The organism is Vibrio sp. 10N.222.54.E6, from assembly GCF_041473955.1.
GTDB classification, from domain to species: Bacteria; Pseudomonadota; Gammaproteobacteria; order Enterobacterales; family Vibrionaceae; genus Vibrio; species Vibrio tasmaniensis_A.
This window is the reverse complement of the sequence record NZ_JBFRTD010000038.1, coordinates 1-56,275: the sequence shown is the minus strand read 5'-3', so window position 1 is coordinate 56,275 and position 56,275 is coordinate 1. Positions and strand designations below refer to the sequence as shown.

63 protein-coding genes and 2 pseudogenes (1 of these 65 cut by a window edge) are annotated in these 56,275 nt (G+C 43.4%); 53 read left to right on the top strand and 12 right to left on the bottom strand.

Annotated elements, in window-relative coordinates; translation table 11 throughout:
• A protein-coding gene (locus AB4513_RS21165; protein WP_009845539.1) for a TonB-dependent siderophore receptor crosses the window boundary here: on the bottom strand, positions 1-1,984 show its 5' portion. The gene continues 146 nt to the left of window position 1, outside the view; the window shows 1,984 of its 2,130 coding nt (coding positions 1-1,984); its start codon is at positions 1,982-1,984; its stop codon lies off the left edge, out of view.
• Between the two features lie 261 nt (positions 1,985-2,245).
• The gene (locus AB4513_RS21160) at positions 2,246-3,154 is read right to left on the bottom strand and encodes an AraC family transcriptional regulator (RefSeq protein ID WP_009845540.1); all 909 of its coding nucleotides are present in this window, start codon (positions 3,152-3,154) and stop codon (positions 2,246-2,248) included.
• 219 nt (positions 3,155-3,373) lie between these two features.
• Here AB4513_RS21160 and AB4513_RS21155 point away from each other — a divergent pair, with 219 nt between their 5' ends.
• Positions 3,374-4,132, top strand: a complete 759-nt coding sequence (locus AB4513_RS21155) for a siderophore ferric iron reductase (RefSeq protein WP_009845541.1) — start codon at positions 3,374-3,376, stop codon at positions 4,130-4,132.
• Positions 4,133-4,208: 76 nt separating this feature from the next.
• Positions 4,209-4,994, top strand: a complete 786-nt coding sequence (locus AB4513_RS21150; RefSeq protein ID WP_009845542.1) for an ABC transporter ATP-binding protein — start codon at positions 4,209-4,211, stop codon at positions 4,992-4,994.
• A gap of 141 nt (positions 4,995-5,135) precedes the next feature.
• On the opposite strand, the gene AB4513_RS21145 is transcribed toward AB4513_RS21150, so the two are convergent.
• Positions 5,136-6,329, bottom strand: coding sequence for a multidrug effflux MFS transporter (locus AB4513_RS21145; RefSeq protein WP_009845543.1), 1,194 nt, complete (start codon positions 6,327-6,329; stop codon positions 5,136-5,138).
• 297 nt (positions 6,330-6,626) lie between these two features.
• On the opposite strand from AB4513_RS21145, the gene AB4513_RS21140 reads away from it, so the two are divergent.
• The 4 genes and pseudogenes from AB4513_RS21140 to AB4513_RS21125 all read left to right on the top strand — a co-directional run bounded on the left by AB4513_RS21140 (position 6,627) and on the right by AB4513_RS21125 (position 9,739).
• Positions 6,627-7,712 carry a PQQ-dependent sugar dehydrogenase gene (locus AB4513_RS21140; RefSeq protein ID WP_009845544.1) on the top strand — a complete coding sequence of 362 codons (1,086 nt, stop codon included), beginning with the start codon at positions 6,627-6,629 and terminating at the stop codon, positions 7,710-7,712.
• A 448-nt stretch (positions 7,713-8,160) separates the two neighbouring features.
• Positions 8,161-8,370, top strand: a complete 210-nt coding sequence (locus tag AB4513_RS21135) for a cold-shock protein (protein ID WP_004731543.1) — start codon at positions 8,161-8,163, stop codon at positions 8,368-8,370.
• Between the two features lie 72 nt (positions 8,371-8,442).
• Positions 8,443-8,976, top strand: a pseudogene (locus tag AB4513_RS21130) (site-specific integrase); the annotation flags it as partial.
• Between the two features lie 247 nt (positions 8,977-9,223).
• Positions 9,224-9,739: a hypothetical protein gene (locus AB4513_RS21125; RefSeq protein WP_102258130.1), complete on the top strand. Its 516-nt coding sequence runs from the start codon at positions 9,224-9,226 to the stop codon at positions 9,737-9,739.
• A gap of 49 nt (positions 9,740-9,788) precedes the next feature.
• Here AB4513_RS21125 and AB4513_RS21120 read toward each other — a convergent pair whose 3' ends face one another.
• Positions 9,789-12,374: an ATP-binding protein gene (locus AB4513_RS21120; RefSeq protein WP_102258129.1), complete on the bottom strand. Its 2,586-nt coding sequence runs from the start codon at positions 12,372-12,374 to the stop codon at positions 9,789-9,791.
• 69 nt (positions 12,375-12,443) lie between these two features.
• Positions 12,444-13,028: a S24 family peptidase gene (locus AB4513_RS21115; RefSeq protein WP_240798312.1), complete on the bottom strand. Its 585-nt coding sequence runs from the start codon at positions 13,026-13,028 to the stop codon at positions 12,444-12,446.
• Between the two features lie 662 nt (positions 13,029-13,690).
• Between AB4513_RS21115 and AB4513_RS21110 the strand changes: the two genes are divergently transcribed.
• From AB4513_RS21110 to AB4513_RS21100, 3 genes are read left to right on the top strand one after another with little or no spacing between them, the layout of a single operon-like run.
• The gene (locus tag AB4513_RS21110) at positions 13,691-14,746 is read left to right on the top strand and encodes a site-specific integrase (protein WP_102258127.1); all 1,056 of its coding nucleotides are present in this window, start codon (positions 13,691-13,693) and stop codon (positions 14,744-14,746) included.
• A gap of 56 nt (positions 14,747-14,802) precedes the next feature.
• Positions 14,803-16,047 carry an AAA family ATPase gene (locus AB4513_RS21105; protein WP_102258126.1) on the top strand — a complete coding sequence of 415 codons (1,245 nt, stop codon included), beginning with the start codon at positions 14,803-14,805 and terminating at the stop codon, positions 16,045-16,047.
• A gap of 4 nt (positions 16,048-16,051) precedes the next feature.
• Positions 16,052-16,720, top strand: coding sequence for an HNH endonuclease (locus AB4513_RS21100; RefSeq protein ID WP_102258125.1), 669 nt, complete (start codon positions 16,052-16,054; stop codon positions 16,718-16,720).
• 66 nt (positions 16,721-16,786) lie between these two features.
• Here AB4513_RS21100 and AB4513_RS21095 read toward each other — a convergent pair whose 3' ends face one another.
• The 3 genes from AB4513_RS21095 to AB4513_RS21085 are packed head-to-tail and all read right to left on the bottom strand — an operon-like array spanning position 16,787 to position 18,173.
• Positions 16,787-17,071: a hypothetical protein gene (locus AB4513_RS21095; protein WP_198592109.1), complete on the bottom strand. Its 285-nt coding sequence runs from the start codon at positions 17,069-17,071 to the stop codon at positions 16,787-16,789.
• Positions 17,068-17,364: a hypothetical protein gene (locus tag AB4513_RS21090; RefSeq protein ID WP_102258124.1), complete on the bottom strand. Its 297-nt coding sequence runs from the start codon at positions 17,362-17,364 to the stop codon at positions 17,068-17,070. The genes AB4513_RS21095 and AB4513_RS21090 overlap by 4 nt, the downstream gene beginning before the upstream one ends.
• Positions 17,361-18,173 (bottom strand): S24 family peptidase, encoded by an 813-nt coding sequence (locus AB4513_RS21085; RefSeq protein ID WP_133151974.1) that lies wholly within the window; start codon positions 18,171-18,173, stop codon positions 17,361-17,363. The genes AB4513_RS21090 and AB4513_RS21085 overlap by 4 nt, the downstream gene beginning before the upstream one ends.
• A gap of 181 nt (positions 18,174-18,354) precedes the next feature.
• Here AB4513_RS21085 and AB4513_RS21080 point away from each other — a divergent pair, with 181 nt between their 5' ends.
• The 22 genes from AB4513_RS21080 to AB4513_RS20975 all read left to right on the top strand — a co-directional run bounded on the left by AB4513_RS21080 (position 18,355) and on the right by AB4513_RS20975 (position 32,247).
• The gene (locus AB4513_RS21080) at positions 18,355-18,642 is read left to right on the top strand and encodes a pyocin activator PrtN family protein (RefSeq protein ID WP_017109436.1); all 288 of its coding nucleotides are present in this window, start codon (positions 18,355-18,357) and stop codon (positions 18,640-18,642) included.
• 50 nt (positions 18,643-18,692) lie between these two features.
• Positions 18,693-19,235 (top strand): phage regulatory CII family protein, encoded by a 543-nt coding sequence (locus tag AB4513_RS21075; RefSeq protein ID WP_102258123.1) that lies wholly within the window; start codon positions 18,693-18,695, stop codon positions 19,233-19,235.
• A gap of 15 nt (positions 19,236-19,250) precedes the next feature.
• Positions 19,251-19,466 carry a hypothetical protein gene (locus AB4513_RS21070; RefSeq protein WP_102258122.1) on the top strand — a complete coding sequence of 72 codons (216 nt, stop codon included), beginning with the start codon at positions 19,251-19,253 and terminating at the stop codon, positions 19,464-19,466.
• Positions 19,463-19,705 (top strand): hypothetical protein, encoded by a 243-nt coding sequence (locus tag AB4513_RS21065; protein ID WP_102258121.1) that lies wholly within the window; start codon positions 19,463-19,465, stop codon positions 19,703-19,705. The genes AB4513_RS21070 and AB4513_RS21065 overlap by 4 nt, the downstream gene beginning before the upstream one ends.
• Positions 19,693-19,920, top strand: a complete 228-nt coding sequence (locus AB4513_RS21060; RefSeq protein ID WP_102258120.1) for a hypothetical protein — start codon at positions 19,693-19,695, stop codon at positions 19,918-19,920. Before AB4513_RS21065 ends, AB4513_RS21060 begins: the two co-directional genes overlap by 13 nt.
• Entirely contained in the window at positions 19,917-20,138 is a 222-nt protein-coding gene (locus tag AB4513_RS21055; protein ID WP_102258119.1) for a hypothetical protein, read from the top strand. Before AB4513_RS21060 ends, AB4513_RS21055 begins: the two co-directional genes overlap by 4 nt.
• Positions 20,135-20,413 (top strand): hypothetical protein, encoded by a 279-nt coding sequence (locus AB4513_RS21050; protein ID WP_102258118.1) that lies wholly within the window; start codon positions 20,135-20,137, stop codon positions 20,411-20,413. Before AB4513_RS21055 ends, AB4513_RS21050 begins: the two co-directional genes overlap by 4 nt.
• A 219-nt stretch (positions 20,414-20,632) precedes the next feature.
• The gene (locus AB4513_RS21045; RefSeq protein WP_102258116.1) at positions 20,633-22,468 is read left to right on the top strand and encodes a replication endonuclease; all 1,836 of its coding nucleotides are present in this window, start codon (positions 20,633-20,635) and stop codon (positions 22,466-22,468) included.
• Between the two features lie 12 nt (positions 22,469-22,480).
• Positions 22,481-22,777, top strand: coding sequence for a hypothetical protein (locus AB4513_RS21040; protein ID WP_102258115.1), 297 nt, complete (start codon positions 22,481-22,483; stop codon positions 22,775-22,777).
• A 58-nt stretch (positions 22,778-22,835) separates the two neighbouring features.
• Positions 22,836-23,096, top strand: a complete 261-nt coding sequence (locus tag AB4513_RS21035; RefSeq protein WP_102258114.1) for an ogr/Delta-like zinc finger family protein — start codon at positions 22,836-22,838, stop codon at positions 23,094-23,096.
• 50 nt (positions 23,097-23,146) lie between these two features.
• A complete protein-coding gene (locus tag AB4513_RS21030) occupies positions 23,147-24,403 on the top strand; it encodes an RES family NAD+ phosphorylase (RefSeq protein ID WP_102258113.1) in 1,257 nt (418 codons plus the stop codon).
• 263 nt (positions 24,404-24,666) lie between these two features.
• On the top strand, positions 24,667-25,857 hold the full coding sequence (locus AB4513_RS21025; RefSeq protein ID WP_102258112.1) for a DNA circularization N-terminal domain-containing protein: 1,191 nt from the start codon (positions 24,667-24,669) through the stop codon (positions 25,855-25,857).
• Complete coding sequence (locus AB4513_RS21020) at positions 25,854-26,792, top strand: phage tail protein (protein WP_102258111.1); 939 nt, start codon at positions 25,854-25,856, stop codon at positions 26,790-26,792. Before AB4513_RS21025 ends, AB4513_RS21020 begins: the two co-directional genes overlap by 4 nt.
• Positions 26,785-27,324 (top strand): phage baseplate assembly protein, encoded by a 540-nt coding sequence (locus tag AB4513_RS21015; protein ID WP_102258110.1) that lies wholly within the window; start codon positions 26,785-26,787, stop codon positions 27,322-27,324. Before AB4513_RS21020 ends, AB4513_RS21015 begins: the two co-directional genes overlap by 8 nt.
• Positions 27,321-27,722, top strand: coding sequence for a phage GP46 family protein (locus AB4513_RS21010; RefSeq protein WP_102258109.1), 402 nt, complete (start codon positions 27,321-27,323; stop codon positions 27,720-27,722). The genes AB4513_RS21015 and AB4513_RS21010 overlap by 4 nt, the downstream gene beginning before the upstream one ends.
• On the top strand, positions 27,719-28,762 hold the full coding sequence (locus AB4513_RS21005) for a baseplate J/gp47 family protein (RefSeq protein WP_102258108.1): 1,044 nt from the start codon (positions 27,719-27,721) through the stop codon (positions 28,760-28,762). Before AB4513_RS21010 ends, AB4513_RS21005 begins: the two co-directional genes overlap by 4 nt.
• Positions 28,744-29,274 (top strand): hypothetical protein, encoded by a 531-nt coding sequence (locus AB4513_RS21000; RefSeq protein ID WP_102258107.1) that lies wholly within the window; start codon positions 28,744-28,746, stop codon positions 29,272-29,274. The genes AB4513_RS21005 and AB4513_RS21000 overlap by 19 nt, the downstream gene beginning before the upstream one ends.
• Positions 29,271-30,245, top strand: a complete 975-nt coding sequence (locus tag AB4513_RS20995; protein ID WP_102258106.1) for a hypothetical protein — start codon at positions 29,271-29,273, stop codon at positions 30,243-30,245. Before AB4513_RS21000 ends, AB4513_RS20995 begins: the two co-directional genes overlap by 4 nt.
• Positions 30,245-30,787 carry a hypothetical protein gene (locus AB4513_RS20990; protein WP_102258105.1) on the top strand — a complete coding sequence of 181 codons (543 nt, stop codon included), beginning with the start codon at positions 30,245-30,247 and terminating at the stop codon, positions 30,785-30,787. The genes AB4513_RS20995 and AB4513_RS20990 overlap by 1 nt, the downstream gene beginning before the upstream one ends.
• A 160-nt stretch (positions 30,788-30,947) precedes the next feature.
• A complete protein-coding gene (locus AB4513_RS20985) occupies positions 30,948-31,190 on the top strand; it encodes a hypothetical protein (RefSeq protein ID WP_065679523.1) in 243 nt (80 codons plus the stop codon).
• A complete protein-coding gene (locus AB4513_RS20980) occupies positions 31,187-31,723 on the top strand; it encodes a lysozyme (RefSeq protein ID WP_102258104.1) in 537 nt (178 codons plus the stop codon). Before AB4513_RS20985 ends, AB4513_RS20980 begins: the two co-directional genes overlap by 4 nt.
• 2 nt (positions 31,724-31,725) lie before the next feature.
• Positions 31,726-32,247, top strand: a complete 522-nt coding sequence (locus AB4513_RS20975) for a hypothetical protein (RefSeq protein WP_102258103.1) — start codon at positions 31,726-31,728, stop codon at positions 32,245-32,247.
• 24 nt (positions 32,248-32,271) lie between these two features.
• On the opposite strand, the gene AB4513_RS20970 is transcribed toward AB4513_RS20975, so the two are convergent.
• Together AB4513_RS20970 and AB4513_RS20965 are read right to left on the bottom strand one after the other, a co-directional pair.
• A complete protein-coding gene (locus AB4513_RS20970; RefSeq protein WP_102258102.1) occupies positions 32,272-33,240 on the bottom strand; it encodes a phage portal protein in 969 nt (322 codons plus the stop codon).
• Between the two features lie 21 nt (positions 33,241-33,261).
• The gene (locus AB4513_RS20965) at positions 33,262-35,013 is read right to left on the bottom strand and encodes a terminase large subunit domain-containing protein (RefSeq protein ID WP_102258101.1); all 1,752 of its coding nucleotides are present in this window, start codon (positions 35,011-35,013) and stop codon (positions 33,262-33,264) included.
• A 134-nt stretch (positions 35,014-35,147) separates the two neighbouring features.
• On the opposite strand from AB4513_RS20965, the gene AB4513_RS20960 reads away from it, so the two are divergent.
• From AB4513_RS20960 to AB4513_RS20905, 12 genes are all read left to right on the top strand, one after another.
• Positions 35,148-36,005, top strand: coding sequence for a GPO family capsid scaffolding protein (locus AB4513_RS20960; RefSeq protein WP_102258100.1), 858 nt, complete (start codon positions 35,148-35,150; stop codon positions 36,003-36,005).
• 47 nt (positions 36,006-36,052) lie between these two features.
• Positions 36,053-37,087 carry a phage major capsid protein, P2 family gene (locus tag AB4513_RS20955; RefSeq protein ID WP_102258099.1) on the top strand — a complete coding sequence of 345 codons (1,035 nt, stop codon included), beginning with the start codon at positions 36,053-36,055 and terminating at the stop codon, positions 37,085-37,087.
• A gap of 121 nt (positions 37,088-37,208) precedes the next feature.
• The gene (locus tag AB4513_RS20950) at positions 37,209-37,658 is read left to right on the top strand and encodes a head completion/stabilization protein (RefSeq protein WP_170962717.1); all 450 of its coding nucleotides are present in this window, start codon (positions 37,209-37,211) and stop codon (positions 37,656-37,658) included.
• Positions 37,658-38,122 (top strand): phage tail protein, encoded by a 465-nt coding sequence (locus tag AB4513_RS20945; RefSeq protein ID WP_102258097.1) that lies wholly within the window; start codon positions 37,658-37,660, stop codon positions 38,120-38,122. Before AB4513_RS20950 ends, AB4513_RS20945 begins: the two co-directional genes overlap by 1 nt.
• Positions 38,119-38,658 (top strand): phage virion morphogenesis protein, encoded by a 540-nt coding sequence (locus tag AB4513_RS20940; RefSeq protein WP_102258096.1) that lies wholly within the window; start codon positions 38,119-38,121, stop codon positions 38,656-38,658. Before AB4513_RS20945 ends, AB4513_RS20940 begins: the two co-directional genes overlap by 4 nt.
• Positions 38,658-38,861 (top strand): DUF2635 domain-containing protein, encoded by a 204-nt coding sequence (locus AB4513_RS20935; protein WP_102258095.1) that lies wholly within the window; start codon positions 38,658-38,660, stop codon positions 38,859-38,861. The genes AB4513_RS20940 and AB4513_RS20935 overlap by 1 nt, the downstream gene beginning before the upstream one ends.
• Entirely contained in the window at positions 38,861-39,997 is a 1,137-nt protein-coding gene (locus AB4513_RS20930) for a phage tail sheath subtilisin-like domain-containing protein (protein ID WP_102258094.1), read from the top strand. The genes AB4513_RS20935 and AB4513_RS20930 overlap by 1 nt, the downstream gene beginning before the upstream one ends.
• Before the next feature lie 3 nt (positions 39,998-40,000).
• Positions 40,001-40,366 carry a phage tail tube protein gene (locus AB4513_RS20925; protein ID WP_102258093.1) on the top strand — a complete coding sequence of 122 codons (366 nt, stop codon included), beginning with the start codon at positions 40,001-40,003 and terminating at the stop codon, positions 40,364-40,366.
• Positions 40,367-40,377: 11 nt separating this feature from the next.
• On the top strand, positions 40,378-41,121 hold the full coding sequence (gpM, locus tag AB4513_RS20920; protein ID WP_102258092.1) for a phage terminase small subunit: 744 nt from the start codon (positions 40,378-40,380) through the stop codon (positions 41,119-41,121).
• On the top strand, positions 41,105-41,389 hold the full coding sequence (locus AB4513_RS20915; RefSeq protein ID WP_102258091.1) for a phage tail assembly protein: 285 nt from the start codon (positions 41,105-41,107) through the stop codon (positions 41,387-41,389). Before gpM ends, AB4513_RS20915 begins: the two co-directional genes overlap by 17 nt.
• Positions 41,338-41,541, top strand: coding sequence for a GpE family phage tail protein (locus tag AB4513_RS20910; RefSeq protein ID WP_346762941.1), 204 nt, complete (start codon positions 41,338-41,340; stop codon positions 41,539-41,541). The genes AB4513_RS20915 and AB4513_RS20910 overlap by 52 nt, the downstream gene beginning before the upstream one ends.
• Positions 41,542-41,577: 36 nt before the next feature.
• A complete protein-coding gene (locus AB4513_RS20905; protein WP_102258090.1) occupies positions 41,578-43,557 on the top strand; it encodes a hypothetical protein in 1,980 nt (659 codons plus the stop codon).
• 58 nt (positions 43,558-43,615) lie between these two features.
• On the opposite strand, the gene AB4513_RS20900 is transcribed toward AB4513_RS20905, so the two are convergent.
• Complete coding sequence (locus AB4513_RS20900; protein WP_102258089.1) at positions 43,616-44,701, bottom strand: DUF4062 domain-containing protein; 1,086 nt, start codon at positions 44,699-44,701, stop codon at positions 43,616-43,618.
• A 421-nt stretch (positions 44,702-45,122) separates the two neighbouring features.
• Here AB4513_RS20900 and AB4513_RS20895 point away from each other — a divergent pair, with 421 nt between their 5' ends.
• The 6 genes from AB4513_RS20895 (at position 45,123) to AB4513_RS20870 (ending at position 50,687) form a co-directional block, all read left to right on the top strand.
• The gene (locus AB4513_RS20895) at positions 45,123-45,695 is read left to right on the top strand and encodes a BRO family protein (protein WP_102258088.1); all 573 of its coding nucleotides are present in this window, start codon (positions 45,123-45,125) and stop codon (positions 45,693-45,695) included.
• Positions 45,696-45,847: 152 nt separating this feature from the next.
• On the top strand, positions 45,848-46,132 hold the full coding sequence (locus AB4513_RS20890) for a hypothetical protein (protein ID WP_102258087.1): 285 nt from the start codon (positions 45,848-45,850) through the stop codon (positions 46,130-46,132).
• Positions 46,133-46,222: 90 nt separating this feature from the next.
• Positions 46,223-47,464, top strand: a complete 1,242-nt coding sequence (locus AB4513_RS20885) for a putative phage abortive infection protein (protein WP_133151973.1) — start codon at positions 46,223-46,225, stop codon at positions 47,462-47,464.
• Positions 47,465-47,591: 127 nt separating this feature from the next.
• The gene (locus AB4513_RS20880; RefSeq protein ID WP_004731545.1) at positions 47,592-48,131 is read left to right on the top strand and encodes a YaeQ family protein; all 540 of its coding nucleotides are present in this window, start codon (positions 47,592-47,594) and stop codon (positions 48,129-48,131) included.
• A complete protein-coding gene (locus AB4513_RS20875) occupies positions 48,124-48,705 on the top strand; it encodes a hypothetical protein (RefSeq protein WP_009845545.1) in 582 nt (193 codons plus the stop codon). Before AB4513_RS20880 ends, AB4513_RS20875 begins: the two co-directional genes overlap by 8 nt.
• 509 nt (positions 48,706-49,214) lie before the next feature.
• Positions 49,215-50,687 carry a C69 family dipeptidase gene (locus AB4513_RS20870; protein ID WP_009845546.1) on the top strand — a complete coding sequence of 491 codons (1,473 nt, stop codon included), beginning with the start codon at positions 49,215-49,217 and terminating at the stop codon, positions 50,685-50,687.
• 65 nt (positions 50,688-50,752) lie between these two features.
• Here AB4513_RS20870 and folE read toward each other — a convergent pair whose 3' ends face one another.
• Positions 50,753-51,406 (bottom strand): GTP cyclohydrolase I FolE, encoded by a 654-nt coding sequence (gene folE / locus AB4513_RS20865; RefSeq protein ID WP_004731548.1) that lies wholly within the window; start codon positions 51,404-51,406, stop codon positions 50,753-50,755.
• Between the two features lie 216 nt (positions 51,407-51,622).
• Between folE and moeA the strand changes: the two genes are divergently transcribed.
• The 4 genes and pseudogenes from moeA to AB4513_RS20845 form a co-directional block, all read left to right on the top strand.
• On the top strand, positions 51,623-52,858 hold the full coding sequence (gene moeA, locus AB4513_RS20860; protein WP_009845547.1) for a molybdopterin molybdotransferase MoeA: 1,236 nt from the start codon (positions 51,623-51,625) through the stop codon (positions 52,856-52,858).
• A gap of 12 nt (positions 52,859-52,870) precedes the next feature.
• Positions 52,871-53,620: a molybdopterin-synthase adenylyltransferase MoeB gene (gene moeB / locus AB4513_RS20855; RefSeq protein ID WP_009845548.1), complete on the top strand. Its 750-nt coding sequence runs from the start codon at positions 52,871-52,873 to the stop codon at positions 53,618-53,620.
• A 256-nt stretch (positions 53,621-53,876) separates the two neighbouring features.
• On the top strand, positions 53,877-56,012 hold the full coding sequence (locus AB4513_RS20850) for an LruC domain-containing protein (RefSeq protein WP_009845549.1): 2,136 nt from the start codon (positions 53,877-53,879) through the stop codon (positions 56,010-56,012).
• Positions 56,013-56,022: 10 nt separating this feature from the next.
• A pseudogene (locus AB4513_RS20845) lies at positions 56,023-56,275 on the top strand (hypothetical protein); the annotation flags it as partial.

Here is a 56,275-nt window from a genome sequence, read left to right as displayed (position 1 = left end):
CTCCTAAGTCATAACCTAGAGACAAATCAACTAAAGTATATGATGGTACTTGGCCTTTATTTTTGTCTGACGTATCGTTTAGAACAGTTTCTCCCACATAACGCACGCCACCGCCGACTCTAAGGCCACTCATTGTACCACTACGTACAAAGTAGTTAGCCCAAACATTTGCAGTATGATCTGGTACAAATACTGGTGTTTGTCCGATATTTGACGCATTTCTATCTTCCGTAATTTCCATATCGGTGTATGTGTAGTTCGCCAACACATCCAAGTTTTCAGTGACTTGTGCTCGTCCTTCCAACTCAATACCTTGTGAGCGAATCTCGCCAACTGAAGTCCATGGTGAAGCGCCATCAGGACGAACTCCAACATTTTTCTTATTCACTTGGAACAGAGCCATCGAACCTGAAATCATATTCTCATATGAGTCATACTTAAGACCAAACTCGACTTGTTCACCGGTTTCAGGATCTAAGTTATTACCGTTAGTATCTAACTTTACACTCGGTTCAAAACTGGTAGCAAAGTTAGCAAATGGAGATAAACCATTATCAAATTTGTACAAAGCGCCTAAGCGGTATGAGAAGTTTGTATCATCAGTATCCGTTTTGCTTGGTGCACCACCCAATACTGATACTTTTGTCGTTGTTTCGACTTTGTCAAAACGACCACCAGCAATGAACACCCAATTATCAATCAACATCTGATCTTGGAAATAGAATCCAAGCTGACTCACTTCAATGTCGTTATTTTGATAATACGTTTTTGTAAAATCATTCGGATTCAGCTTATTGTTATTTGGATTGTAAAGGTTGATGCTATCAACACCTGCGAAAGCGTCGTAGGCTACATCACCCTCTGTGTTTCGATAATCCACACCAAAAAGTAAATAGTGATCCAATGAGCCAGTCGACACTAAGCCCGATAGTTGGTTATCAACACTAATACCCGTAGAACTTTCATCGGTGCTATATGCCGAACGAGCTAATGAGCCAGTTGAAGCATCAAAATTGCCACTGCTAGTACTTTCTTGATAAAAGTCAGTTTTCATATAACGGAAATTCTGAAGAAATGCCCAATTTGAGTTGAAATCATGGTTAAACTTATAACCAGTAATAAAGAAATCACGTTTGATGGTGTTGTAATTAACATCCCCGGCAAATGTCGAAGGTGATACTTTTCCTGATTCAATCGCCGCTAATGGGAGTGTCACGTTCTGACCTAATGCAGGGTCATTCTGATAATAAAGATTGAAGTTAATAAAGGTTTTATCAGACACATACCAATCGATTGATGGCGCAATCACATAGCGCTCTTCCTCAACACCGTCTACTTGCGTATCTTTCTTACGACCCAGAGCAACCAAGCGATAAGCAACGTTGTCACTCAAAGCACCCGTTGTATCCATTGAAGCTTCAACTAAGTTATCTAAACCCGTTGCTAAGCCAATTTTCGTAGACTCTTCGAACTTAGGCGCTTTTGCAATGATATTAACCATGCCTCCTGGTGGCATTGATCCGTAAAGAACCGATGTTGGACCTTTAAATATTTCCAAACGCTCCATCGCAATAGGATCAATCTGAGGTTGTACGTTCCATCCAGGAAGGATTGGCAACATCATTCCGTCATAATAGTTATTCGTAGAGTCAAAACCGCGAATTTTAACCCAATCACTAAGAACCACTGCACCACCTTTATTCTCGGTTGATACACCTGGTGCATAGCGAAGAGCTTGCATTACAGACTTAACACCACGTTGTTCCATCTGTTCGCTTTCGATAACGTTAAGTGTTTGCGGCGTTTCTTCTGGTGCTAAAACGGTTTTCGTTGCTGTATTACGGTAGGCTTTACCCATAACAGTAATAGTTTCTACATTCGAATCTGCCGAAGTAGCGGTATCTTCCGCGAATGCTTGCGCTGAAAACGCAGTCAGCAACGCGACTGCCAATGATGAATACTTAAAACGAGTGTGAGTGGTCATGATTCCCTCGGTACCAATGCTTAATTGTAAATAGTAATAAATCTCATTTGCATTGTATGTATCTAGAGGTAGGATAATTAACAATTTGGTGCAAGTTCAAAAAGAACTTGGCCTATTTTGAGTAAAACTAGGTCAATTGCTGATTAAACACACAATTGATCTAGTAACATTTGACCTAGTAGCGTTTGACCTTGTAGCCTTTGACCTTGTAACACAAAGGCTTTTGAGAAGGGGGGAGAAAGTCGGAGAGCTGAAATATGACTACGATTTAATAATAGGAACCCAGTACTCCATTTCCGCATCAGAAGCATGAGCTTGATAACCAAATGGGTACATCTCAAGTTCATAACCATCAACGCCACGATAACCTGAATTTGGAAGCCAATTAAGCACAAACCAACTTAGAGTATGGGGTAGATGCTCTATAGGACCACGGTGCTTCACTACAGCATAGGTTTGCTTCGGAATCGTCAGCACCTCTAACTTATCAGAGATAATACTAGGCAGTTGCGGGATAGAGATCTCGTCATGAAGCTCAACGCCCGCCCAATAGTAAATATTGGTTCCGTCAAAACAAGACTGAGTCAGGTCAACAACGCCAATAAACTGGAGCATGTTGGCGTCAGGGATTTCAACCTCACCTTCTAAACGTGACCATAGCTGAGGGACTTTCTGCGCGAAGTCTTGCGTGAGTGAAAACAAGCCACTGATTTCTGATGTCATTCCTTTCACTAAGAAAGACTCTCTTTCATCAATGCGTACTTCCACAAAGCTTAACGCCCTATTTTCTGAATTACTCGCCGTTTCAGATACTTGTATCGGCTTTTTTAACCCTACTCTTTTGCCTGCTTTTCTATACTGACTTGGGCTTACCCCAAACATTTGCTTAAACGAACGGCTAAAGCTTATTTCTGAATTGAATCCGAGACCAAGCGCAATATCGATAACACGATCTTTTCCATCAAGCAGCTCTTCGGCAGCCTGACTTAACTTTAGCTCTCTCACATAGTTCGCCACGGTAAGCCCGGTTTCGGCTTGAAACACTCTTTGCAGCTGCCAACGAGACCAACAGCTTTGCGTCGCTAAATCTTCTAGCGATAACGCAGAGCTAAGATTCGCATGGATATAAGCCAGAACGCGGCTGATACGGTCAAATGCAGGTGTGTTCATATTCAAGCTTTCATCTTCTCTATTTTTGACTAGGGCGTGTTGGGTTCAACAATACTTTTATCACTTAAAGTGGCTTTTATCACTGAAAAAAGGACAGCCCATCCAAACTTTATAAATCTCAAAAACGTAAAAAGCACCGAGTAGATGCTCCATTTTGTATGGTTATCCTCGACTATGTTCGTTATGATAACGCAACTGATTCTCATTTATTGATTTAAGATGCTTCCCCAACTGCACAATATTATCACTCGTCGGAAAGCCCCGTCCCTACATCAAAAAATCTTCGCTTACTCAAAACAAGTGACCCCTTATTTAAGCGGAAGCTTTGGTGCACTTAATAACAAGAGCATTGCGGTAACAAATGAGAATAGCCATAAAGAGCTCAAACGAGTTTACGATGGTCTTTCGCAAAGCCACCCAGAAGCAGGCAAAGCGTATTGGTTAACACGAACCTGGGATCTCGTGTGTTGGCAGCCTATCTATGTGACTTTCATTTCTATCTATGGGCTTCATTCATTGCCCGACATCAAGAATATCGGTCAATTTAGATACAAAGAGTTCATTACTGGCTACCGCTTCTTTAATGGTGATCATCAACATGGCTCACCAGAAGAGCTGATTCCCGATGCTGGTGAAGCCATTCTTGCACTGACTGAGTTTTATCGAAGCCAGATCAGTGAATGGACACGTATTCGCCCAGGATTTACCAATCATTTATTGGCCGATCTATTGTTAGGCAGTTTGATAAAACTTCAGCAACACGAACCAAGCCTGACCAACGATTACATTACTGCGCAAGCTAAACTTTGGCTAGAAGCATGCCAGTTGTCTGAAAATCATTTAGACAGCCTTAAAGTGGATTCTAGTTCGGGGATGTTAAAACTGATCAGAATCAGCTGCTGCCTGGTTTATAAGTGCGATTCAAGAAAGTACTGTGATAATTGCCCTAGGCATCCAGACAACAAAAAAATCGCTTAGTCACGCCATTTATTAAAGTTCAATACGACGAGCCTTCTCCATTGAGCTTCGCTACTGACCTAATTACAGGACTGACATGTTTCAGCTTTCAAACATCAAAGTTATTCGTGATGAACGAACCATTCTCTCAATCGAAGACCTCGCGATTCCGACCAATGAACTGACAGTCGTTCTTGGCCATAATGGTTCGGGTAAATCTACACTCGTTAATTTGCTCTCTGGGCAGATGTCGCCGGATCACGGCAGCGTGGAACTAGACGGCACTTCCCTCTCTTCATTCAAAAGCAAAGATTTAGCGAAAAAAATTGCTTATTTACCGCAAAAGCTCCCCGCTTCTGCTGGCTTAACCGTAGAAGAGTTGGTTCGTTTAGGACGTTTCCCATGGAGAGGCGCGCTAGGCCGTTGGAATTCAGAAGATAAGTCGATTATCCAACAGGCGATGGAAAGAACCGGTGTCACTGAATTCTCGCAAGCCTTGGCGGATGATTTATCTGGAGGAGAACGTCAACGCGCGTGGGTATCGATGTTGTTGGCTCAACAATCACCAGTACTAATCCTTGATGAACCAACTTCGGCACTGGATGTGCATCATCAGTTTCAGCTTATGGGTTTACTGTCTGAACTCAACAAAACGGAAAATGTTGGGGTGATCGTCATTTTGCACGATTTGAACTTAGCACTGCGTTACGCGACACACATCGTTGCACTGAAAAAAGGTCAGATTGCTTTTGAAGGCAGTGCGGATAAGTTACTTGATGAACAAGCGCTATCAGCTTTGTATGAGTCTTCGATTCGACTGATCGATCATCCAGTTCCAGCTAAGACAGCAGCAAGCGAGAAGGTTGCAGTCGTCTGTGAATAGTTCGGGCATTTCAGCTTAAGTCTAAGCTCTAAGCTCTAAGCTCTAAGCTCTAAGCTCTAAGCATAAAGAAGGCCATTGAAGTCTCAGAACTTTAATGGCCTTTTCGTTTTTCACTCGCTAGCTAAATAATTAACTAATTAACTAGCTCAGCTGCGACTCTCTCGCTTCTTGACTACTGAAACCACGCAAAATATTAATCAGAGTAATAATAGTGAACAACATGATGACAAGCGATAAATGCCACGCTTCTCCTAGCCCTAATTGAACTAGCCCCATACTCACCATTGAAGACACCACCATCTGCCCGCCGCCAGACATCGCAGCAGCCGCGCCAGCGTTCTTCTTATAAGGCAACATCACCAACGCCTGAGCACAAGGCAATGCAATACCATTGCCAAGAATCATCAAGAACTGGCCAAGCATGAGATACAAAGGCTCAAGTGGGCAAAAGAAAAGCCACAACGCCGCAGAGATATGCAATACAGGGGTACATAACAGAGTTTTCTTGTTGCCCAACATGGGGCGAATACGGTTACATAAACTTGTTCCACCCAGCATGCCTAAAGCAGGAATCACCGCCCACATCGCGTATTCATCAGACGTCATACCAATCTGATTTTGCATAATAAATGGCATCACTGATACGGTAGTGATCATCAAACTAAAGTTAAGCCAGCCAATACTCGCAAAACTCATAAAATAGCGAGAAGTTAGCAACTCTTTGTATTGAGAAACCATTTTCTTTGCCGAAGGAATAGCGGAGATCTGAGTGACGGTTTCCTTAAACTTGAACGCCAAAACCACCCAAGCTAATGAGACATAGCCAAGTAGCGAGATGAACACCATGCTCCAGCCAAAATGGAAGTTAATAAAGCCGCCGATTACGGGCGCAATCAAAGGTGTAATAGACGCGACCATCGCAATGTAGGACATAGCTAAAGGTAAATCTGCCCCACTGAATCTATCCCGCGTGGAAGCACGAGCAAGTACAGCGCAACAACCCGTTCCTAAGCCTTGCAGAAAACGCCCCATCACCATGCTAGTAAATGAATGGCTAAAGAAGATGATCATTAATAGTCCCAGCATGGCGATTAATAATCCGCTCAGCAGTACTTTCTTGCGCCCTAGAGCATCGGAAATTGGACCATAAATAAACTGAGAAGGTCCAAAACCTAACAAATAGACACTCACCAGAAGCTGAGCTTGCTCTAGCGAAACATCAAAGTCTTTCGCGATCCAAGGTAATGATGGAAATACCAGCCCCATACTGAGTTGGCCGATGCTGATGACCAAACACGCAAGTAGGATCGATTTAAAGTCAAATCGACGACTCATGATGTAAAGTATCCAACATAACAGCTGTTTTGAGATCGGGTGGTTTGAGAATAGATAGCTTGGGTATCAACCTGACAACATACAGACAGAGAAAACAGCGAAGATGTTGCAAGGGTAGTATTCATTATGCTCCGAAGGAATCGAATAGAGAATGGCAGGCTAAACATACGTGAGCTTGCTTACTCATACAACACTGGTTGAACTAAATAAATGAATAGTCACTTTTCAGTAACCCAACCTTTGCACCTGTCGACCACAAGCTAAACTAATACCACGTCATGAAAACAAAGGACTCCCATGAACAATCATCATCGTATTCTTTCCTATGCTTTGGCACTCATCGCATCAAGTCCAATATCCTCTGCTTTTGCATGGCAAGTAGAGAAAATCACAGACGGCCTTGAGGTTCCATGGGGGCTCGCTTATGTCGATGACAGTACTATGCTTCTCACAGAAAAAGCAGGCGTCATTAAACAGGTTGATTTAAAGACGGGTGAGCAAAGCACACTGTTCAGGCTGCCCAATGTTTGGGCGAAAGGCCAAGGTGGTCTGTTGGATATCGCGCTCTCCCCTTTTGAAAACGAAAAGTTCTACGTCACTTACAGTAAAGACGTCGATGGTGAAGGAGTAACGTCACTGGCTTCTGCTAATTACAGCAATAATGAAGTTACCAATTGGACAGACGTGTTTGTATCTAAATCCAGAACGGACACCGGACGTCACTTTGGCAGCCGTATCACCTTTGATGATAGCCACCTGTATTTTTCAATCGGCGACCGTGGTGATCGAGACAACGGCCAAGGCACCATGACTCACGCCGGATCAATATTACGATTGAATGCTGATGGAAGCACACCAAGCGATAACCCGTTCTCGGATAACAGCAAGGTACTCAATGAGATTTGGAGCTATGGCCATCGTAATCCACAAGGCTTGTATTACGACTTCCCGACCCAGAAGCTGTGGTCGATTGAACACGGCCCGCGCGGTGGTGACGAAATCAACTTAATAAAAGCAGGTGCCAACTACGGGTGGCCTGTCACATCACACGGAAAAGAGTATTGGGGCCCAATTAGCGTAGGCGAGTCTGAAACTAAAGATGGCATTGAAGCGCCTAAAAAAGTCTACGTTCCTTCAATCGCTCCGGGGAGCTTGATTGTTTACCAAGGGGATAAATACCCAGAGTTAAAAGGAAAGCTGCTGGCTGGCGCACTTAAGCTTACCCACATCAATATTGTGACAGTCAATGGACAAGGTGATGCAATCAAGGAAGAACGTATTTTAGAAGATTTAGGCGAGAGGATAAGAGACATTGAAACTTCACCAAGCGGCGACATCTTTTTCAGTACCGATAATGGCAACCTGTATCGCTTGAAAAAGTAGTCAAAACCTCGTTCCAATAGAAACATGATACTTACCGTGAGATTTATAAATATAAGCCGTTAAAATTAGGTTCAGGCACCAATTAGCGGCTTAATAATTTGGAAAATAAATGTGCCAAAACAGTGCAATTACTCCAAATTCGTCATCAATTTCGACCACCTTTTTCACAAAAACTACAACAAATCACCATACAACTGTAACTCCATGATATTTAAGGAATGCAAAGTTTGACTACCCCCAAGTTTCTGCAACCTTTCACTATGGATTCGATTGACTATCCCCTAATTTGATTTAGACTTCATCTCGGCTAGAAAGAAAGTTCTTTGTATATAAACATTTCGTTGGATTACTAGTAACCCCGTTGTGTTGTACGCAATAGCAATAAACTTTTCCGCGCTATCAGTGCCACAATTGGCTCAAAATAAAAATTTAATTTTAGGATATCATCATGTCTAACACAGTTACTGGTAAAGTAAAATGGTTCAACGAAACTAAAGGCTTCGGCTTCATCGAGCAAGAAAACGGCCCAGACGTATTTGCACACTTCTCTGCAATCACAGGCGACGGTTTCAAAACTCTTGCTGAAGGCCAACAAGTTGAGTTCACTGTATCTCAAGGTCAAAAAGGCCCACAAGCTGACAGCATCAAAGTACTTTAATTTAGTATTTTAAAGCTTTCTAAAAATAGCCAGCCTCTGCTGGCTATTTTTTTACCCGCTATTCAGAGATTTAAGGTAACAAGGCGCCCTACTACCGATGAAATAGACCTGCTGAAAGAAGCACTAGAAGAACGCGAGCAACGCAGAGAAAACAAAATCCCCTACTCCGTGCTTCTAGACTTCAGCATCCTGAGCTGTATGAGAGTCAGCGAAGTGTGTGGTATACGGTGGGAAGACTTAAACGAAGAACTTAAAACAGTGATCGTACGTGACCGAAAAGACCCACGAAAGAAAGAAGGCAACCATATGGTAGTTCCTCTACTTGGTGAAGCATTCGATATTGTAATTAAGCAAGAGCGTAAGAGAGAGTTGATATTTCCTTATAACCCACGCTCAGTTGGCCGAGGCTTTGTTGAAGTGTGTCAGAAGGTTGGGATTGATAACCTACGCTATCATGACTTACGTCGTGAAGGTGCGAGTCGTTTGTTCGAGAAAGGCTTTACCATTGAGGAAGTTGCTCAGGTGACAGGACATCGAAATTTGAATACCTTGTGGCAGGTTTATACCCAGCTATTCCCACATAAATTACACGAACGTAAGATATGAAAAAAGCCGCTAAAAAGCGGCTTTTTATCATGAGTCGGTCGGAGCGGCGCCCGCAGCTTTATAATTGAATACAAATTCATTACAAGTTGCTGCAAGTCAATAATATAAGAAACCCGCTCTAGTGCCATCAAGTGTACATTGTTAGAATATGCAACATACCACCTTTCAACGCGGTGGAGAAACGACTCCCAAATCTAAATGTTTTACCGAGTCCATCCTAATCTTCATAAGAGCAACGTACAAAACAATGCAAACCAATACACATTCCACAGTACCAAATAAAGAACTAAGTGACCTACTCGCAGTTGAAAGGTACAAGTTTATTCAGGACAAAATAAAATTTTTAGACAATCAGCAACACTCAAATTTCACAACATTATTGAAAGTGATCATCGCGCTCTCTACATTCATCGTAGCCTCTTTAATCGCGGGCTCAGAATGTAAGATATCAAATGAAACTGTTTCTTTTGCAATATCTTCAACTGGGGTTGCCTTAACTATTACCTGTGTATATTTACTGGGATTAAGTATCGCTGTTCTATTTTCTTGGATAGATTACAGAAAAGAAGAAGTCGAGTTACTCAATAAAGTCAATTGTGACTTAAATCGTTCTGATCCGGACATTAAACCCTGCAAATTAATCCGATGGAATGAGTTCCACTTTATGGTTTTGCTAGTATTACTAACTATCATGGGTATTGTCACTTTCATTAACCCAAACTACCTAATGAATATATTAGACTCTGTAACTTGCCCTAAATAATAAAAATAGGCAGAGGTATAAGAATATACTCTGCCTATTTTATCAATTCTTAGCCTTCGACTGTAAATGTAAGGACAACCTTTCTCTCACCGAAATCGGCTTCTACTACACTATGTTCAGACAACACAAAAGTCTGTTTACATGAATTACACAGTCTATTTATTGCGTGTAAAAATGTTTCCCCACCAGGTAACTGAAATTCATTTTCAATTTCATTTATAAGAGTAGTTTCATCCGGCATATCATTTAAATACAATGATTTAAATCCATCCATCGTTGAATAACTATTACTTTCGCATACTAGTGGGTATAGCTTATTTACATCGACATGAAGGCTTGCTAGTGAGGACAAGGCGTCTTTTTGCTTCCAAGCTACTTCATATTTTTCGTCAAAGTTTTCTTCACATAACAATTCTATAGAAAATTTACCTTCCGTTTCAATTACCTTAATTACATCATTAAATGATAATATTTCTCGATTTATAACTAAAAGTGGTACGTCATCTGATTGTAACTTGTACCTTAAGAATAGGTTTTGTAAATATGTCGACTCCCCTAAATTCTTGCTTAAGCTAAATGCTTTATCTCGAATGCAAGTCAAAGATTCCATATAATTTGAGAATGATATATCTGATGCTCTATCTCTTGCAGCATTAGTGGTACTTGCTTCAAACACACCAAAAAATTCGTGATTGTTTGTGCGGTTTACATATATGCCTTTTTCATAAACAGGAAGCCTACTTGACTGGTTAGAGTGATACGGTGCAATAAAGCAACGCCCAACAACCTCACCATCTTTTACAATTTGAGTTAAAGTGTCCTTGAAATACTTTCCATGAGTAATCTCAGGAAATGCTATTTTCTCAAAAAAATCAAAAAATTCATCTGACGTGCATGTTTTCCACTTAGGCAAACTGACAGACTCTTTGAAGCTAGATCCACATTGAAACTCTACTTCGATTGGTAAAGGTCCACATAAATTCTTAAGTTTTCTTACTATAAACTTCGAGTCACCTTTCAGATAGTCCAGAGCTTTCTCATTCAAGATGAGTTCTATTTTAGTATTCCACCTTGTCGAACGTTCATCTTTAAAAGCTGAACGCAAAATAGGTCTAGAATGCATTCCATCAGAAAAATCTAGAGTCCGAGCTGAGCTGACTCCATCATCAAACTTCCTAGAGCTAACCCTGATATCATTAGACCACATGAATATAGAAAAAAATCCTATTCCGTATCTACCTCTAAATTTATTAGTATGTTTTTGTAAACCAGGAAACTCACTCCTTGCTGCCTTTGACTTCCAAAACGACATGCCAAAATCTAACAAAACTTTTGTTAGTATCCTTTCAGACATACCAACTCCATTATCAGTAATTTCTAGAACATGCCCCTTGCCTTCCACCTCCATTAGTTTTATCACAATTTTCCCATCACCAACGTCGAAGTCCTCATCTAAGACAGCCCTTGCTTCAATAGCATCTGCAGAATTTTGAATCATTTCTCGAATAGGGGTTAACGGGAAATCGTATAAGTCAGTACCACCCAGCGTCAAAGCCAGCGATGGAACATCAGATACTTGAAGGTTTAGTGGAATCGGTGTCCAGTCCTTAACTTGTATGTGTTGCGCTAGTGCACCTGGAGAACCTGAACCAACAACCCCTTGAGCTTCAAAACGCTGAATTGATAAACGTTCTTGTATATCAGAAGCATTTCTAAGCTCTAAATCCACCATTTGAATTGTGTCGAAACACAAATTCCATGCACTTGCTTCTTCAATAGTAAACGGAGACTTTGAAGTATATTGAATCTTTCGACTTACTAACGTGGGTTGGGCTAATTTACTTTGAAACTTCCAGTGAATCGCAGATTCTTCATTAATAGTTCTAAGAGCTGAAGTAAATGTTGGAGCTCTTCGATCATCTAAATGCATCGCATCAATGCACCTTAAAATCAATGCCAACTTTATCTCGTTTACATTCCAATCGGCAGGAAAACCTGTAAATGCACCTTTACAATGAGATAACTCAGAAACCGCTTTATCGACATCCCAATGATGACTATGGGCGACTCTCCCGATTGAGTGGGCATAATGTTCTCTAAGTTCAGAATCATCAATTAAATAGAACGCCCCGTCACTAACTTTAGAATCCCATTTTTGGGTTGCTAATGTCTCAGCGTTTTCTGCATGTTTTAACCTTAAAGTATCACTGATGGCATAACCTTGCGCTGCAATCAAATACCCATCGTCTTCTTTCGCAAGATGTGAGTTATCTTCAAAGTATGCGTATGCATCTATGTATTCAGCAGTTTCTTTTAGCTCATTAACACCATTCGGATAAATGCTTATCGTCATTGCAGAATCATGTAAAAGAATGGCTCCTCCTAAAACATAGGCCTCTGCTGGATTTAACCGGTAGTCTCCACCCGTCAATATGTCCAACATATCCCATAGCGCGTCCATATGTGTTAAGTCATGTACGGTAAGCCCAGGTACATCTTTGGGAGTTCCATCAATCAATACTCCTACACGTTCTCTGAAATTAGCAAGACTTTCAGTTAAGCGATTGCGATATTGATCATTACCATCATCTTTACAAGTGAAGGTTGCTTTGAAAATTTTAGAATCTGAATACATTATTACGGAATCTCTACTAAAAACTTTTTTATCAATAAAAAAGGCGACCCTGAGGTCGCCTTCGCTTTTCTAAATCACCGCCTTCATGACGGTGGTAACAACTTTCCCGATTACCGCGAACTCGTCGAGTTTCTCCTCATTCACGATAAACGAATCATATTCTTCTTTGTTGTCTGAGATGACGTTATAGCCCTCAGCCATGATGTCGTACTTCAGGCGTTTTATGTAAACGTGCTTACCAATGCGAACAACATAGACACCATGCTTTACTGGGTGGTCGAGCTCTCGGGTATCGACTAATACTTCATCGCCGTCGCTCAAAGTGTCTTCCATTGAGTCGCCGTGGCAAATGATGATACGAGCATCTTCTTCTGTCAGGCCGAAACGTTTTAGCCATAAGCATGGTAGGAATTCAGTTCTGAGTTGATACTCAGCATCGTTTTGAGCTCCAAATCCACAAGAGGCATAGACGTTGTACACAGGTACAGCACACATATCGCCTATTTGAGAAGCCGCTTTCACAGACTTAACATTCGAAATCTCTGTGACATCGTCACCGATGACGTGATGAGATTCACTTAACCAATTGTTTCTCATGGTTTTATCATTCCAACAGAAAATGGATTTAGCAATAGCCTGTCTCCACAAACTCACAACCCAGTCTCCTTAAAGAGACTAAAGCGCACATTAAAGCGTATTACCCTAGTAACGAAGTCATCGCATAACAAACTATAGCCGCAGTTTAAGATCGGTATTGTATATGACTACCTGCGATAAACTGCAAACCGCTAAGAACTATAACACGCCATTACTGTGGTGGATATGATGCTAAGCCTTTGAATATTAGACATGTGTTAGACGCTGCATTTAATTTTCAATATTTTAGCTCTCTAAGCAATATTTGAGAATTAAGCTCACAGCAATCACAGCCAGAATAAATGCCGCTAAAGTCACACTGAGCACTGTTTCGATTCGTAAAAAACAGAAGCGAACAGAGTGGTAAACATCTTTCTAAAAATAGCCAGCCTCTGCTGGCTATTTTTTTACACGCTATTCAGAGATTTAAGGTAACATCCCCTCACTATTTCTATCTAAGACACCCTATCAATGGCTCTCAAACCCACAATCTATAAGTTTCACTAAAATACACCACTCCCCGCCCTACCTAGCAATAGCCACATACACCTTTACTTTCAAATACTTAACACAAATAACAACCTAGAAGAACTTTAATAAACTGCTATAATCTCTGAACCTTGGTACACCTTTTGTACCCCTCAAATCACCCTTTTGGTACACCTCAGAGGCACACGTTCATGGCATCTTATAGTATTGAAAAGCGAACTCTAGCAAGTGGCGAATCTCGCTACAAAGCCACAGTTACCGTGAAACATCGAAGCAAAATTGCTCAACGTTTTTCCAAAACTCATAAGAAGAAAACGCTCGCTACTGCCTGGGCTAAAAATGAAGTCCGAAAGATAGAAGAAGGTGAAACCCAAGATCGTTCTGTACCCATTGGCCAGCTGCTAGACATGTACATAGAGAACAAAAACCTCTGGGACAATACAGGCCGATCGAAACAAACCGTATTAAAAATGCTGCGTGATTGCGACATAGCAAAAATCTATTCCGATGAGCTAACCACTAAAGACTTAATTGAGCACTGCCAAAATAGGTGCAGTACGGGAACCAAACCCTCTACCGTCTATTCCGACATCTATTTTTTACGTTCGGTATTCAAACGAGCTAACCCTGTCTTCAACGTTGCCGCGAACGTGAACACATTCTTAGAAGCAACACCCATTCTGTATGAAATGAAGCTCATCGGTAAATCAGAGAAACGAACAAGACGCCCTACTACCGATGAAATAGACCTGTTAAAAGAAGCACTAGAAGAACGCGAGCAACGCAGAGAAAACAAAATCCCCTACTCCGAGCTTCTAGACTTCAGCATCCTGAGCTGTATGAGAGTCAGCGAAGTATGTGGTATTCGGTGGGAAGACTTAAACGAAGAACTTAGAACAGTGATCGTACGTGACCGAAAAGACCCTCGTAAGAAAGAAGGCAACCATATGGTCGTTCCTCTACTTGGTGAAGCATTCGATATTGTGATGAGGCAAGAGCGTAAAGGTGAGTTGATATTCCCTTACAACCCACGCTCAGTTGGCCGAGGCTTTGTTGAAGTGTGCCAGAAGGTTGGAATTGATAACCTGCGCTATCATGACCTACGCCGTGAAGGTGCAAGCCGCTTGTTCGAGAAAGGTTTTACGATTGAGGAAGTTGCTCAAGTAACTGGTCATAGGAACCTAAACACCTTGTGGCAGGTTTATACCCAGTTGTTCCCGCATAAATTGCATGAACGTAAAATATAAAAGCGATTAATGGTTCTTTGCTATACAATCGAGTGAGTATTACTTGGAGTAACAATATGTCTGGTTATCTGACTAAAATTAAAACTAAAATCCCTTATTCTGATAAAGAAGTAGACATAGATGTCAATGGGAAAACGCTAATATTAACTGGCGGGAATGGGTGCGGTAAGACTCAACTACTGAACTATCTTTACGAAAAACTAAATGACCGCATAGTCAAGAAAGACAACACAAGTTTGGAGCAACTAGAAAGAAGCAAAATATCTTACGAGGAAATTTTGGAGCGTGAGGGCCCCGCAAACCAGTCTTATGACTCTTGGGCTCGAGAATTAAAAAATATTGTTCAAAAAATAGAAGAAGCCAACCAACCACCTATAACGTTATCTGATCTGGAGGGGTTTGTTTTAAAACACAAAGATTTTCAAGCACTCCTTATTTCTTTCGAAGCCGGAAGAAAGTCAGACATTTTAAAACCGTCTTCAGTTAGATCATTGAGTAGTCTAAAAGAAAAAGACCTACATTCTGTAACAAGGCCACATCAAAGCCAGACTGCATCATCTCTATTTGAAGAGTTCCTCGTCACAAGTATTGCCAATCAAGCTTTCTCTGAATCCAAGAAGATCAACAATGACCCAGAAGAAGCTGAGCGCATTAATAAATGGTTTATAAAACTAGAGAGCGATTTACAGAGCCTCTTTGAAGATGAAGAGCTTAGACTAGTTTTCCAATCGGACTCGTTTTCTTTTGAGGTTCATCAGCCACACAAAGAACCCTATACATTTCAAAGCCTGTCATCTGGATTCTCTTCAATTATGGCTGTGTATGCTGATTTAATTACGAAGGTGTCATTACGTTTAATAGACCCAGATGCTCTTACGGGAATTGTTTTAATTGACGAAATTGATGCGCACCTTCATGTATCATTACAGAAAAAAATTCTAGCTTTCCTTAAAAACGCATTTCCGAAAGTACAGTTTATTGTGACTACACATTCACCGTTTGTAGTCTCATCTGTAGACGATGCTGTAATTTACGATCTTTCAAAACGAGAACAAGTCGAAGATCTATCTATGTACTCCTATGAATCTGTTTTAGAAGGCTTATTTGGTGTCCTTCCAATTTCTAGTTTACTTCAAAAGAACATTGAAACATTAGCCAAGTCACTTGAAAGACACCCAATTGACGTTAAAGAAATTCAGTCACTATTAGAGAAATTACCCGAAGATGAAGACTCACTGGACTCTGAATCACTTTACTTTGTTAATTCCGCAAAACTAGCAATCAGCAAAGCCAAGAGGTAGCCAGATGTTCAATGTAGTTAGAAGTGAACCAGCTCCTTCCTCATTAGCTGAGGGAAAAAAGTATGATTCCAAAGATGTTTGGGATGCCTTGAAAAATGTGTTTCACAAGAAGTGCTATATCTGTGAAACATTTGAACCACAAGACATAAATGTAGAGCATTTCATTCCACATGAGGGTGATGAAAGATTAAAGTATGAGTGGGAAAATTTATACTTTTCGTGTGGTCGCTGCAACAATATTAAACTCGCTAAGTATGATGATCTATTAGACTGCTGTGACCCTAAGATTGATGTCGTTCGCGCAATCAAACACCTTCCTCCATCAACTCCATATGCGAAAAAGCTTCATGTTAGAGCTCAAACCGCCGATAACAAGACTAAATTGACTGCGGAACTGTTGGATAGAGTGTTCAACAGTGAACATACTCCAAACAAAGCTGTATCTTCAGCCTTTCTAAGAAAGAGAGTCTTTGAACAATATAACTTACTATTGTCGCAATTGAACAATTACTACAAACCAATGGCCTTACAGGAAGAAAAAGATGTTGCGGTCGCACGTATCAAGCTTCTCCTAAAACCATCTTCTCCATACAGTGCATTTATAAATTGGTGCATTATAGAAGACGAGGAATTGGGGCGGATGTTACATGATTTTATAGGTAGGACTGAGTAGCTTTCAAAAAAGGCACCCTAATAGGTGCCTTTTCTATTTCTAATCTATATATTTCTCTTACATCACTCACAGCCAACCAAAGCCCTTCGCCATCAAACCAGCGAGGCCTATTGTGACTGTAATTAAAGCTCCGAATAAAAGGCGAAAGTCACTTCTTTGGTGATTGTGAAACTCTTTCAAATCACTGCGTATGTCTTTGATATCACCCTTAATGTCTGAGATATCACGTTGAATGTATTCAACGCTAGCTTCCAATTTTGCTACCCGTGAGTCCAAACCATCTCCCCCGTCACCACCATTCTTTCGTATTGGTGTATCTGTCATGGTCAAAAAGTGAACTTTATCCCTCATGATACACCTTTATCAGAAAAATACTTTAAGACTATGTAAGTCGCTATACGGTGAATATTACCGCAGTTTTGGCATACTAACGGAATTGTCGGAGTGGAAAGTAGTCGCTTAGTTCTGGATTGATCAGGACTAACTTCAACCAAATCCAAAAGGCTGAAGCTAATTTCTTCCCCTTTTGTCGTTGGTATCGCTGGCTTTTCTGTTGTTTGGCAGCAAGGACATTTATAGTTCTTAAGTTTCACATCGAAGAACTCTTCTAAATGATCTTTATTTAACTCGTTTATGTCGTTCATATCACCGCCTTCATGACGGTGGTAATAACTTTCCCGATTACCGCGAACTCGTCGAGTTTCTCCTCATTCACGATAAACGAATCATATTCTTCTTTGTTGTCTGAGATGACGTTATAGCCCTCGGCCATGATGTCGTACTTCAGGCGTTTTATGTAAACGTGCTTACCAATGCGAACAACATAGACACCGTGCTTTACTGGGTGATCGAGTTCTCGGGTATCGACTAATACTTCATCGCCGTCGCTCAAAGTGTCTTCCATTGAGTCGCCGTGGCAAATGATGATACGAGCATCTTCTTCTGTCAGGCCGAAACGTTTTAGCCATAAGCATGGTAGGAATTCAGTTCTGAGTTGATACTCAGCATCGTTTTGAGCACCAAACCCACAAGACGCATAAACGTTGTACACAGGTACAGCGCACATATCGCCTATTTGAGAAGTCGCTTTCACAGACTTAACATTCGAAATCTCTGTGACATTGCTATCGGCATTGCGAGAAGTTCGACTAGCAACCTGCTGGTTAGTTTGCCCGCTACCAATATCAACGTGCCCTACTGACGTCGAAGTTTCGTTAGGTTCTGATGCAGTTAATAGATATTCCGCTTCATCAAGATCCGTGACGTATTTCTCAATCAGCTGTTTTTTTACATCTGGGTGAAAATTGGAAATATGGTACTCCAAAGCCCGAGTGCCTTCCTTAGATCCTCGACTTAACCAATTGTTTCTCCTGGCTTTTTGAGCCACGCCTGAAGAAGAGTTAGCCATTCCATCCAACCCCATGAGTTCAGTACTCAGAAACCATTCCTTCATAAAACCACCAAAAGCACACATAAAAACACTAGACACACAAACAGCAAGGTCGTAGCATAAGAACACATAAACACACTATAACACAGTTTAAGCTCGATATTGTAAGAGATTAACGAAGATAAACTGCAACTAACTAATAACTATATCACGTCAGTGGTGTAGTGGAAATGAGGCTAACCCTATGAATACTCAATATGCGTTGCATGCTGTATTTGGCTCCCCAGTAGTAAAACTTTCTGAGATCTCTGAACAATATTTTGGAATGAAGTACGCGACAGCCAAAGGCAAAGTAAGTGCGAATGAGTTCCCTATCCCCACCTTTCGACTTCATGAAGAAACAGAAACGAACAAAGGCACCAAAGCTCCACTGTTTGTTTCTATTGATGATTTAGCTTTCTACATTGACCGCAAGCAAGCTGAAGCTAAGCGCGAGTGGGAATCGGTCTATGGCAAATTCGGTCACCATTAAGCCAGCTTAAAGCTAACCACTTTTCTTATGTTTCATAGTGAGTATCAGACATGGAAGTGAACCAGACAATGTGCGTCTTTTTAGCGGATGTACAAGAACAGTACAACGAAGCATGCAGCTTGTTTCGAGCGCGACACCGTAACGAGCTAACAGACATAGCAAAAGCCTGTGGCATTCGTTCAAACATGTTGCGTAACAAGCTGAATACCGAGCAACCGCACGTACTTTCTTTACCTGAAATGATGGCAATTTCTAAAGCTACGGATGACTACGTAATTTTAGAAGTTGTACTTCGCCAGTTAGAGCTAGTGACCGCTCATATTCCTGAAGGTGAAAGAGAAACGTTTATTAAACGTGCTCTAGACAACTCTGTGATTGCTGGAGAGATCTCTCAGCTTGCGTTAGACACGGCAGGCCAAAGAGCTCTACCTCGCTCAACTCGAAACTCAATTATCAAAACGGCACAAGCTGGCATTAACAACTTGGTGCTACTCATCAACGACCTAGAAGACCGCACAAGTGGTGCACACCCTTTCTTATGTATGGGTGTGGACTTGATAGCCAACGGTGCGCCTTTACCGGGTCTTACTTAATTACGGGGTGTAATTATGAAAAAACCATTTATCGCGATTCAAATCAACTCATTAGAAGAAGCACTCAACATCGAGAATGTTGCGGCACTCACTATCACTAAGTATCAAGAGAACGAAGTCGAAAGCCAAGAGCAGCTTCAGAATAACTTGATCGCAATGTGGCGTGGCATTCACAAGCAAGCGGGTGATGCTCTCGACCAGTTCAAGGTTTGCCAGAAGGAATCAATATGAAAACTCTACTCAAAACCATCACTTCAGGTGAAGACAAGATTTATGTCTACGAAGCTGGATATGTAGAAGGCGTGAAAGCTGCTCAAGCCTATTTAGCAGGCCCTGACGGATGGGGAGCTTCTATGTACTTCCCTTTGTATAAGGTCGAAGACTTCGCTCAAAACCAAGCTCAGATTGCCAAGTTCCTTGAGCTTGCTAAAGAGAAACTCGGGATGGAGAAAGAACAATGCAATACGTAGCGGTTGCACTGAACAGCGGTGGCGGCGTGGTTCGTGATGATGAAACTAGCGAAGTTAAGAATCTTCTTATCGGTGAGTTTGATTCACCAGAGCCAGCAATCGAAGCGGCTTGTGAGCACTTCAACTGTCAGCACGTTATGAACGGCGTGATCATCAGAGGTAATCACACTGGCGGTCACATGATTATGGACACACAGGAGTTTAGCGAATTATGAGTTTTTACAAGCAAGCGCAAAAACAAGCAGTAGCGATAAAAATTGGTGATCGCTTCTTCTGTGGTTTTGGGAAGAAGCAGCGAGTTCAAACAGCTTGGAGCCTTGCAGGAGCAAGCCTGTATTTGAGTGTTTATGACGACAAGGTAAAAGAGATTCTCGCTACGTTAGAAGAAAAGAAGAAGAAACCAGAAGTGATATTTGTTGAGGTGGCAGCATGAGTGATGTGACTTTTAGACCTGCTAAATCGACAGCTGACTTGCCTATCACTTCTCCAATACATAAGCCCTGCCCTGATATGGCAGGCATGGAGAACCCAGATCCAAAGAAACGAGAGCGAGCGCGCTTTTTAGTGTCGAAGTTGCGCGAAAAACACGGCATTAAAAAGCGTGTTAAGGGTAACTCTCAGCCAATGAATTATGTGTGTAGCGAAAACGGGTGCGCTGAACCTTGGGGCTCGGTAAGTAATGCGAATCCAGGGAATGTGAAGCAGTAAATGAGAAGTTATATCGCAGTCCAAGCTATTCATAATTGCGCCAAGTGCCAAAGTAGCGAAGTGTTTTGTGAACAAAGTTTAGATGACACCCCAAAACATTATGTTGCCTGTAATCAGTGTGGGCATGAGGGCAATGCTGCGCAAAATTACAACCAAGCTGTAACTGAATGGAATTACCCGTCCGATAAAAAAAGCATTCGAAGTTACAAGGAATACTAAGTGTACCCATTATTTGCTCGTGAATTTTTACCTCGATTACCTCGCATTGTTCAAGATGATGTGAGGTTTCAGGTTTCCCGCCGTAAACGTCGTACCAACGCGACTCAACAGAACATCGACCGATTCACTAATGACTCAGTTAAACACGCACTCAAGTACTCTCCATTTATTGAAGATAAATACACTTTTGTTGATGAGCGAAGCAATGCACCAGAAAGACAGCGTTTGCATAGTAGTGCGCGCAGTTCAGTAGAGCTAAATCATCGTGTTTTGATGTGTGATGAAGCATTAGAGCATTTAGCTACAAACCTTACTGAAATGTTCACACGCTTGATTCAAATGACTGAGATTGAAGACAATGAGTCGAGTTATGTCGATGCGCTTGAAAAAGTGTTTTATGGCATTCGTGAAGATATGAAGCGTTTCTATATCAAAGCTCCACAAATTAAAAAGAAACATGAAACCATAGAGGACGCAGAGCGCGAATTAGAACGTGCTATTCGCCGTTGTCTGGATGTGAGTTATCTAGTCCGCAAGTTTAAGTTCTTACGTACTCAATATATAGAGTATTCACAAATTGCTTTGAGTCGCGTTGGCGGTAACAAAGGTCAACGTAAGTATGTATCGAGTCGTTCTTATGCCCGTTGGGAAAAGAAGCAAATCGAAGCAGAGCAATTTGTAAAGTCTATGTCTGTGTTGAACGATGAGACAGGTCAAGCGTTTGATTTATCGGAAGTGGTTAAACGAACTACGGCAAACCCAGAAAACCGCCGCATTGAATTGGTGGTTCGTAGCCGTGGAGATGAAGAGCGTGCAATTGAAATGGGATATGAAGGCGTTTTTGTTAACTGGACATTGCCAAGTAAATACCATCGTAATTCATCTAAATGGAACGGCTGCACACCCAAAGAGGCCCATGAAGTAATGATGGCTAAATGGCGATGTGCACGAGCTTGGTTTAAAAAACCAAAGATTGATATTCAATGGTTTGGGCTTCGTGTCGCTGAACCTCACAAGGACGGTACGCCTCATGCTCATATGTTTTTGTATGTACACCCAAGGCAAAAGCAAGACCTGATAGACATCATTGAGGGTATTGCTATTGATGAAGATAAAAGCGAACTCATCATAAACGGTAAGCTTGATAAAACTCCTCGTATAACGATTAAAGATTGTGACCCGTCACAAGGTACGGCTACGGGTTACATCATCAAGTACATTTCCAAGAACATTAATGGTGCACATATGCCAGAAGGTGATGCGAAACAAACGGCACTTTCTGCGACAGCATGGGCGCGTATACACAGAATTAAGCAATTCTCTCAATCTGGCTCTCCTTCTGTCGGGCTCTGGCGACAATTACGCAGAGCTAATCCAACGGAAACTGCTTTCGATGAAGAGTTAGAACAGCTTCGAGATCATGCTGATAATTCCCGCTGGAAAGGTTTTTGCGAATTGGGCTTCAAAGCCAAGCTGGCTTATGAAGATAAATTCAACCAGTACGGTGATACGGTAAAGCGCGTCATTGGAATCAATTGGCTTGGTAAGGTCATCGCAACATGTAGCGAGCAATTTAGTTTGGTGAAAACTAAAGACGTAAAGCGTCGTGCTCTTGATCTTAAAAAGGGCGGCGCCCTTCCTTGGAGCACTGAAAATAAGTGTAACCAGAAAGAGAAAATACCGATTTCGCCACTTGAGCAAGCATTGATGGACGTGACCGGATGGGGCGTTAAAGGGGTTCAATGCTTGCTGCGGCCATTGTCGCTTGGTGCTACTGTACCAATAGACAAACACATGTCCTTAAAACTTAGAAACGGACGGTTAGCCACAATATAAAAAGAGGCATATATGAGTTATTGGTTTGGTATTGGCTCATCAAAAGTGGAGCTTGTGGGAAGCTTTGAAACATTAGAACAAGCACAACGCGCTTATGAATCAGAACCCGAAGCAACGGTAGGCATATTTAATGCCTCCACTGAAAGTTACGCGTTAATTATGCTAGAGAAACTCAAACCCAAACCGATAGTTAGCTCTCTGCCTTTGAGAATGCGCCAAGCATACCTACTCGGCAAAAGAGGCGGGAAAAACCCCTATGCACTTGGTAGCCAAGAGTTTAACGACTTCGAAAGAGCTAGAGATAAATAGCGTTCAATCACTTAGGGGTGGGCATTGAACGTATTAATTAAGAAGGGAGATTACAACAATGCTAATGCCATGCCCAACATGCGGATGCAAAACCCGAATTGTTACTTCACAAGAAATGTCAAACGAGACACGGAAAGCCTACTGGCAGTGCCTCAATTTTAACTGTGGTGTTCGCTTTCATACGCTTACTTCTGTAGAGGGGATTATCGACTCTGTTGGAGTGCCGCCAGATCCAAAGCTACAACCAGAGCTGTGCAAAGGTGATGTGAACCAGATGGATTTACTTTTTGGGAAAGATAAAGCATTGGCATTTGATTGAAGAAAAAATTAATATTTAACAAATATTTATAACAATTTAAAGTCAAAATCATGCGATTATTCAAAGAACACTTATCAGAAATGCGACGAACAGAGGTTGATAGATCTGTCGGTTTTATCTGCAAAGATTGTAACAAAGATGTTTACTACTTTAACCGAAGGAATCGAGCGATCACGTATAAGAAAAATTGCATAGTATGTAATAAAAGTAGCCATGAAGGCATTATCATCGAAGATTTCGTTTTCACATTAAATAGGAAAATCCCAGATCATTATCATCTAGTTAGCGATTCTCAATCTGATGTAATATCTCTTAAAGAAGTTATCAAACGATTTACTATTGATAACCAAGACGTATTGGAAAAAGTTGCCGACTTACTAAGCGAAGAAAATGCTGATTTCTTTAAACGTAATGGGATCTATAAATCCCATGTAGACCAAACGTTTATAGAAAATTGCAAACATCAAGCTAAGGTGGATTGGGATGAGTTATCTAGAGAGCTAAAGCATTCTCGTCGATTTACTCACATGCGAGCTACTGTTTTTTTTGAAAATTTAATTCGCACTTGTATATATAGTATCGATAAAAAACATGAGGAGGAGAATGATGAGTATAACTCCGTCAAACGGGTAATCAAAAAAGGTACCACTTTGTATCGAGGTCGCTTAACATCCGACGATAAACATAGACAGAGTTTCCAAAGAAAACCTAGTGAGTTGCTTGGAGCTCCTCCTAGTCTTCTTGCTGCCAATAATCGGATGAGCCCTCCAGGAATATCGTTTATGTATACAGCAAATAATCCCCAAACAGCCATAGCTGAAATTCGTCCATATGTGGGTGATACCATTGCTGTAGGGAGCTTCATCACTAAGAAAACGCTTACTTTTTTTGATTTTACACTTCTAGATTCAGCAAAACTAAAGAGTGCAAGCATTCTGACAAGCCCTAAACAAGATAAGTTCTATCAACATGGGTATTTGCTAAATACCTTGCACGAACTCATATCAAAGCCATTTAGAGCGACTAGTCTAAATTATATTCAGACTCAAATGTTTGCGGAGACCATTCGTAACTATGATAACGGAATGTTTGACGGTATTATTTTTAAATCATCTCAGCTAGAAGGTGGGATAAATTATGTTATTTTTGGTGATGAAACAGAAGGTGATTCCGATAGCATTGAATACAACGTTGAGTTTGACACACAAACTGGCGTGGAATTTTACCAAGTTGAAGCAATGACACCTTCAATTAAAGAAGTAGGCATCCACTCACGTAACTCAGATAATATTTTGGTTAATGTTTAGAAAATTTCGAAGTTACGCACAAAAACGATCTTAGACGATCTCTAAATCCCCCATCTAAAACAGCCCTCGATGTAGATACATCGGGGGCTGTGTTCCAATACAACTACCGAAATGAAATGCGGTTCTAAGATCGCATAATTGCAGTGCGGAATTTTGGTGTGGAGGGGAGGGTGAGTCCGAACAAGGCCTGAGCGCCCTACTCCATCACTCATTTTATTCTCGCTGCCTAATTCTGATTTTCTTCTGTAGTTGGTGGCTTTTTGATGTGGGAACGACAGTACGAGCACGCTAGATGGAATGGGCTTAAGCTCAATATCCTCTCGATCGCCTTTGATGGTGGTAAGCGCTTGCAAGTGAGCGAAATCCCCTACTCTGACCTACCACACATCAAAGTTATGGGAACGAAAGCCCGTACCTACACGATTGAAGCGGTGTTTGTGGGCTCAAGTTCTCTGGCCGATGCCAATGCCCTCATTGAAAACCTAGAAGCAACACCAACAGGCGAACTAGAGCATCCTTGGTTGGGTGAACTGCCGCTTGTCTTTGAAGACGTATCGCAAAGCATCAGTACCAAAAAAGGCTTGGTCACGCTGAGCCTGAAGTTTGCTCGCGCTGGCTCTTCCCCTTCCATCACTGCACCGACTTCCGTTCGCACAAAAACGCAGGCCAACATGGTCGAGAGATTGTCGAAGCGTTCTTTCGCAAAACAAGTTAAAGGCTTGGATGTATCGAACATTCACCGGGTTCAAAATGATGCCATCAGCGCACTGAACGTGTTGGTCGACATCACCAACCGCTTAAAGCTTGAAGATGAAAGCCTTCAAGACATTAACCACGCCATCAACAAAGCGTTCTCTGCAGTGAGCAGCCTCAGCACCAATCCAACTGAGTTCGCTGATCTGTTTTCTGCGTCAGTGGATGCGGTGGCCGATGGTGTTCAAGCCGAGCCAAACTCAGGTAATGAAGCGGTAGACAACTCGCGCAGTGCTCAAGCTTTACTGCTAGGTGAAGTGAAACCGGACACGCCAACTCAACACCACAATGTGCAGATGGTGACGGGCGCAGTGAAGATGAACAAAGACATCACACACCTAGAAAAAGGCGACCGCTTTGATATTACGAAGTCGGCTAAGCAGCCTGAAACCATCAAGAATGACCTGTCGACTTTGATTGTCGGTATCGATGAGCGCATCAAAGACACCACCCAAGTGTCGACGCTTGAAAGCATAGAATTGTTCGATGCAGTCACTACATTGAAAAGCAATGTGAAGGTTCAGCAAGATAAAGTGATCAGCGGTACCGCGCCCCATAGAACGGTGCAGTCACCACGCTTTCAATCTTCGCTGGCGATTGCGCACGATGAGTTCACTCAAGAAAAAGTCATCACCAAAATGAATGCACTGCAGCACCCGCTCTTCATTCGTGGTGACATTGCCGTAAGGGATGTGTCATGAACACGCTAACGATGCACATTGATGGTAAGCCGCGCACCTTCTATCAAGCAAATCTCAACTACTCCATAGAACAGCTGGCCCATACGTTCAGTTGCTCAATTGAGCCTATGAGTATTGAAAGCCCGTTGTCGGTTGAGTTCTTCCTTAACGACAAGTCGATTCTGATTGGTCAGATTGATGGTGTGGATTCAAACACCGATTCAAGCGCTCACGCTGTTTCCATTTCTGGCCGTTCAAAGAGTGCCAACATGATTGATTCGCGTATCACGATGGACGCGCTTTATAACTTGAACGTGGAAGAGCTACTTCGCCATGTCGCCAAGCCATTTGGTTTGAAAGTGAAAAGTCTGGTGAAAAGTATGCCAGTCATCCCCGAGTTTCAGATAAATGCGGAATCCCCTGTAGAGAACGTGGCGCAACTCATTCGAGAGCAAGGTTTTATGTTGGTTGAGCGCAGTGGCGTGTTAACCATTGAAAACACCGCACATGCAACTATCAGTAACATAGGCCTAGAAACGGGCAATAACATCGATAGCCTGAACATCAAGCGCACCTTCAATCAGCAATTCCACACCATTGATGTGCAAGGCCAATGGGATGACGCAAGCGCACAGGTCATCAACCCAAACGTCGATAGCTCACGCACTATGGTGATCACCTGTGACCAGTTACAAAACCGTGAAGCTTGCCTGTCTCGTGCTAAATATGAGCGCAACCTTGCCATTGCTCAAAGCCTGACTGCATCAAACACGATTGCCGACATATTCCCTGAGTTGGCCATTGATGGATTAAACCGTGTGATTCGAGTCGCTGACCAAGAGCAAAGCTTCAGTGAGATGTTGGTGATCAAGTCGCTTGGCCTATCTGTGTCTGAAAGCTCTACGGAAACGTCGGTTGAGTTATTCAGACCGTTTAAGGAGCAAAGTTATGTCTAGTGCTCTGCAGCAGCAACAGCGATTAATGGCCAGAATTAAAAACGTGATTGGCACCGGCACTGTCACAGGTGCAACCACAGGCCGATTACAAATCAAGACCGCGACAGGCCGAACCAACGACAAGATAAAACGCGTGCACAACTACGGGTTTATGAGTCGCCCACTACCAGGTGCGAAAACTTACAACCTCTTCATTGGTGGAACCACATCTCGCGGCATCACCGTAAACGTAGAAGACGAACGCCACCAAATAGATTTGCAGCCTGGTGAAGTTGCGATACTCGATGACAAAGGCAACCTTGTTCATTTCACAGACCAAGGCATCAAGGTGACATCACCAACCAAGTTGTTGGTAGATACTCCTGAAAGCGAATTCACAGGTAATGTCACTGTTGGTGGGAATATCACTGCTAATGGAAAAGTGGAAGGTAAACAAGGTGGTACTTTCGCAGGAGTCAGCAGTGAAAACCACGACCACGACTACAAAGACGACGGGACAAACAGAACCACCAAGGGGCCAAATAAAGGATGAGTCATTTCAATTTAACCGCCCTAACGGCACCACTCAGTTCTAAAGAGGGGCTAACCCATGCTGTGCTTCAGAGTGTTTACAACTATGCCGAATCGACTCAAAACGATCGCGCCCGTATGGCAAGTAATGAGCGCGGTGGCACTTGGAGCAATGAGTTGATAAACGTGGTCGGCTCTCGTGATTGGACGCTCAAACGAGCAAAGCTCACAGACGAAACATTAAGCCTCGCGAAACGGTTTTGTGAAGAGTCGCTTGCTTGGCTCATTACCGATGGCCACGCCAAAGCAGTTGAAGTTTCAGTATGGCGAGAGAAGCCAAACCAAATGGGTCGCAATGTGATGATCACCCTAACTGATGGCTCTCAGTTCGATGTTCCACTTTCAAAGGTTAACCAATGAGTACACAAAGAAGCTTAGATGAGTTAATAGCTCGCGCAGAAGCCAATCTGGTGTCTGCGACAGGGCAAAACAACCCAGCAACCAAAGGGATAGCCGCTGCCATTGCGGGTGTCAGCTATGGGCAATATGGTTATCAAGATTTGCTGTTCAGGCAGCTGCATCCAGAGACTTGCTCTGAAGAGTGGTTATACCTACACGCCAATCGCCATAAAGCCCCTCGACTACTGCCAACATTCGCAACGGGTCGAGTGCAGTTCACAGAGCTTGGCGGCACTGTGGTGATCAAAAAAGGCACCCGCTTAACGCATGCCAATCACGAGTATGAAACCACCAAAGAACAATACAGCAATTCTCCCGTCGAAATCATCGCGCTTAAATCGGGTATTGATAGCAACTTACCTGCAGGCGCAATACTGACGCTAAGCAAAGGGCTCAGCGGAATTGATCCAAACCGTGTGGTTTCACAAGGCGTGACAGGTGGCGCGAACATTGAAGAACTCAAGCACTGGCGTTCAAGAGTGATCGTAGCGTTTGAGAAGAACGAGCTCATCGGTAAATCAGAAGATTACCAAGCCTGGGCCGTGTCTGCTCACTCCGATGTGGACTTTGCCTGGGCGCTCGACAACACCCCACAGCGAGGCATGGTGGAAGTGTATATCGGTGCGCGAGAAAACAACCCGACCTTAAGCGCAGGAGTGGTCAAGTTAGTGCAAGACACCTTTGAGCGAAATCGACTGGCAGGTTGTCACCCAATCGCTCATCTACCGAACCAAGTGCCACTCAACATCGAGATACAAGGCATTCAAGACCAAGCCATACGTAATGATGTAGTCACTGCACTGGAAAATCTCGTAAAAGGGAAAATGGGCAAAATTGACCCGATAACCCAAAAGCCTGAATCCATCACCAACACTGAAATTGTGTTAACCACTTCAACCGTGACCAACAACTTCATTGTTCGTACACCTGTTGGTGAGGTCGCCATTGGTAAAAACCAGATACATGTACTAGGAGGCGTAACGTGGACACCGCCGACTTAATTATTAACTACAGTGCCGGTGATTTTGAAAACGCCTACCGTGGGCTATTACCCAAAGGCGAGTATTGGCAAGACACCGAGAACGTCGAGCTGGCTAACACCATCAAAGGCATGGCCAAAGACTTCAAGCAAACCCATGACGATATTGAACTGTCGCTATTAACTGAGTTTGAAGAGCAGCAATTTGGTTGGAAGATTTCCGACTATCAACGGCTCTTGATGACGATGGGCTCTAAAGGTGTAGTTTTTGATGAAATCGCGAATCCAAACCTCATCAAGATAAACCTGTACAGCTACAACAATGACGCGGCCTTTAAAGCGTTAGAAGAAAAACGACTGCCACACACCGAGTTTCATTGGATTTATCCGTTTGATGCAAATACACAATTTGAACTGGCTACGGCCTTAACCATGAAGCCAGAGTTTAGCTCTCAGCTTGAATTAGAAGCTGAAGCCCCTTTTCTGTGCTGCACTGCCATAACCTGGCAACTTGAAATAGGAGACACCGTATGAGCACGCTGCAAGGTATCCCAACTCAGCACGGGATCAGCATTCTCAAAAGTAACCTGAAACAGACCGCGAAAAAGTTTCAGCTCATAGGGGCATTAACCCACAACGCGCCACCTGCGAGCTTGTCTGTTTTCCATACTGACACAATCGAAGCCAGTTATTACGATGACAATGGCGTACTGACATTTGTGCTCAACCTACCGATTGAAACGCACTTCAATGAGTACCTCTATCAAATCAAGATTGTAGATACCGCAGGCCAATCCATCGTGGATTGCCAAACCCCAGTGATTGCCTTGGCAAAAGGCATTGGTGGCATGGTCACTCTAAAAGCTGCGGTTTCGGGGCAAGCTGGACAGGTCATTTTTAAGCACAATCAGTATGTGACGGAAACGGAGTTGTTAGGGCTTCACTTTTCCAAGCTCAAAAAGGAGCTGTTAGCACTCCGTTGCGGTGAGACTCTATTATTTGACGACCCAAATCCAAGACCGGGATGGGTTGATTTGGATGGAGCGCCATTATCCAGAACGACCGATGCGCTGCTTTGGGCTCATGCTCAGAAAACAGGTTTGCTGATAAGCCAAGCTTTGAAAGATTCGAATAAGAAAAAGTACGCGGCGTATTGGGGAGCCGGTGATGGTTCAACCACATTCACCAGACCTAACCCCCACTTAGTCGGAGCTTACACACGTGCGACTCCGGCAGGTGTGGCGCATGGTGAGTATCAAGGCGATGCAATTCGGAATTTTACTGGCTCAACTTCTGCGTTTTATCGCGCTGCCGTGGTTAGTGAAAGTGGTATCTTTGGTTCGCCTATTTACGGTAGCACGCCAGCTAAGATCGGCACTCCAGGTGCAGACCCTGGCGCTAATTATGGCTTAGACATTGATGCATCGAGACAACTCCCGACAGCACATGAAATCCGCCCACACTCAATCAACTACGCAGCTAAAATTCACAGGGGGTGGATGTAATGAAAACGGCCTATTTCTACGATTGCGATACATTTGAATATATCGGTCAGCGTCCAGTCCATAAAATTGATGGCTATGACGATTATCTATTGCCGCAGCTAGCCACGTTCATTGAGGTTCCTGAGTTAGATTCAGAAACCGAACAAGCTAAGTTTGATGAGCAAAGTCAAACGTGGACGGTAGAACCTAAGTTTGTTGAGGTTACGGCTTATCATAAGCAAACTCACGAACCCAAAGACTTTGATGATGCGTCTTTAATCACTGACGACTACACAAAAGACGAGCCAACCACACAATGGGACGAGTGGATTAACAACGCTTGGGTAACCAACCAAAGCAACAAGTACGTTGCCGAGTACAACCAAACTGACGAGATAAGACGACAGCTTTATTCTCGTATGTGTGACCCACTAAAAATGGAAGCGATGGACCTTATGGACGAAGGACAGGAAACAGAGGCACGACAGTTGAAGTTGCAAGCCTTAGCTGCCAAACAGAAAATCAAAGCCGAAAACCCTTGGCCAACACCGCCTGCCAACTAATCCCAACCCTATTTAAACCCAGCCATCACGCTGGGTTTTCTCTTTCTTGCCCCCTGAACTTCTATATCTCGACACTAGAAATGCCATAAGTCCCCTTTAAAACTCAACTAGATACACTGTTTATGGGGGAACTAATTAACTAGCCATAAGAGAGAAATCAATGAATGAATCAGAGGCAAAGGCACTAGTCGTATCGCTACTAGATGTCACTGGCCTAAAGAAAATCTTAGCTTCCATTAGTGCAACCCTAATCAGTTTTGGCGTGAATGACGTACTCCAAGTGTTGTCTGTTGCGGTCGGTATTGGCGCTGGCATCATGGCGATTCGTCACTACGCGATTGCAACCAAACTCAGCCAAGCGCAGTTAGACAAATTGAACTCACAAAAAGAGGGTTCAGCATGAGCCTAAAAACCAAAGCAATACAGGCGGTGGTGTGTTCTGTGGCTTCCGTTCTTGCCATTGTCTTTACTATTGATTCAAAGCTAATAATCAGTGAGAACGGCCTTAGCCATGTAGCGAATGAAGAAGGCTGTAGGCTGAAGCCCTACCAATGCAGTGCTGATGTTTGGACTGCAGGGTTAGGTCATACGCAGGGCGTAACGGAAAACACCAAACTCACATTGCAGAAAGCCGCTGAGCTATTCGTTAAAGATGTTGCTGCCGCTGAGCGTGTCGTCAATAAACACATCACCCAAACACCAAGCCAAGGTGAATACGACATGATGGTGAGTTTTGTCTTTAACCTTGGTGCAGGTAACTTCACACGCTCCACCTTATTGAAGAAGTTTAACCAAGGCGATCATCAAGGCGCTTGTAATGAATACCCTAGGTGGGTGTTTGTGAATGGTAAAGACTGCCGCCTCAAGCAAAGTAACTGTGCCGGTATTCCTAAACGACGAGCAACAGAACAACACGTCTGTTTGAATGGGTGGTGATAATGTTGACCCAATATCTAACTCTATTTAAAGCCATTGCCTTTGCTTCCGTTCTTAGCGGTGTCGCTTATTGTTCTTATGACTACGGCGTAACAACTACCGAAGCCAAAGCACTAAAAGCGCAAAACGTACTCTGGGGAAAAGTAGAGCAGAAACAAGATGAGGCTTTTCAACTAGCCGTAAAACTCGCTAACCAAAAGCCTGATATTCGTATTGAATTTCGAGAGATTGAAAAAGAGGTGATCAAGTATGCTCAAAAGAACAATGATAAGCAGTGCGTTGTTAATGATCCTGACTGGATGCACATCCGCGCCCAATCAGTGCGAGCGCATAATAGAGCAATCGGTATTCAGCAACCCTCCACCGTCCCTGATGGTGCCGCCAAAACCGCTACAGGTTACGAGCGAGACGCCGAAGTCTTAGCGGAAGATGTAGCGAACCTGCAAACCTGTGCTGAAAATGCTCAGAAGCTCTTATCGCTACAAACTTGGATAAGAGCACAACTGCAACACTCACTGCAGTAAAGACGAATCTGTCTATACTCGATACTAAGCCGCATCCAACTTTTTATATTCTTTAGGGGTAATAACCTGTTGCCCCACAACATCATTCAATTCTTGCATCATATCAATCAACGGTAGCAGCTCGTTCTTGTGGAACATCCAATCCACCTTATTCAAGTCCAGTGACGTAATACTCTCGCGTCGAATACTCATCAACTCGATTGGCACACGGTGAACCGAAAGCACCTCGTTCATGGTCTGATTCTTCACATCACGGTAAGAATCTTTCGCTTCTACTTGCCCAATCGGCTTGAGTTCTGGCGGGTTGGAGTCTTTACCTTTAGCGTTCACAAATAGATTCTTAAATGCTAATCCTTCCTTAGCTTTCAATTGCTCTTTGATCTCGTTTTGTTGCTTATCTGTCATGTTAGGGTCGTTCATATACAGCAAGTAACCCGCATGGTTACCATTGCGGTAATACTGACGGCGAAACAAAGTGGCATCATCGTTCAACCAAATAGAGGTCAAAGAGCTAATGTGACTCGGCAAACCATACAGTTCTTGAGCAACGTCATAGTCACCCAAATAGAACACTTGGTTATGTTTGTAGTCTATACGGCCATCATCGTCGTAAGCTCTTGGCTTATACGACCAACCCAAGTCTTCACGCCTACGCATGTAAAGTGTCGGTAAATGCTTGAGCTTAACGACTTCGCCTAAACCTCTATAATCTCGAATCACCTGAAGATGAGCCCCACCAAAAGTGAGGTAGTCTTGAATAAAGCGCTTTGCATCTTGGCGTGAAAGTAATCCACTCAACGAAATGGCATGCATTAACGTATTGCGCTTAAACTCAATCGCACTCGAATGCATTGGGTTGGTACGCAGTGCTTTGGCTAAGGTGTCTAAGGCGATCGGTGGTTCGTATAAACCATCAACCAACGCCACTTCTAAATAACTGAGAATGTCGCTGTTCATCACGCTCACGGGTTTAGAAAATTCAATCTCTATCACTTGGTCTCTCCAAAAATTAGGCTAGAAGAACTCGACAGTGGTGTCGGTGTCGTTATTAATATCAATCGGCTCCCAACGCAGAACGTGCATAGACGCCCAGGCTAAATCCGCATGAGAGCCAATTTTGCTGCGGTTGGAAGTAAAGGTAATTTGGTTACTTACTTTGGTGGTTTGCTGGCGAATCATTAAGAATGAGTGAACGAGATCATCCCACTCTGCTTCAAACTGTAAGCGGCCACTGTTAATGATTTCTCGTGATTTGTACGCCATCAATCGTTTCACTTCGGGTGAGTAATCCAACTCAACCAAAGCGGGATAAAACTTGCGAACAAGCTCTGCAACCGCAGAGCCTACGCCACTGGTATCCATCGCCATGTACACCACATTGTATTTATCGGTAATGCTGCGAATCGTGTCAGCCTGTTGCTCATAGCTAGAACCTTTAAGGCGCACTCGCTCAATCAGTCGGAACACACCACCTTTGCGCTTAGGCTTTAACGCCACCACAAGGCCTGCATCATCCGAGCTTTCACCCGTTCCGCCACCTCTTGGGTCATAACCGACCAAAACCTCTGCATTGCCCACTGGCCTTACTTTGTCGTGGTCGACATCTTTCCACAATGACGTGTCGGCCTTACAGGCCAGTAATGCTTTCAATGAGAAGAATGAAGCGCTGTCATCCAAAAACTTACAACGCAGCAGGTTGTCGAAAATCTCTTTAACCGGATACTTACGCTTAAGCTTATCCATGTTGAAGAAGGTCGCGCCCTTCTTAATCGCATCATCAACCGTGATCATTTGACGGAAGATAAAATCAACACCTAAAGCACCGGCTTTAAGTGCCTTGTGGCTGATGTCAATACCGTGCTCTTTCTTGCCTTGCCATTTCGGGTAGGCTTCATGTGCCATGGTGGAAGGTGTTGAAATGTAAGTGGTGCGAAACTGCGCCTGAATCGACATACCGCCTGCATAATCATCCAATTCAGCAAAGCGAGGGATCCAAAACACTTCATCCCAATACATGTGGCCGTTAAAGCCTTGAGAGGTCGCAACATTGGTCGACATAAAACCAAGCTTTGCGCCGTTGCTTAACTCGATGTCGTCCTTACCTTTAAGGTCAACTTCGCCAATCTCTAGCGCAAATTTACGAATGTAGTTTTTGAAGATATACGACTGCTTTTTCGACGCAGAGATAAACACCTGGTTGTCGCCAGTCAGCACCGCATCTTCAAACGCTTCAAAGGCAAAATAGAACGTAAGACCAATCTGACGCGACTTAAGATAAAAGCGAGTTTCATTGATCTCATCGTTTTGTTTATGGCCGTGAATTTCCTTTTGGTATTCGAAAAAGGTTTTCTCGCGATACTCATCCAACATCTCTTTGGTGATGTGGGAAACATCGTTCTTCACCTTATTCGACTTACGCCCACGCTTTTGCTCACCATCACTTCGGCCAGCTGGTCGGCTGCGTCTTTGCTCAGCTTCATCACGCTTGAATTGCTGTTCGAGTAACATCTTGAGCTCACGCTCTTGGCTCTCAAGCTTTTCGTCAACCCACATCAAGTAAGCAATGCGCTGTCTCATCATTAATTCGACGGGCGCGTCATCCCTCAGCGTCTTCCAATCAAACTGAGTTATCCATTTTTGAACCGTGCGTGTGGCTACGCTAACCGCTTCTGCAATTTCAGCAGGCTTACGTTGGCGTAAAAACAGTCCCAAAGCTTTCGTTTGGTCGGCGGTATATAGCGGTTCGCTAACAACATTATTTTCCATGTTTGCATAGTGCTACAGCGCTTGTGATTACTCAGCTTGAACGATTTCTATATCAAGCGTTTAGAACTAGGACAAATACAAAAAGGCGGAGGCATTGGGTAAATTGGAATCATCGAATTTAGGAGAGTTTAGGCATGTTCAAATCAGAGCCAATTTGTGTATTAACCGCAGGACCAACCATTGATGGTCGCGATATTCCTCAAAAGGTAATTGATGATATTGCCGAAACTTACGACCCGAAAAAGTACACCGCTCGTATCAACGATGATCATTCTGAGTGGAGCTGGAAAGGTGGCTCGGTGTTAACAGCGGAAGCGCGTGGCAACGAGTTGTGGGTTGAAGTGAAGCCCAATTCTCACTTGTTACGCAACATCGAAAACGGGCAGCTACTGCATACCTCATGTGAATATTTAGAAGACTTTGCGAAAACAGGAAAAGCTTACCTAACTGGGCTTGCATTTACCGATGAGCCAGCATCATTAGGAACAACCCAAGTACACCTTTCAGCGCAGCGTAGTGAGAAAAAAGCCCTGCATGTATGCACTGGGCAAATGCTCAACTACACGGGGAAAGCCCCAGAACAAATCGAGCTATCAACTGAAGAGCGCTCGTTAATGAACAAACTTTTTAGCTGGTTAAAAGGTGAAGAACCTGAGCAGCTCTCACAACAACAGGAAGAAGGCGACATGAGTAAAAAAATTGAAGAGCTGCTTGAAGCAAGCGTAGAGCAAAACCAAGTTCTATCAGGTCAATTAGGCCAACTTGTTACTCAGCTATCGGCTCAAAACAACCCTGAACAAAACCCTAATGGTGATGAAAAAGACACGACACCAGAAGGAAACAGTCAAGAGACTGAGCTGAAAGGTCAAGTCGAGACTCTTTCGTCACAGGTAGAAAGCCTAACAGGTCAAATCGAAAAGCTCAGCAAGCTAACCGATGAAGAGCAGCGCCAGTTAGCAGGCGAAGGTGATGACGACAATACTTATTTATAAGTGTTGATACGTTCTCAATCCATAACGTTTTAGATTAGGTAATAGACATGCAACAGCATACAAAAACAAAACTCAGCGCTTACGTGAAAGCGGTAGCCGCTCAAAACGATGTTGATGATGCAACAGAGAAATTCAACGTGAGCCCTAATGGTACTCAGCGCATTATCGCGGCTATCCGTGAAAGCAACTGGTTCCTAGAAAAAATCAACATCATTTCGGTGAAAAACCAAAAAGGTGAATCCATTGGCCTTGGTGTGACAGGCATGATTGCCAGCCGTACCGATACTTCTGGTGCAGGCAAACGCACACCTAAAGATCACTCAAGTATGGGGGCTATGCCTTACATGTGTGAGCAAGTGAACTTTGATACTGCACTACGTTACGCAAAAGTAGATGCATGGGCGCATCATAAAAACTTCAACACCTTGCTAAGTAAAGCGACTCGCGAACAGATTGATGCGAACAAAATCACTATCGGTTGGTATGGCGAAAGCGTTGCTGATAACACCGATGCAAGCGCGAACCCGAACGGTGAAGACGTAAACAAAGGTTGGTTCCAAGCCATGCGTGACCACAACGCAGCGCGACTTATCAAACAAGGTAAGAACGTGGGTGAAGTGCGTATTGGCCAAGGTGGTGACTTCATCAACCTAGACCTAGCGGTACTTGAAACGAAAAACCTACTGCATGACGCGTGTGAAAACGATTCAAACCTTGTGGCTATCATCGGCTCTGATCTGCTTGCTTACGACAAAGCCAAGTTCTACGAAGCACACGGTAATACGCCAAGCGAAAAAGGCAAAATCCAAGAGCTGCAAGTCATCGGTACTTATGGCGGTTTGCCTGCTGTGAAAGTACCAGGCTTCCCTTCTACGGGCATCATGGTCACCAGTTACGACAACCTGTCCATCTACATTCAAGAAGGTTCTATTCGCCGCTCTACAGGTAAGAAGAACGATGAAAAAGACCAGATTGAAAACTTTGAGTCGATGAACATGGCTTACGTGATTGAAGAGCTAGGTAAAGCCGCCGCGATTGAGTTCAAAAACGTGAAGCTTTGGATTAACGATGCCTGGCATTAAGCCAAGCGTTAAACACTAACACCCCCTCAATGCAGGCTCTATTGCTATTTCAGGTGCGCTTTGGTGCTAACTGTTATTCGCGATTGTCGGCCTGCATTCCCTAACCCAACAAGGATAAATCATGGAATTTGTCGGCAACAAAAACAAACCGTATCAATCTCAGTTGCCAGCAACGGGCAAATACCCAGTACTGAACATTTCAGAGTTTCAGTCTCTGTACCATTTCCAAAGCAATGAGACAGAGGCAGGCATTCTGCATCACGCGAAGGTGTCACGAATCAAAGTGCACTCAGAGCTTAAAGACACCTTAGTGCCTTTTGCTAGTTTGACAGCGTTATCCCAAAAGCGCTTTAGTGATGACGACTCGGCCGAAACCCTTTACAAGCAGGCTGTGTTCGCACTAACCGCCGCGCAACTGATTAGCGTGCAAATGAGTGGTGACGCAACCGCCGAAGCCGCTGACAGACAAGAAGCGCTCACCAGTAAGAAAGAAGAGTGCGAAGTGCAGTACCGCCAAGCGGTAGACATATTAATTCACGCAGAAGAAACCTACTGCTTCGAGAGAGTGTAATGAAAGCACTGCAAAGCTTAACGGACTTATTCAAAAGCCATGTGACAGACGCGGCCAAAATGGACGTGTGGGCGGAGGATGGCGCTTTATTTTGTGGACAAGGTGCTTTTGTCGATGGATTTGAAATTGAATACACCGCCATCGTTTTCTTGCAAAGCGCCAAGTTAGAGCCGCAAGTTTTGTTTATGCATTTAGTCAGCTGGCTTAATAAGTTCGACCCAGAGCGAGCAGAAAAAGGCTTACCCATGCCGACGTTCGCGCTAGAGCCTCTCGATAAAGGTGTGTTTGATCTCAAGCTGAAAATTGATATTCGTGAAGAGTTCGACCTTCAAGAAAGCGAACAAGGAAATTGGAAGCAAGGTGATACCCGTTATGAATGTGTCAGTGGTTTTGAAGCGCGAGCCGATGAAGACCAACTCGGTGAATTGGTCCACTTTGTCGGCCACTTAGGTGATTTGCCATGAGTGAATTAACACTCGCGACGCCTGAACAACTGACTCAAGTTGTGGAAAGTTTAGTGCTTACGGCCAGTGATAAGTTTGAGCTTAATAAACGAATGGCCAACCGAGCACGGCAGTTCTTTCGTCAGCAAATTCGCGCTCAGCGAGATATTGATAACAACCCGTACCAAAGCCGAACGCGGCGAAAGACAACCCAACTATGGGATGGCACCCAAGCGCAGAACACCGTTAACAATAAAAACATGCTGCTCGGTTTTGGTAAGGCATTAAGAACTCACGTAACAGAAGATAGCTTTGAGATTGGCCTAAAAGGTGTCGCGGGTCGCATCGGCCAAGAGCACAACCAAGGCTCTCAAGTGTCATTCACGACTCGCGTTAATGGCCACTACAACAGCAAAACAGGTCAATGGACAGGCGGCGTGAGAACCAAGCGCAATTATCAAATGCCCAAACGAACCTTCATTGGTTGGACACCTGCTCTAGAGCGAGAACTACTCGCCATGGCAGCGGAACACTTTGCACTAGAGGATGCAGCGTAATGGATAAACAAGTAGAGAAACCCAAAGTACCCACCTTCAAGATTAAGCCCGCCACTAAAGGCTTAATCGTGAAAGACCCTATTACCCGAGAGCCACTGAAAGCTGTAGGTGAAGTAAAGCCTCGCAACGCTTACTGGCTACGTCGACTCGCTGAAGAAAGTGTCGTGGATATCGACAAAACAGCCAAGAAGGAAACTAAATAATGAGTATTGGTTTTGCTGAAGTACCAAGCACCGCTCGCGTTCCCGGTGTCTATATTGAAATTGATAATAGCCTGGCAAACAGCGCAGAAGACTTACAAGTCGTCTTGGCGATCGGTAATGCGGTCAGCGGTGCAAAGGTCGCTCACAATAAAGTCACGCTTTGTATGGATGAGACAAAAGCGGCAGACTCGTTTGGTGCGAGTAGCGACATCGTGGAAATGATCACCTACTTCCGCAAGCAAGATAAAACCATGCCAATTTACGCGATCAGCGTGGGTAGCGATGATATTGCAAGTGCATTGGCGGCGCTAGGTGACACGCAATACCACCACATCATGTGCTCATTGAATGACGACACTACCATTCGCGAATTGGGTACCTTTCTTGAAAATCGTTATACCGCATTAGAACAAGTGCCAGGTATTGCGTATCTACCGAAGAAAGGCACGCACGCCGAGCTAGTTACCTTTTCAGCAAAGAGCAACTGCCCGTTAATCAACTTCCTGCCAATCAACAACTTTGGTGACTCTAAAGACCAAGCATTATCAGATGCAAAAGCCATTGGTGCATGGGTAGGTCAAATCGCCCCGTCATTGGCTATCGACCCTTGCAGGCCGCTACAAACACTCAAGTTAAACGGTGTTTATTCACTGGCAACGCAAGAGTGGGATTGGGCTGAACGCAACCTCTTTTTGTATGAAGGCTTGAGTACCTACACGGTGAACTCAGCGAATGAAGTCTTAATTGAACGTGCCGTGACGGCTTACACCGAAAACGCAGCTGGCGTAACAGACAACAGTTACCTCGATGTAATGACACCGGCAACCGCCATGTACTTCCGTCAGAAACAGCGCTCGTTGATCTTAAGTGTCTACCCTCGACATAAAGTTGCGAAAGACGGCACCAAGTTCGCCAAAGGTCAGCCGATTGTTACGCCGACCATGTTCAAGGCCAAACTGTTGACCTTGTATCGAGATCTGGAATACCAAGGCATCGTGCAAGATTTCGATGGCTACAAAAAGTCACTCATCGTCGAGCTTGATAAAACCAACAAGCAGCGCGTCAACTACCAAGATTCACCACAGTTCGTGAACGGTTTGATTATCGTTGCGGGTAAAATTCAATTTAGGAAGTAAGTCATGGGAACAAAAATTACTAGCCGTGCTGTCCTTAACGCAGGCTCATTGGGTCGCCTTCCCCTTAAAGAAGGCGCTGAATTCGGTATGGGCAATATGAAGCGCGAAACCATCATGGGTGACGATGGCGTATTGGGTTTCTCTGAACAGTTCTCAGATGCGCCTTTCATCAAGTGCACCATCATTCACGCTCAAGACACCGATGAGAAAGCCATTGCTGATTTTGTAGGTGAGGACATCACCCTAGAAACGAACACAAGCCGAGCTTACACCTTGAAAGGCGCCTGGACAGTCGACCCGCTTACCGTAGCGGTAAAAGATGGTCAGCTTGAAGTGGTCTTCAACGGTGACGAACTCATCCCGCAGTAAGGAGAAATACCATGATATCCATACTGATGAAACGAGAGGCACTGAAGGAAAAACCATTAACGGTTGAAACCTTTGAAGCTACTGACAGTGTCGACCTTCTAAACGATGTTGGCGCAATGAACGGGGCTGCATTGAGCCAATCCGTTCGCACTGCTTTTGCTGATAAGCCCTGGGAAGAAACACAGAACGTGTTTAAGCAAGACCAAAGCCGCTTGCGTACCTTGTCTGGCTCGAAAGAGAAAGACCCGTACAAACAAGAGCTCATTAACAAGTACCGCCCACTGGTTGAAAAGCTACTGGTTACCCACAAAGGCGACTACGGCAACCTCGATGTGATGTGGTGCTTTTATATGTGGCACTTCGACCTTGGCAAGTTTGAAGAGATCCACGCTGACTTTCGAGCAGCCATTGATGGCGGGTTAGAAGCACCGGCTAATTTTAAAGTGAACGGTCAAACGGGTTTCTGTGATTACGTATTTAAGTACACGCACAAAGCGCACACCGAAAAGAAAGCGTTTAAGCGCGAATATCTGCTAAAAGCGGTGAGCGATTTACTGACTGGCGAGCTTGCTACCAACGCCCCACTTAAAGTAAAAATGTTCCGCCTAGTCGGTGACTGGCACTTTGAAGCTGGCGAAAAAGAAAAAGCGCACAACCTGTTTGAGCTAGTGATGAAGCTAGATCCAAACAAAGGCGGCGTGAAGAAGAAACTAGAAGCATTACAAAAGGAGCTTGGTTATGACCAACCCCATTAAAGACGAGTCACAAATCAAGGTCGCTGAACTGGCCTCGCCTATTGAAAAAGACGGCAAAGCACTAACGCATATTGATATCAGCAAGCCACACTCTGGGCATTTGCGCGGGTTGAGCTTGATAGATGTGTGTGGAATGAAGTTTGAAGCGGGACAAACCCTATTGCCTCGAATCTCTTGCTTGAACGAGCGTGACATTATCAACATGCCTCCAGAGAACTGGGCGCCTTTGCTCACGACGCTTGCCTCTTTTTTCGTCGCGACGGAATAGTTATAGATAGAGTTGAAGACTATTACGCAGATATCGCCCTTGTGTTCCATTGGCCGCCAAGCGAAATAGACAAACTCAGCTACGACGATCTATTACTGTTTCGAGAGCTGGCCAGACAAAGGCACGAACAAACACCACAAGAGAGCGAATAAGCTCTCTTTTTTTGTATCAACAAAAGGCTATCCAGAATGAAAATGAAACTGTCTGTTCTCATGGATATGAAAGATAAAACTTCGGCCGTTCTCAAAGGTATGAGTGGCGAGAGTGATCATTACGCCAAGTCCATTAAGAAAGTACAAAAGACACAGGCTGATGACTCTGCCGCAATGGGGATGATTGACTCGTTCAAAAGCTCACGGAAAGCAATGAATAAGAATGCCATTGCTGTTGCTGCGGTCAGCGAAAAGCTTGAAGAGTTAAAAGTCAAAGCGGCAGGCGTTGAATCCCCAAGCGCTGCACTCACGGAGAAAATCACAAAGCAACAAGCTAAGTTGAGCAAGCTGAACACCGAGCAAGAGGGTTACAAGTCCCATTTAGAGAAGCTCGATAGCCAGTTAAAAAAGACAGGAGTAAATACAGGGAATCTCGATGATGAGTACGACCGTCTGAATCGAAGTTATAAGAAACACGGTAAGGAAATAGGAAGACTCAGTAAGCGTTATACCACCTTACAAAGAGTCATGAGCCCGATTCAAAAGCTGAACCGTTCCATCAAGTTTCCCAAAGTCGGCGCTGCAGCGGCAGGAAAAGGAGCCGCGCTGTTAAGTGGTTTAAGCTTTGCGGGGTTAGTGACGCAAGTGAATGGTGCTGCAGGTGAAATGGACAACCTGGCAAAGACATCGGCGACCCTAAAATTACCTATTGAAGAACTTCAAGCCATGCAGTCCCAGGCTGAACATGCAGGGGTAAGCTCTGACGCATTGTCTAACTCAATGCTTCGCTTTACCAAACGACTTGGCGTGCTGCAAAAAACGGGTTCAGGTGCGTTAGGCTCTTACCTAAAGAAAAGTGAGAACGCGCTGCATAAAGACTTACAGGGAGCGCAAGACACCAAGCAGGCTTATGAGATGCTCCTTGAAGAGTTCTCTCAGCTTGAAACGCCTCAAGAGCAAATGGCCTTTGCCGATGCGGCCTTTGGACAAGACGGTCGCAAAATGCTGATCATGTTGCGTGAAGGCACTGAAGGGCTAACGGCAGCAAGAAAAGAACTCAATGCATTGGGTGGCGGTGCGACTGCAGAAGATGCGGCGAAAGCGGAAGCCTACAATGATGCTCTGCAAAAAATCGAAGAAAGCGTCCGCTCTATGAAGTTTGCAGCACTTGCACCCATCATGGAAAAAGCGACCAAAGCATTCACCCAGTTTTCTGAGAAATTTAAGAACGCGGCCTGGCGAACCGACTTTATTGAAAAGCTTATCCAAACCGTAGATGGTCTTTATCAAGGCTTTGAACTGCTAGGTAAAGGGCTTATTTGGTTAGCGCAAAACTTCAAAGGGATTTTGGCGACGGTCGCCATTCTAAAAGTGGCGTTGATTGCTTTAAATGCGGCTGTTCTGGCAAACCCAATAGGGCTCATGGTGGCCGCGGTTGCTGCTGCGGTAATCGCGATTACTTATTTAATCGATAAGTTCATTGGTTTAGATAAAGTCATTAAATGGATTGGTGGCGGCATTGGCTGGTTATGGGATAAATTCAAAGCCCTAATCAACAAACTACCAGATGCACTCATACCCGATGGGTGGAAAATTCAAACTGATGAAGCTGGCCAAGAAGTCGATAACTTAGCCGCTAAACTCAACCGTATTGAAGACAAGAGCGCGACGCTTGGCATTACGACCAATGAAACCCAAAACCGAACGGAGCGAACCCAAACCGAACAAGGTTATTATGCTTATCAAGCAGGTGGAGTTGAGCCAGTTATGCAGGACGCAACGTATGGTTCGTTGGGTAATCAAACCGAACAAGGGCCCCATGCTTATCAAGCTGGCGGATTCGAATCTACCAAGCAAAATACAGCATATAGCCCACTGGGTAACCAAACCATTAAAAGTAAATCCGAAGTGTCATTGACCATCAAGTCAGATAAGCCAGTCGCGATCGAGAAAGCGAAAAGTGAAAAGGGAACTGACTTGAACTTAGATGTGGGGAATATGGCGGTGAGCTTTTAGGATAATGCCCTTGAAATAACAAGGGCTTACTTTGTTAACACCTTAACGGAACTAGGAGTTACAAAATCACCCCTAAATTATTGGCAACTTCTTCAAGAGCTTGATCTATCATTTCTTGGTCCGCTTTCAATATGGACTTGTTATATAACGCTTGAACTTTCAACCAATCAGATTGAATAAAACTACCTACGCTATTTAAGTTTTTAAAGTGTATAACATTCTTTCCTGTTTGATTACCATTGCTATTCGCCAAGATTAGTCTGAGACTTGATAAGTTCAATAGATACTTATCTAAATCAGGTTCAAAAGTAGTATCACGAAGATCTTCGATGGCTAACTTAAGATGTGCTTGGTGAGCTACTTTATCATCACTAAGTTCCCATAAAGATTTATCGACTATTTTCATAATGAGTTGAAAGAACTTTACGCAGTCTTCATGTTGTTGTGATTTTTCTAGTAACTTTGAAGTATTGTCTTCACCAACCGAGTTGTCATGCAAGCTACTAACAAGTACTTCGAGCTTGGTCGATGACCCCGCGAGTTTTTCTAATATAGTGGTCATTTCTTCGACTTTATCTTGTTCTTTTCGTTTCTGAAGAAAGGAAAAGAACATACCAGCCCACTGCTTCTTTAGGTGATCTTCTATATCAGTAAAAGTTTTATACGTCTCAAGTCCATTGTTAGTACTTGCACGATGTACAGAATCAATAAAGCTGAAAATAGAGACAGCATCAGCTTGCTTCTCGATCGCGGGATAATTAATTTTTTTAGCAAACTCTTCGTCATTAGCTCGAACATTTTCCTTAAAATAATGCTGAGCAGCAGAAACGTCAGCTTTAACAAAGGTAAATATTGGTAAACCTAATTCACGGGCTTTGTTGTACTCAGCTTGAGTGATTGACTCCCCATTACCATTTTTAAACTTGCCGCCGTAACGCCCTGAAATGATCAATACAAACATATCACAGTGAGCAACTTCATTAACACATGACTCATGAGTGTGTGCATCTACATCATAATAAACACCACTATATTCACTTAATATTGGATGGAAGCCATAGTTAGTGATAAAGCGTTCAAGTTGAGCTCGCTCTTCTTGTAAGTCGTAACACGTAGAACTTACAAATACTTTGGGGATTGCCATAAACGTCTACTTTTAGAATTGAAACCTTGATACATAATTGAGTCGTATGCATCAACTTTCAAGGCTTTACAACTATAAACCTCGATTAAATACTTTAAATTCGGATAACTAGCGTTGACACCCTCCCCCTAACAACCTTACTCTAACTATGCACTGGCAAAATTCAGTGCCAGGTTTAGGACCCTGCTTTAACTTACGGCGCATAGACGCCAGCTTTTTGCTGGTTTTTTTATGTGCGGCTTCAGCACACTAGAACATAGTCGTTTCGTATAGAAACCGTACTATCTGCATTATGGTGGGCTGGGCGAGGCAGCTTCGGCTGGCCGTTTCGTAAGTGCGGTAGTCCTAACCTTGTTCAGTTCACCACCCGAAGTTTAGGACCTTTGCGTGGTGATTTAACAGATCACTTACGGAGGTCACTATGACCACAGCACTAACATTCCAAAATACCCATTTCGATATTGTCGAACAAAATAATCAAGTTTGGTTATCAGCTACCGACATAGCCAAAGCTTTAGGTTATGCAAGAGAAGACTCTGTTAGCCGTATCTACGATAGAAATTCAGATGAATTCTCTAGCGTAATGTCAATGACCGTCAATTTGACGGTGAACGGAATAAACAAAAGCTTGCGTAAAAAGACAACTCGCATATTTTCCCTTCGAGGTGCTCACTTAATCGCGATGTTTAGCCGAACCTCTGCTGCCAAAGAATTCCGCAAATGGGTATTGGACGTATTAGATCGAGAAATACAACAACCACAAAACAATCAAAACCCCACCCTACTCAACAACGCCAAAAAAGCATGCGAACGCGTAAGCCAGCGTGAGAACCAAAGCTACAATGAATTACTCGCACTCAAAGAAACCTTTGCCCAACTCGAACACTCTTCTCGTATTGCCCAAAACCAAATCAGCGACCTGTTAACCAGCCATCACTCTAAGCGTGACCATATCGCTCATATCTATTTAGCGCACCAGGTAATGGTTGTGTAACTTGCTTAAACAAAAGCCCTTATCCATTTGAATAAGGGCTTTGTATTTGTAAAGGCTCGTTATTTGTTAAGTCACTCGGCTCCCCAAACAGATGTGCTTGCGAATTTTTCAATGCCCATAAGAATGAAGCTAAATTAATAAGGGGAGCTAGAATGGTCGTTAACCCACCAGAATTAGAACCGTTTTTCCATTTCGTTCGTGTATCTATTGTCAGTGCACTAGGTGGCGATGAAGAGTCATACAGTTCGAACGAAGCACTAGAGCAATATATAAACGCAACCAATAGCAACATCACTCCGTTACTCTACGACTTCTTCGTAAAATTCGATTACTTGTACGCGCTTCAGCAAGCAAACGCGCCACTAAGTACCGAAGAGTCAGAAGTACTACTTTCAGCCCAAGACTTGATTGACGAAGTACACCTTACTGTCATGTGATATCCGGCATATCACAGCATGAAAGCTAAATAGCTTTAATTTCCCTCAAATATTGAACACAATAGTGCTTATAACCGTAGGTCCTAAAGTGTGAATAAATCAATGGCATTAGTTAGAAAAAAAATAGCCTTTTTTAATAATGAAAAAGTGAAAATATTGAGTGCGGTGACGGTGGTTACGAGTGTTATATCTGCACCTTACATAATTAATTTTTGGGGTTATAACATTTCAGATAACACTCAAGATTGGGGAGGGTTCGGGAGCTACATTGGTGGTTTGCTTTCCCCTATATTGGCCATCGGTTCGCTGTACTATGTTGTGAAAACCTTTCGCCAACAATCATTTGAGAACACGTTCAATCTACTACTGGAACAGCATAATACTCTTGCAGAGAAAATCTCTAGTGAGACAGTAGGGAAGGAATCAATCATAAAAGAGAAGTTGGGAGCTTTAGGTATCAGTTGGCTCATTGACCAAGCGTCATCAAGAACAACTATCAATGAAAGTTATGAGATCCATCAGTATCTTAGAGTCGTTTATCAAGTCTTAATGTTCATTGATGAAAGCTGCCCCAGCGATCAACGTAAGTATTCTAGAATCTTCCGTTCATTCCTTTCCAACGACCTCATTTACATAGTTGCGTTAAATAGTGCCCAGCGTGACAATAAAAAAAACTTTACCTTCCCTAAATATAAGTTTTTTATAGAAAAATATAGATTTCTAGAGCATTTGTTTTTCGAGACAGCCACCATAAAAAACGCTGTCACAGAAAAGCACAAACTGACAGATATGTTCTCCCTAGCTAAATCTTATGAACTATCAGCTTTTGGTGATGGTAGTAACATTACAGCTTCTATAAATTCAGTCGGAGAGGACTACTTAAAGCTACTAAATTATAAAATAGATGAGATAGATAAAAATGTGAAATCACATACCCAAAAAACAGATTTCATCCTTAACGATTACCCGATATTGCTAGATGGCTTAAAGCGTTATCTAGAAAAAAATGGTATACCAAGCCAGGAAATGTTGGACATCAACAAAAAAGCCCTTAATTTATTCGATAGATCTATAACGCTATACCCAACTGAAAAAGTAACTCAAAAAGACATTGAATTTGGAGAATTTCATAAATCAATGTACAACACTTCCGTCAGTAATAACTTGAAGCAATTAAAAGACGACTTAGCTCAGTTGGCCCTTTACAACTTACTTTTAAACGACCTAAAAACAGTGCCAACTTTAGACAGCAACAACGTAAGTACGATTGAAAACTTACAGCGCCGCATTCAACTATTAAAGAAGCAGTATCCTAAAGATAAGGTTGACTAAATCTCATCTTGCTAGCTAACTGCTCTACTTCGTTTATACTAGGCACAACTTATCTATAGGCTGTGATTTCAAAAAACTCATTGGTACACCTATAGTACACCCCATCCAATTGGAACCCTTACAGCACATGGCTCTCAAACCCACAATCTATAAGTTTCGTATTTCTTTAACCGATATGAATCGCGACTATTACGACTCTTTTAATCTAACGGTTGCACAACACCCTTCTGAAACAGAACAGCGCATGATGGCTCGTATCATTGCTTTCTGTATCAATGCATCTCCTGAACTTGAATTCACTAAAGGGTTGTCTAGCATTGAAGAACCCGATTTATGGCAGAAGTCGTTAGATGACCAAATCTTAGAGTGGATTGATGTTGGTGAGCCCGATCCAGAACGCGTTAAGAAGGCGACTCGCTTATCTAAGTCTGTGAGCGTGTTCAGCTTCAACACTAAATCGAATGTTTGGTGGGAACAGAACAAAGGTAAATTCGGTTACCTGAAAGCTCAGATCGTTCGTCTAGACAACGATGGTATTGAGCAACTAGCAGCGATGACACAACGTACTATGGACCTTTCAGTGATGCTGTCGGGTAACTCTGCGTTCGTAAACAGCGACACTCAATCTGCAGAAGTAACGTGGGAAGAGCTACAGAGTAATGACTGAGATCCAAACTCAGACTGAACCTCAGCGCCAAACTAAGCTCGAAGCGTGTTTGCAGCTCGCAGGTCTCGATTCAGTCAAAGCGCTGACGACTGGCTATGAAAAAGAGTTAAAGTCATTTATTGATGAAAACCATGCTCTGTTTAGACACGCTTGCGAGAACAAGCCGGACAACTCTGCACGTCAGACGTTGCTTGGCCTGTTAACCAAGGTACATATCGATGCAAGCTATCGCTTTGAAAGCAATAAAGAAGCGAATGAGGCAATGCAAAATGTATTCGATACTACAGTGGGCACTGAGCACAGCGACAAGTTTCAAAATTCTAACGCTCAGCAGTTAAAGTTAATCACTCATTTGTGGTTGTTCATTCAAGGACGACTAGGAATGGATTACAGCCTTGCTAATGATCATGCCGCTGTAGCCGCTACTCTGTTGTCTCGCATATCGAGAAGCAGTGATGATGAGATTCGCATAGAGTTTATGGCCAGTTTTTATGATGGTTTAAACCTCTATCAAGCTGAGAATAAGCCGTCCGGTTTTGTTCACCACTTTAAGCGTTTGTTTAATCTTTCTTAAGCATTCCCACCAGCGACTGACTCTAGATACGCTCTATATTTTTATAGAGCGCACTTATTCTGCTTAGCCGCCAGAGATTCCCTATTACACTCGTTCCTCGCTTTAGAGAATGACGACATTCTCAGTCATTGCAGTTTACTTCATTGCAAGCACAAAAAAGCCCCCACAAGATACCGCGCTTCAGCACTGTTGTTTATCCGATTGCAACCCAAAAACCATACGTTAGAGACGAACAAAGTCTTGTTGTGATAATGATACTTCTCATAACACGACGAATTAAAGCTACGTATATGGCAAGGTTACTTTACAACTATAACTTATCAATTTATTCAAAAAGTGCATATTTTTCAGATAATTATTCTCAAATGGAAATATCAGTTATGTGACGAGCAGAAGCATTTTCTCTTGTGATGGTAAGTACACTGATTTTTATAAAATGATAATAAAAAACCTGCAAATACAACTAACGTTAACTTTAAATTATCTTGTTTTATAAGCGGAGAATTAAAATGAAAATATGGTCTGTATCCTTTCTTGCAACTGCAGTAGCTGTCGCTCTAAGCAGTAATGCGATAGCTTGTACTGGGCTTATTGTTGGTAAAGAAGCGTCGAGCGACGGTAGCATTATGATTGCTCGTAATGAAGATTTTAGCGTTAACAACTGGAACAAATACCTAAAGTATCGACCTGCGCAAGATAACCAAGAAGGTGACTGGCAGTTAGGTAACGGGTTAATTGTTCCGATGCCAAAGCACTTCTTTGCTTACTCTGCGATACCAGACTGGGATGCGGATACCGTTAATCGCGACGGAAAGTTTTATGAAGAACGTGGGATTAATGAACACAACGTTGCCATTTCAGCAACAACCAGCGCAGAAATAAACGACAAAGTCGCCAAGGTAGATCCTTTAATCGACAATGGCGTAATCGAAGCCATTATACCTACGTTAATCCTTCCTCAGGCAGAAAACGCAAAACAAGCCGTAGAGTTACTCGGTCATTACATCGAAACCTATGGTGCTGGTGAAGGAAACAGTCTCTATATTGCAGACACCAATGAGGCGTGGTTATTTGAAATTGGTTCAGGTCACCATTGGATTGCTGTAAAAGTGCCAGATGACAGTTACGCCATGATTGCAAATGGCTTACGTGTACATGGTGTGAACTTGGCAAACAAAGAGGTACTGCATTCAAAAGACATATTCGAGTTTGTAGAACAAAACAAACTGCTTGATAACGCAGATGAAAAATCTTTCAATTTTGCAAAAGCATTCGGAGTTATTGGTGATGAGTATAATATCGATCGTGAATGGTTAGGCCAAAAAATACTGACACCTTCGCTGCATCAACAAAGTCGCATGACGCAATACCCTTTGTTTATGAAACCTGATACAAAAATCTCAGTTGAAAATGTGGCAGAGGTACTTAGCGCGACTTATAAAGACACGGTTTTGGAAGGAAAATCGAAACGACCAATTAGAGTTGAGCGTCAACTAGAGTCGCATATTATTCAGCTTCGCCCTGAGATGCCAGAAGAGCTTCAAGGTATTATTTGGCAAAGCTTCGGCGTGTTACCAGAATCTGTTTTAGTGCCGTTATACTCAACCCTACAAGATTACCCAAAAGCGTACCAAGTAGGCGATGATAACTACAGTGATGATTCAGCTTATTGGCAGTTCCGTAGCCTAACCGCCCTCGCTTCTACAAACCCAGATAAGTATTTACCAGTACTAAAAGCAACTTGGGACAAAGAAGAAACTCAATTATACAAGCAGGTCGCACACTTAGATAAAACGTTAACAGACATGTATAAAGTAGATAAACAAGCGGCTCTGAACATGGCTGCCGACTACTCATACGGACAGCTTAAGCGTACCTTAGATATGGCAACTGAGCTTAGATACAAAATGATTACAGATTTGACTAAAAGCACAGAGAAGAAATACTCAGAGGAAGAGTTTAAGAAAATAGTAAATCTGTAGGCTTATGAAGCAACCAATAAAAACGGAGCATAATGCTCCGTTTTTTTATCTGAATAGGTTTAGTTCTAACGCAGGCCGTGTAAGAACTCATGGCGCGTTGCTGGGTTTGATCTAAAAATACCCCCCAGAGCTGTTGTTGTTGTTTCGCTGGTTGCGTCCATTACACCACGAGATTTCACGCAGTAATGAACCGCATCCATGGTTACAGCAACATCATCCGTTTCTAGCAGCGTTTGTAATGCTACAAGGATTTGCTGCGTCATACGTTCTTGAACTTGAGGACGTTGAGCAAAGAAACGAACGATTCGGTTGATCTTCGAAAGACCAATGATCTTACCTTGAGGAATGTAAGCGACTGCGGTTTTACCATCAATGGTGACTAAGTGATGCTCACATGTGCTGGTGACGGTAATGTCTTTTACACGAACCATTTCACGAACACCCATCTTGTTTTCGATCACGGTGATTTTAGGGAAATTGGCGTAATCCAAACCAGAGAAAATCTCATCCACATACATTTTTGCAATGCGTTGTGGTGTTTCTTCCAGACTGTCATCTGCAAGATCAAGTTCAAGGAGAGTTAGAATCTCACGCATATGGTGTTCGATTCGTTCCTTTTTCTCTTCTCGGCTAACCTGGTTAGGACGCATTGGTGTCTCTAATCCGCGGCTTGCTAGCGCATCTTTAACCAACTTCGCTGATTCGCTAAGACCTGACATTGAACTTCCTCTTTTAATACCCCTTCTGGATGGCAAACAAGGATACTCGGAATTTTGATTAAATACACCCATATTTTAAGGGAGGTCATTATTTACGGGGCTTAAACTATGCTAAAGTGGCTGCAATTTCGTTGGCGAACAACCGTGATTTGATAATTATTGAGTCACCATTGCCAACCACTAAATCAAAATAATAACGACCAAAGGATTTCAATCATGGGCTGTTGCGACGCTCCGGGCTTAATGCCAATTGAAGAAGCACTAGATAAGCTGCTATCACCAATCAAACCAATCCAAACGACTTTATCTCTACCTCTTGCTGAAGCATTAGGTTATGTCCTTGCTGAAGATATTCTTTCCCCTATTTTCGTACCTCCTTTTGATAACTCAGCAATGGATGGCTATGCACTGCGCTTAGCAGACCTAGAGAACGGTAAAGTACTACCATTAGCAGGCAAATCTTTTGCAGGCCAACCGTTCGAAGGTGAATGGCCAAGCAACACCTGTATTCGCATTATGACTGGCGCAAAGATCCCTGAGGGTTGTGACGCCGTAATCATGCAAGAAAATACGGCCGAAACTGAGGCTGGTATTGAGATTCAACAAGACGACATCAAGCTAAACAATAACATTCGCCCTACTGGTGATGACATCAAACAAGGTGATATCGTTCTTAGCCGCGGTGAACGTTTAACACCTCGTGACATTCCAATGATTGCTTCGCTGGGTGTGAGCCACGTGACAGTGTTACAGAAGCCTAAAGTCGCGTTCTTTTCTACCGGCGATGAGCTAAAGCCACTAGGTCAACCGCTTGAAGACGGTCAGATCTACGACAGCAACCGCTACGGCATTAAGCCACTAATTGAAGCGTTTGGTTGTGAAGCTATAGACCTAGGCATCACCCCAGATTGCACTGCAACGCTTAAAGAGACGTTCGAGAAAGCACAGCAAATAGCAGACGTGGTTGTGACTTCTGGCGGCGTAAGCGTTGGCGAAGCTGATTACACGAAAGACATTCTTGAAGAACTGGGGCAAATCGGTTTTTGGAAGCTAGCTATCAAACCCGGTAAACCGTTCGCATTTGGTGAGTTGGATAACGCGTGGTTCTGCGGCCTACCGGGTAACCCAGTATCGGCGATGATGACCATGTATGTTTTGGTTCAACCTATGCTTGCTAAATTGGCTGGTCACACAGCGTGGACAGCTCCGGAATCTATTCCTGCTATCACCAAGTCTGCATTCAAAAAAGGCCCAGGCCGTACTGATTACCAGCGTGGCATTTACTCGATTGAAAACGGTCAATTTGTGGTAGAAACAACGGGTAACCAAAGCTCTGGCGCTTTCCGCTCAATGAGTTTAGCAAACTGCTTTGTGGTACTAGAGCGCGAACGCGGCCGTGTTGAAGTCGGTGAAACGGTTCAGATCCAACTGTTTAACTCGACGCTTTACTAACGAGGCTTACTGATGGAAATACTGTCTGACGTAGAGATGCTTCGCTACAACCGTCAAATCATTCTTAAGCAGTTTGATTTTGAAGGCCAAGAAGCACTAAAGCAGAGCTCAATCTTAGTATTAGGGGCTGGAGGCTTAGGTTGTGCCTCCGCTCAATACCTTGCGACTGCGGGCATTGGTAAGCTAACACTGATCGATGATGATATTGTCGAGCTTTCTAACTTGCAACGACAAGTCCTTCACACCGATGCTGACATTGGTAAGAAGAAAGTCAATTCTGCCGCTGAGTCGCTGCAGGTATTGAACCCTCATCTGACAATTGAAACTGTCGACCACAGGCTTGATGACCAAGCTCTTGGCAAGTTGATTGAAACTCACTCGCTTGTTCTCGACGCAAGTGACAACGTAGAAACACGTAATCAGTTGAACCGCTTGTGCTACGCATCGAAAACACCATTAGTTTCTGGTGCTGCTATTCGTATGGAAGGCCAGATCAGCGTATTCACTTATCAAGATACTGACGCACCGTGTTATCAGTGCTTGAGTGCTCTATTCGGCAACGCTGCACTAAGCTGTGTTGAAGCCGGTGTGATGGCACCGGTAGTTGGCATGGTGGGCGCAGCTCAGGCTTTGGAAGCTATCAAAGTTATTGCTAAGTTTGGACAACCAAAGCAAGGCAAACTTTTAATTCTCGATGCCATGTCTCACAGCTGGCGTGAAATGAATTTAATGAAGATGCCTAATTGCTCGGTGTGCGGATAGACTAAGCATATCCCCCCTCTAATCGACAGCCTAAGCCTTGACTAAAAGTCAGGGCTTTTTTAGGTCTCAACATCAGCTTCTCAAATCGATTTATCAATTTGAAATGATCTATAAAATATTAGTTTCATTTGAATTCTCATTTTGAGAATATATTGCACATCTCAGCAGTTTAGAATATAAACAATAAAAATCAACAACTTAAAAGTGGCACGTAACTTGTAAAAGTATCTAGACCTTCTATGACAAGGATGTAGATATGAGAATTACAACGTTAAGTTTGCTATTAAGTGCGCCTTTGGTCGCCAACGCAGCGCCATTCGATACCTGTCCGAGCCAGGCTTACCTATTCCAATCGACACCCGTACAAGTTTGGGGCGTGAACCTAGTGACAGGCTCAACCACCCTGTTAGAAGACGATACGGGCATGAACGCCAATATCAATGGTGTTGGTTTCGACTTTCAAGACAGATATATTTATGGCTATGACACTACCAACAAACGCTTGGTGCGCCTTGGACAGGATTTCCAAGCAGAAGTGATCAATACCAGTGGATTACCAACCGATCACACTTTCTATGTCGGCGATGTCTATGACCATGTGTATTACCTTTACCGTACAGGAAAAGGCTTGTTCACCGTTGATCTATCGCCGTTAGACGCCGACCCAAACGCGACTGTTACAGTTAACAAAATAGCTGGTAGCCCGGCAACCGTAAAACTGACTGATTTCGCTTTCCACCCAAGTGATGGTTCTTTATATGGTATCGATAATAACTCCGGAGGCTTATACAGCTTCAATCCTACAACCGGTGCCGAAACTTACATCGGTGATACTGGTGAGTTAGGTACATTCGGAGCGGGTTATTTTGATGTAAACGGCTATTACTACGTATCTCGAAATCAAGACGGGAAAATCTACCGTATCAATCTGTCTCCAGACAACGCGAGCAATATCGCAGCAGGAATTGTTCCAGCCGTTGAATTTGTATCGAATGGACCTTCTTCCGGCCAAAACGATGGCGCTCGTTGTGCCAACGCCCCAGTTGTTGATGAAGATTCCAACATCGACTTTGGTGATGCGCCAGACAGCTACCTAACCCTACTCGCCAGCAATGGTCCTCGACATGAACTTGATGGTGTGACTTGGTTAGGCACTGATGCACCCGATGCCGACCTTGATGGCTACGTAACTCCACAATCGGATGAAAGTGTTGGCATTGATGACGAGTGGGCAAACGGTGGTATCGGTTTTGTTACGGCGCTTGAAGCCGGGCTTGATTCAAAAGTGGTGATTGAAGCTTCAACAACCGGTTACCTTTCGGCGTGGATTGACTGGAACCAAGATGGCAGCTTCGATGGTGCTAACGAGCAAGTATTTACCGACTACCAACTGGATGCTGGTGAAAACGATCTGTTCCTAAATGTCGATATCAACGCACTAACGGGGACTACTTGGGCTCGCTTCAGATTCAGCCAACAAACCAACCTGAGCTACTTTGGTGGTTCGACATCTGGTGAGGTAGTTGATATTCAAGTTGATGTTCTTAACGACGGCGCTACAGCCCGTTACTTCCCAAGTGCTTCTGGTTACGCAACCTTGGCGTATGAAGATAACTGGCCTTATAAAGCTGATTACGACATGAATGATGCTGTGATTATGTATCGCATTACCGAGATCCTTAAAGATGGAAAAGTCGTTAAATCAACCATCGATGGACGTCTTGCTGCAGTAGGTGCTTCGTACAGAAATGGTTTTGCGGTTCGACTTCCTAATCTAGACCCAAGCTTAGTGAGTAGCGGAAGCTCTTACATGAAGCACAATGGTGTGTTCACTGATTTAGACTTGGAGCAAGGACGTAGCGAGGCAATCTTTGTTATTGCTAACGACCTTACAGAGAAAATCAGTACTAGTTGTACCTTCTACCGCACCATCAGCTCTTGTAAAGAAGATGAGCAATTCGCTTTCCAAATCGGGATTACTTTAGCTGGCGATGGAGTGAGTACTGGCAGTTGGACTGACATGCCTTACGACCCATTTATTTTCGCGACGCCTGGGTATTATCATGGTGAAAACCTACCTCTACATCCAGGGCGCAGCTGGGAGGTGCACTTGCCAGACCAAGATCCAACCGAGGCGTTTGATACCGCTAATCTCTTTGAAGCAGGACTAGGCGTTGATGACAGCAATCCATCAACAGGCAAATATTTCAAAACTGCAGACAACCACCCGTGGGCACTGCTGATTACTTCAGACACGGAATGGCAATGGCCACTGGAATATGTAGATATCGTCACCGCCTATCCAAACTTTGCGAACTTTGCTGAATCCGGCGGTACTCAATCCACCGATTGGTTCCAAACACCTGCCGCTGACCAATGTTACTTGCCTTAGGAGAATGATTATGAATATGCCAATTAAACAGACAGTAACAAACGGTCGCCGGAACTTTAACAATGCTATCTTATCTAGTCTGTCGAATGCTGCACTTAAGAAAAATACGGCTCAGTCGCAGTCAATACGTATTCCATTACTAATCGCATCACTAACGTTGGTAGGGTGTGGTGGCGGAGGCGGCGATGGAGGAGCATCAACTCCTAACCCATCGCCTTCAACACCAGTGACGTCAACACCAGTGACGTCAACACCAGCGACGT

What these genes read in the sequence shown, in the direction of transcription:
- AB4513_RS21155 (WP_009845541.1), top strand. Translation starts at nt 3,374, where the DNA reads ATGCTTCCCCAACTGCACAATATTATCACTCGTCGGAAAGCCCCGTCC.
- AB4513_RS21135 (WP_004731543.1), top strand. Translation starts at nt 8,161, where the DNA reads ATGTCTAACACAGTTACTGGTAAAGTAAAATGGTTCAACGAAACTAAA.
- moeB (WP_009845548.1), top strand. Translation starts at nt 52,871, where the DNA reads ATGGAAATACTGTCTGACGTAGAGATGCTTCGCTACAACCGTCAAATC.
- AB4513_RS21080 (WP_017109436.1), top strand. Translation starts at nt 18,355, where the DNA reads ATGAATACTCAATATGCGTTGCATGCTGTATTTGGCTCCCCAGTAGTA.
- AB4513_RS20875 (WP_009845545.1), top strand. Translation starts at nt 48,124, where the DNA reads ATGACTGAGATCCAAACTCAGACTGAACCTCAGCGCCAAACTAAGCTC.
- AB4513_RS20935 (WP_102258095.1), top strand. Translation starts at nt 38,658, where the DNA reads ATGGATAAACAAGTAGAGAAACCCAAAGTACCCACCTTCAAGATTAAG.
- AB4513_RS20890 (WP_102258087.1), top strand. Translation starts at nt 45,848, where the DNA reads ATGGTCGTTAACCCACCAGAATTAGAACCGTTTTTCCATTTCGTTCGT.
- AB4513_RS20980 (WP_102258104.1), top strand. Translation starts at nt 31,187, where the DNA reads ATGAGCCTAAAAACCAAAGCAATACAGGCGGTGGTGTGTTCTGTGGCT.
- AB4513_RS21015 (WP_102258110.1), top strand. Translation starts at nt 26,785, where the DNA reads ATGTCTAGTGCTCTGCAGCAGCAACAGCGATTAATGGCCAGAATTAAA.
- folE (WP_004731548.1), bottom strand. Translation starts at nt 51,406, where the DNA reads ATGTCAGGTCTTAGCGAATCAGCGAAGTTGGTTAAAGATGCGCTAGCA.
- AB4513_RS21090 (WP_102258124.1), bottom strand. Translation starts at nt 17,364, where the DNA reads ATGAACGACATAAACGAGTTAAATAAAGATCATTTAGAAGAGTTCTTC.
- AB4513_RS20905 (WP_102258090.1), top strand. Translation starts at nt 41,578, where the DNA reads ATGAAAATGAAACTGTCTGTTCTCATGGATATGAAAGATAAAACTTCG.
- AB4513_RS21040 (WP_102258115.1), top strand. Translation starts at nt 22,481, where the DNA reads ATGAGTTATTGGTTTGGTATTGGCTCATCAAAAGTGGAGCTTGTGGGA.
- AB4513_RS21075 (WP_102258123.1), top strand. Translation starts at nt 18,693, where the DNA reads ATGGAAGTGAACCAGACAATGTGCGTCTTTTTAGCGGATGTACAAGAA.
- AB4513_RS20850 (WP_009845549.1), top strand. Translation starts at nt 53,877, where the DNA reads ATGAGAATTACAACGTTAAGTTTGCTATTAAGTGCGCCTTTGGTCGCC.
- AB4513_RS21100 (WP_102258125.1), top strand. Translation starts at nt 16,052, where the DNA reads ATGTTCAATGTAGTTAGAAGTGAACCAGCTCCTTCCTCATTAGCTGAG.
- AB4513_RS21020 (WP_102258111.1), top strand. Translation starts at nt 25,854, where the DNA reads ATGAACACGCTAACGATGCACATTGATGGTAAGCCGCGCACCTTCTAT.
- AB4513_RS20975 (WP_102258103.1), top strand. Translation starts at nt 31,726, where the DNA reads ATGTTGACCCAATATCTAACTCTATTTAAAGCCATTGCCTTTGCTTCC.
- AB4513_RS20915 (WP_102258091.1), top strand. Translation starts at nt 41,105, where the DNA reads ATGACCAACCCCATTAAAGACGAGTCACAAATCAAGGTCGCTGAACTG.
- AB4513_RS21025 (WP_102258112.1), top strand. Translation starts at nt 24,667, where the DNA reads ATGTGGGAACGACAGTACGAGCACGCTAGATGGAATGGGCTTAAGCTC.
- AB4513_RS21140 (WP_009845544.1), top strand. Translation starts at nt 6,627, where the DNA reads ATGAACAATCATCATCGTATTCTTTCCTATGCTTTGGCACTCATCGCA.
- AB4513_RS21085 (WP_133151974.1), bottom strand. Translation starts at nt 18,173, where the DNA reads ATGAAGGAATGGTTTCTGAGTACTGAACTCATGGGGTTGGATGGAATG.
- gpM (WP_102258092.1), top strand. Translation starts at nt 40,378, where the DNA reads ATGATATCCATACTGATGAAACGAGAGGCACTGAAGGAAAAACCATTA.
- AB4513_RS21160 (WP_009845540.1), bottom strand. Translation starts at nt 3,154, where the DNA reads ATGAACACACCTGCATTTGACCGTATCAGCCGCGTTCTGGCTTATATC.
- AB4513_RS20900 (WP_102258089.1), bottom strand. Translation starts at nt 44,701, where the DNA reads ATGGCAATCCCCAAAGTATTTGTAAGTTCTACGTGTTACGACTTACAA.
- AB4513_RS20950 (WP_170962717.1), top strand. Translation starts at nt 37,209, where the DNA reads ATGGAATTTGTCGGCAACAAAAACAAACCGTATCAATCTCAGTTGCCA.
- AB4513_RS21050 (WP_102258118.1), top strand. Translation starts at nt 20,135, where the DNA reads ATGAGTGATGTGACTTTTAGACCTGCTAAATCGACAGCTGACTTGCCT.
- AB4513_RS20990 (WP_102258105.1), top strand. Translation starts at nt 30,245, where the DNA reads ATGAAAACGGCCTATTTCTACGATTGCGATACATTTGAATATATCGGT.
- AB4513_RS21105 (WP_102258126.1), top strand. Translation starts at nt 14,803, where the DNA reads ATGTCTGGTTATCTGACTAAAATTAAAACTAAAATCCCTTATTCTGAT.
- AB4513_RS21125 (WP_102258130.1), top strand. Translation starts at nt 9,224, where the DNA reads ATGCAAACCAATACACATTCCACAGTACCAAATAAAGAACTAAGTGAC.
- AB4513_RS21110 (WP_102258127.1), top strand. Translation starts at nt 13,691, where the DNA reads ATGGCATCTTATAGTATTGAAAAGCGAACTCTAGCAAGTGGCGAATCT.
- AB4513_RS20955 (WP_102258099.1), top strand. Translation starts at nt 36,053, where the DNA reads ATGCAACAGCATACAAAAACAAAACTCAGCGCTTACGTGAAAGCGGTA.
- AB4513_RS20895 (WP_102258088.1), top strand. Translation starts at nt 45,123, where the DNA reads ATGACCACAGCACTAACATTCCAAAATACCCATTTCGATATTGTCGAA.
- AB4513_RS20985 (WP_065679523.1), top strand. Translation starts at nt 30,948, where the DNA reads ATGAATGAATCAGAGGCAAAGGCACTAGTCGTATCGCTACTAGATGTC.
- AB4513_RS20930 (WP_102258094.1), top strand. Translation starts at nt 38,861, where the DNA reads ATGAGTATTGGTTTTGCTGAAGTACCAAGCACCGCTCGCGTTCCCGGT.
- AB4513_RS21145 (WP_009845543.1), bottom strand. Translation starts at nt 6,329, where the DNA reads ATGAGTCGTCGATTTGACTTTAAATCGATCCTACTTGCGTGTTTGGTC.
- AB4513_RS21120 (WP_102258129.1), bottom strand. Translation starts at nt 12,374, where the DNA reads ATGTATTCAGATTCTAAAATTTTCAAAGCAACCTTCACTTGTAAAGAT.
- AB4513_RS20960 (WP_102258100.1), top strand. Translation starts at nt 35,148, where the DNA reads ATGTTCAAATCAGAGCCAATTTGTGTATTAACCGCAGGACCAACCATT.
- AB4513_RS20880 (WP_004731545.1), top strand. Translation starts at nt 47,592, where the DNA reads ATGGCTCTCAAACCCACAATCTATAAGTTTCGTATTTCTTTAACCGAT.
- AB4513_RS21065 (WP_102258121.1), top strand. Translation starts at nt 19,463, where the DNA reads ATGAAAACTCTACTCAAAACCATCACTTCAGGTGAAGACAAGATTTAT.
- AB4513_RS20995 (WP_102258106.1), top strand. Translation starts at nt 29,271, where the DNA reads ATGAGCACGCTGCAAGGTATCCCAACTCAGCACGGGATCAGCATTCTC.
- AB4513_RS21005 (WP_102258108.1), top strand. Translation starts at nt 27,719, where the DNA reads ATGAGTACACAAAGAAGCTTAGATGAGTTAATAGCTCGCGCAGAAGCC.
- AB4513_RS20925 (WP_102258093.1), top strand. Translation starts at nt 40,001, where the DNA reads ATGGGAACAAAAATTACTAGCCGTGCTGTCCTTAACGCAGGCTCATTG.
- AB4513_RS21035 (WP_102258114.1), top strand. Translation starts at nt 22,836, where the DNA reads ATGCTAATGCCATGCCCAACATGCGGATGCAAAACCCGAATTGTTACT.
- AB4513_RS20940 (WP_102258096.1), top strand. Translation starts at nt 38,119, where the DNA reads ATGAGTGAATTAACACTCGCGACGCCTGAACAACTGACTCAAGTTGTG.
- AB4513_RS21060 (WP_102258120.1), top strand. Translation starts at nt 19,693, where the DNA reads ATGCAATACGTAGCGGTTGCACTGAACAGCGGTGGCGGCGTGGTTCGT.
- AB4513_RS21070 (WP_102258122.1), top strand. Translation starts at nt 19,251, where the DNA reads ATGAAAAAACCATTTATCGCGATTCAAATCAACTCATTAGAAGAAGCA.
- AB4513_RS20965 (WP_102258101.1), bottom strand. Translation starts at nt 35,013, where the DNA reads ATGGAAAATAATGTTGTTAGCGAACCGCTATATACCGCCGACCAAACG.
- AB4513_RS21030 (WP_102258113.1), top strand. Translation starts at nt 23,147, where the DNA reads ATGCGATTATTCAAAGAACACTTATCAGAAATGCGACGAACAGAGGTT.
- moeA (WP_009845547.1), top strand. Translation starts at nt 51,623, where the DNA reads ATGGGCTGTTGCGACGCTCCGGGCTTAATGCCAATTGAAGAAGCACTA.
- AB4513_RS20945 (WP_102258097.1), top strand. Translation starts at nt 37,658, where the DNA reads ATGAAAGCACTGCAAAGCTTAACGGACTTATTCAAAAGCCATGTGACA.
- AB4513_RS21010 (WP_102258109.1), top strand. Translation starts at nt 27,321, where the DNA reads ATGAGTCATTTCAATTTAACCGCCCTAACGGCACCACTCAGTTCTAAA.
- AB4513_RS21150 (WP_009845542.1), top strand. Translation starts at nt 4,209, where the DNA reads ATGTTTCAGCTTTCAAACATCAAAGTTATTCGTGATGAACGAACCATT.
- AB4513_RS21055 (WP_102258119.1), top strand. Translation starts at nt 19,917, where the DNA reads ATGAGTTTTTACAAGCAAGCGCAAAAACAAGCAGTAGCGATAAAAATT.
- AB4513_RS21095 (WP_198592109.1), bottom strand. Translation starts at nt 17,071, where the DNA reads ATGAGGGATAAAGTTCACTTTTTGACCATGACAGATACACCAATACGA.
- AB4513_RS20870 (WP_009845546.1), top strand. Translation starts at nt 49,215, where the DNA reads ATGAAAATATGGTCTGTATCCTTTCTTGCAACTGCAGTAGCTGTCGCT.